The sequence below is a fragment of the Streptomyces sp. NPDC006384 genome, from assembly GCF_042870695.1.
Lineage (GTDB): Bacteria > Actinomycetota > Actinomycetes > Streptomycetales > Streptomycetaceae > Streptomyces.
This window is the reverse complement of the sequence record NZ_JBIAHR010000010.1, coordinates 1-53,852: the sequence shown is the minus strand read 5'-3', so window position 1 is coordinate 53,852 and position 53,852 is coordinate 1. Positions and strand designations below refer to the sequence as shown.

Genomic DNA, 53,852 nt, shown 5'->3' with positions numbered 1-53,852 from the left:
GCGGGCGGCCGCCGGCCCCCCCGTCCCAGCCCCCCGCGCCCCCCGCCCGCCCCGCCCCCCCCCCCGGGGCCGGGGGGGGGGGGCCGGGGGGGCGGGGGCGCCCCCCCCCCCCCCCCCCCCCCCCCCCCCCCCCCCCCCCCCCGCGGGACGGCCGACGGCTACCTGCGGCCCCGCCGGGTGTCGTCGTCGTCGGTGAGGTCCTCCGTCTCGGCCTCGATCCTCTCCTTGCGGACGCGGCCGCGCACGGTCTCGTTCTCCGTGTGCTCCTCCGTGGTCATCCGGACGCGCTCGACGGGCACCGTCTCCGTCTCCACGACGGGGCGCTCCTCGTGCAGGGTGACCTCGTGCTCGGCCTCCGTGAAGGCCGGGCCGGAGAGCGCCTCGTCACGGTTGGCGTCCGTGATCGGCTCACGCTCCACCCGTACTTCCTCGTGGCGCACCGGGACGGTCTGCTGGACCTCCTCCGTGACGACGTACTTGCGCAGCCTGGCCCGGCCGACCTCGCGCTGCTCGACGCCGACGTGCATCTGCTCCTCCGAGCGGGTCATCGCGTCGTCGCCGCCGCGCGCGCCCGTCCGGCCGGAGGTCTCCCGGCGTCCCGCGGCACCGGCCGCGCCGGCGGTGCCCGCCACGCCGGCCGCACCGGCGTCGCCGGTCCTGCCGGTGCCCGCGGCCCAGCGGCCGTCGTCGGTCCGCTCGGCCTCGGACAGCACGCTGTCCCAGTTGATGCCGTAGTAGTCGTAGAGCCGGTGCTCCTCGGTCTCCGACAGATGGCCGCCCGCGTCGACGTCGACATTGGGCGCGCCCTTGACCTGGTCCTTGCGGTACGGGACCTCGAGGTGGTCCTCCACCAGCGAGGCGTCTCGGATGGGCACGAACGACTCGTTGGAACCGAAGAGGCCCGTCTTGACGCTCACCCACTCGGGACGCCCGGTCATGTCGTCGAAGAAGACGTGCTTGGCCTCGCCGATCTTGTTGCCGTCCCCGTCGTAGACCGGGTGGTCCAGGAGGTCGGCGATCTCTTCACGGGTGATCATCTGGCATCACCCTCCTTCCGGAGTGCCTGTAGTCCGGATGTCCGCTCCGGCACTCCGAAAACGGAACACAGGGAACAAAAGGCACTAACTTTTCGTATGCGCTTTCTCCCGGTGACCGTGCCGGCCGTCCCACGTCCCCGGTCCCGCCGGCCGGGCGGCGTCGGCGAGCGAGCGGCGGTCGCGGTGGCGGCCGGGCGGAAGGGGCGGGCACACCTCCACCTCGGCCGTCAGCCCACTTGCCGTCACCACCCGCCACACCGAGGCGAGCAGCGTGTCCTCGCCGACGAACGCGGGCACCGTGCTCACCGTCCCCCGTCCGGTCCGGTAGCGGATCCGTACCGGCTGGACCGGCGCCCCCGCGTCCAGCGCGGCCTGGAACACGGCCCGGCGGAAGCGGCCGCGGGCGCGCCCGCACCAGGTGCTGCCCTCGGGGAAGGCGGCGACCGCGGCGCCCTCGCGCAGCGCCCGCGCCACCAGGGCGACGGTGTCCGGCAGTGCCCGCAGCCGGTCGCGCTCGATGAACACCACGCCCGCCCGCGCGGCGAGGCCGCCCGCCACCGGCCACCGGCGGATCTCGCTCTTGGCCAGCATCCTGGCGGGGCGCACGGCGGCGAGCAGCGGGACGTCCAGCCAGGAGACGTGGTGGGCGACCAGCAGCAGTCCCCCGGCCGGCGCGGCGGCGCCGGTGACGCGGACCCGGACCCCGGCGGCCCGCACGATCCAGCGGCACCAGCGGCGCACCAGTGCGGCCGGCACCCGCGGGCGGGCCGGCGTCAGCGCGACCGCGATCCCGGCGAGCAGCAGGACGGCGACCGCCGCGAGCCGCGGCACGGCCCGTACCACGGCGCCCGCGGCACGGTCCGGCTCCACACAGGTCCCCGGGGTGCAGGGCGCGGCGGGCAGCCAGGCGCTCACCGGGCCGGGAGCAGCGAGAGGAAGTGCCGCAGGTACCGCGGGTCGACGCGGCTCATGGGCAGCAGCACGTACAGGTCGGCGACGCCGAAGTCCACGTCGTGCGCGGGCTCCCCGCAGACCCAGGCGCCCAGGCGCAGGTAGCCGCGGAGCAGGGCGGGCAGTCCGGTGCGGGCGGCGGGCGCCGAGGCGTGCGGCGTCCACGGGAGCAGGGGGCGTACGCGGTACTCCTCGGGGGCGAGGTGGCCGGTCCTGACCCGGTTCCAGGCGGCGGAGGCGAGCTGCCCGCCGTCGGCGAGCGGGAGGGAGCAGCAGCCCGCCAGCCACTCGTGGCCCCGTTCGGTCATGTAGCGGGCCAGGCCGGCCCAGATCAGTGCGATGACGGCGCCGTCGCGGTGCTCGGGGTGGACGCAGGAGCGGCCGACCTCGACCAGGGAGGGACGTATCGGGTCCAGGGCGGAGAGGTCGAACTCGCCCTGCGCGTACAGCCGTCCGGCGACGGCGGCCCGTTCGGGCGGCAGCAGCCGGTAGGTGCCGACGACCTGTCCGGTCGTCTCCTCGCGCACGATCAGGTGGTCGCAGTGGGCGTCGAAGGGGTCGATGTCGTGGCCGGGCTGCGGGCTCGTCAGCAGGGCGCCCATCTCCCCGGCGAACACGTCGTGCCGCAGCCGCTGCGCGGCGCGCACCTCCTCCTCGTCGCGGGCGAGTGCGACGGTGTAGTGCCGGGGCGCGGTGGGCAGCGGGGGGCGGTCTGCGGTCAGTACGCCGGTCATGGGTGCTCTCCTGGTCGCGGGGCCGGGTCCGCCCCAGTTCTTCCGACGGGGGCTGTCCTCAGCGTGACCGGCACCGGGAGAGCGGATGTGGGATTGCTGAATGCCAGGGGCGGGAAGCGAGACGGGGCCGGGAGGAGCACCTCTCCCGGCCCCGCCCGTCCGCGCTCTCCGGCGAACGTCCGGTGGGGCTACTTGCGGGCCGCCTTGCGGGTGGCGCGCAGCCACTCCTTGTTCATGCTGGTGATGGAGAACAGCGGAATGCCCTTGGGGCAGGCGGTCGCGCACTCGCCGGCGAGCGTGCAGCCGCCGAAGCCCTCCTCGTCCATCTGCGCGACCATGTCCAGCACGCGGGTCTCCCGCTCGGGCGCCCCCTGCGGCAGCACGTTCAGGTGGTTGACCTTCGCGGAGGTGAAGAGCATCGCCGCCCCGTTCGGGCAGGCGGCGACGCACGCGCCGCAGCCGATGCACTCGGCGTGCTCGAAGGCGAGGTCGGCGTCGGGCTTCGGCACCGGCGTGGCGTGGGCCTCCGGGGCGGCGCCCGTGGGCGCGGTGATGTAGCCGCCGGCCTGGATGATGCGGTCGAAGGCCGAGCGGTCGACGACCAGGTCCTTCACGACCGGGAAGGCGGCGGCCCGCCAGGGCTCGATGTCGATGGTGTCGCCGTCCTTGAAGGACCGCATGTGGAGCTGGCAGGTGGTGGTGCGCTCGGGGCCGTGGGCGTCGCCGTTGATGACCAGCGAGCAGGCGCCGCAGATGCCCTCGCGGCAGTCGTGGTCGAAGGCGACCGGGTCCTCGCCCTTGAGGACGAGCTCCTCGTTGAGGGTGTCGAGCATCTCCAGGAACGACATGTCCGGCGAGATCCCGTCCACCTCGTACGTGGACATGGCACCGTCGGCGGCGGCGTTCTTCTGGCGCCAGACGCGCAGGGTGAGCTTCATGCGTAGCTCCGCTGGGTGGGGTGGACGTACTCGAAGACCAGGTCTTCCTTGTGCAGGACGGGCGCTTCGCCGGTGCCGGTGAACTCCCAGGCGGCCGCGTACGCGAACTCGTCGTCCTTGCGGGCGGCCTCGCCGTCCGGGGTCTGGGACTCCTCTCGGAAGTGGCCGCCGCAGGACTCCGTGCGGTGCAGCGCGTCGAGGCACATCAGCTCGGCGAGCTCCAGGTAGTCGACGATGCGGTTGGCCTTCTCCAGGGACTGGTTGAACTCCTCGCCGGTGCCGGGGACCTTGACGCGCCGCCAGAACTCCTCGCGGATCCGCGGGATGCGCTCGAGGGCCTCGCGCAGGCCGGAGTCGGTGCGGGCCATGCCGCAGAACTCCCACATCAGTTCGCCGAGTTCGCGGTGGAAGGAGTCGGGGGTGCGGTCGCCGTCCACGGACAGGAGCAGGTTGAGCCGGTCCTCGGTCTCGGCCAGCACCTCCTGCACCACCGGGTGGCCGGCGTCCACCTCCTCCTTGTGCGGGTTGCGGGCGAGGTAGTCGTTGACGGTGGCCGGCAGGACGAAGTAGCCGTCGGCCAGTCCCTGCATCAGGGCGCTCGCCCCGAGCCGGTTGGCGCCGTGGTCGGAGAAGTTGGCCTCGCCGATCGCGAACAGGCCGGGGACGGTGGTCTGGAGGTCGTAGTCGACCCACAGTCCGCCCATCGTGTAGTGCACGGCGGGGTAGATCCGCATCGGCACCCGGTACGGGTCCTCGTCGGTGATCCGCTGGTACATGTCGAAGAGGTTGCCGTACTTGGCCTCGACCGCCTTACGGCCCATGCGCGCGATGGCGTCGGCGAAGTCCAGGTACACGCCCTGTCCGCCGGGGCCCACTCCCCTGCCCTCGTCGCAGACGTTCTTGGCGGCGCGGGAGGCGATGTCGCGCGGGACCAGGTTGCCGAAGGACGGGTAGATGCGCTCCAGGTAGTAGTCGCGCTCGTCCTCGGGGATCTCGTTCGGCGGCCGGTCGTCGCCCTTGGCCTTCGGCACCCAGATCCGGCCGTCGTTGCGCAGCGACTCGCTCATCAGCGTCAGCTTGGACTGGTGGTCGCCGGTGCGCGGGATGCAGGTCGGGTGGATCTGCGTGAAGCAGGGGTTGGCGAAGTACGCGCCGCGCCGGTGCGCCCGCCACACGGCGGTCGCGTTGGAGTTCATGGCGTTGGTCGACAGGTAGAAGACGTTGCCGTAGCCGCCGCTCGCCAGGACCACGGCGTCGGCGAAGTACGTGTCGATCCTCCCGGTGATCAGGTCCCGGGCGACGATGCCGCGCGCCCGGCCGCCGACGACGATCAGGTCGAGCATCTCGGTGCGCGGGTGCATCTCGACGTTGCCGGCCGCGATCTGCCTCGACAGCGCCTGGTAGGCGCCGAGCAGCAGCTGCTGGCCCGTCTGGCCGCGGGCGTAGAAGGTGCGGGAGACCTGGACGCCGCCGAAGGAGCGGGTGTCGAGCAGGCCGCCGTACTCGCGGGCGAAGGGCACGCCCTGGGCCACGCACTGGTCGATGATCTCGACGGAGATCTGCGCGAGCCGGTGCACGTTGGACTCGCGGGCCCGGAAGTCGCCGCCCTTGACGGTGTCGTAGAAGAGGCGGTGGATCGAGTCGCCGTCGTTGCGGTAGTTCTTCGCGGCGTTGATGCCGCCCTGCGCGGCGATGGAGTGGGCGCGGCGCGGGGAGTCCTGGTAGCAGAACTGGACGACCTTGTAGCCCTGTTCGGCGAGGGTGGCGCCGGCCGAGCCGCCCGCCAGGCCGGTGCCGACGACGATGACGGTCTGCTTGCGCCGGTTGGCGGGGTTGACCAGCTTCGCCTCGAAACGGCGCCTGTCCCAGCGCTCGGCGATGGGTCCGGCGGGCGCCTTGGTGTCGGCGACCGGCTCTCCGGTCGTGTAGTCGGCGTAGGTAGTCATGGTCAGCTCACCACTCCGGTCATGACGCCCACGGGGACGGCGACGAAACCGGCCGTGAGCAGCAGCGCGAGGACGTTCGCGACGGTCTTCAGGGCGCGGTCGCGGGTGCGGCCGCCGGCGCCGAGGGTCTGGGCCGCGGACCAGAAGCCGTGCCGGATGTGCAGGCCGAGGGCGAGCATCGCGACGATGTAGACGGCGTTGCCGTACCAGGTGGAGAAGGTGTCCACGACGTTCTGGTAGGGCCTGCCGCTCTCGAAGCCGCCGGAGTGCACGGTGCCGGTGGTCAGGTCCAGGATGTGCCAGACGACGAACAGGCCGAGGATGATCCCGCCCCAGCGCATGGTGCGGGTCGCGTAGCTCGCGCGCGGCTTTCTGTGCACGTACTTGACGGGCCGCGCCCGGATGTCGCGGCGGCTGAGCTGGTACGCGGACGTGGCGTGGGCGACGACGGCGACGACCAGCACGACGCGGACCAGCCACAGCGTCCACTCGTAGTGCATGAACGGCTCGCCGACCGTGCGCAGCCAGTGGGCGTAGTGGTTGAACTCGCCCGCGCCGAAGAAGATCTTCAGGTTTCCGATCATGTGGGCGACCAGGTAGAGCAGCATGACGAGACCGCTGACCGCCATCACCGTCTTCTTGCCGACGGTCGAGTCCCACATGGTGCGCGCCATGGACGGCCGTCGGTCCGTCCGCGTTGCCAGAGCCATGTCGCAGACGCTACGGGGAACACGCCTCATCGGTCCAAGACATGGTCCGGCTCGATTCCATAGGGAACGCCTATCGCCGGCGTAAGCTTGCGGCATGCAGTTCCAGCAGCTCCAGTACTTCGTGGCGGTCGCCGAGACCCGTCACTTCACCCGGGCCGCGGAGTCCGTGCACGTGGCGCAGCCCTCGCTGTCGCAGCAGATCAGGGCGCTGGAGCGGGAGCTGGGCGCCGACCTCTTCCTGCGGGCGCGGGGCAACATCACGCTCACCGACGCCGGCGAGGCGCTGCTGCCGCTGGCCCGGCGGATCCTGGCCGACGCCGACACCGCCCGGCACGAGGTGCTGGAGCTGGTGCAGCTGCGCCGGGGCCGGGTCCGGCTGGGCGCCACGCCGAGCCTGTGCACGGGGCTGCTGCCCGACGTGCTGCGCGCCTTCCACGACCGCTATCCCGGTGTCCGGCTGCTGATCGAGGAGAGCGGCTCGCACGACCTGGTGCGGGAGCTGGCCCGCGGCGCGCTCGACCTGGCGCTGGTGGTCCTGCCGCTGCCCACCGCGTCGCCGGCGCTGACCACGGTGGAGCTGCTGCGGGAGGACCTGGTGGTGGTGTCGTCGCCGGAGGCGCCCCGGCCGGGCGGCGGGCGGCGCACGGTGCGGATCGCCGACCTGGAGGGCGAGCGGCTGGTGATGTTCCGGCACGGGTACGACCTGCGGGAGCTGACCGTGGCCGCGTGCCGCGCGGAGGGCTTCGAACCGGACTTCGCGGTGGAGGGCGGGGAGATGGACGCGGTGCTGGGGTTCGTGCGGGCGGGGCTGGGCGTGGCGGTCGTCCCCCGGATGGTGGCGGCCCGGTCGGGGCGCGGGCTGCGGGTCACCCCGCTGGCCCGCCCGGGCCTGCACCGCACCATCGCCCTGGCCCACCGCAGCGACGTGGCCCCGCCGCGGGCGGCACGGGAGCTGCAGCGGATGCTGCTCGAGCGGTGACTGTCCCTCCGGGGCGGGCCGGGCCCCGGCCGCGGCGCGGGGATGCGGCGTTCGTCCGGATGCGGGTCGGCCATGGCTGAGCGCGCGGTTCCCGCGCCCCTGGCGGAGCGCTCCCCCGGCGCCCGGGACAGGACGCCGGGGAGACGGTCACGCCGTGGCGTCGACCAGCGCCAGCTCGTGCAGGCGGTCCGGCGGGCCCGGACGGGCGTAGTACCAGCCCTGGGCCGTGTCGCAGCCCAGGATGCGCAGCTGCTCGGCCTGGGCTCCGGTCTCCACGCCCTCCACGGTGACGGTGAGGTCCAGGCTGTGGGCCAGGGCGACGATCCCCTCGACGATCTTGAGGTCGACGGGGTCCGCCGGGAACCGCTGCATGCTCTGGGTGAAGGAACGGTCCAGCTTGAGGACGCTCACCGGCAGCCGGCGCAGGTTGGCGAGGTTGGAGTAGCCGGTGCCGAAGTCGTCCAGGGCGATGTCCACACCCATCTCGGCCAGCCGCCGCAGCGGCTTCAGCAGGTCGTCGTCGGCGCCGATCAGCGCGGACTCCGTCACCTCCAGGCAGAGCGCGTCGGGCGCGACACCGGTCCGTTCCAGGATCTCGACGGTGTCCTGGACCAGCCCGGGGTGGGTGAGCTGGCAGGGCGAGAGGTTGACGTTGATGCGCAGCGGGCCCGCGGTGGTCGTCCCGCCGTACCGCTCCCGCCACACGCGGGCCTGCCGTACGGACTGCTCCAGCACCCAGCGGCCCAGCGGCACGATCAGCCCGGTGTGCTCGGCGAGCGGGATGAAGCGGTCCGGGCCGAGCACCCCGTGCTGCGGGTGCAGCCAGCGCACCAGCGCCTCGGCGCCGCGCACACTGCCGTCGCCGAGGTGCACCAGCGGCTGGTACTCGATGAAGAACTCGCCCCGCTCCAGCGCCGCCGGCAGCGCGGTCGTCAGCCCGTGCCGGGTGATGACGCGGGCGTCGGCCTCGGGGTCGGCGAACTCGAAGCGGTTGCCGCCCGCCGACTTGGCCCGGTACATGGTGATGTCGGCGCTGCGCAGCACCTCCGCCGGGCTGTGTTCCCCGGCCGGTCCCTCGACGATGCCGATGCTGCCGCGCACGGTCAGTTCACGGCCGTCGATGCTGATGGGGGCGAGCAGCGCGTTCATGATGCGCCCGGCGAGCTCGTCCACCTCGTGCCGGGTGTCCGTGCCGGTGGTCAGCGCCACGAACTCGTCGCCGCCGAGCCGGGCGACCATCTCGCCGGGCGCGGTGGCGCAGGACTGCAGCCGGTCGGCGACCTCCACCAGCAGCCGGTCGCCGGCGGCGTGGCCGAGGCTGTCGTTGACGGTCTTGAAACCGTCGAGGTCGAGATAGCACAGGCCGAACCGCCGGCCCGGCCCCGCGCCGAGGGCCTTCTCCAGGCGCTCGAAGAAGAAGCTGCGGTTGGGCAGCCCGGTCAGCGCGTCGTGGGTGGCCTCGTAGCGCAGCCGCAGATGGAGCAGCCGGCGCTCGGTGGTGTCCTCCATCAGCGCCAGCTGGTACTGCGGGGTGCCGTCGGCGTCGCGCAGCAGGGAGACGGTGAGGTTGGTCCACAGGACCGTGCCGTCGGGCCGGTAGAAGGCCTTCTCGCAGTGGTAGGCCTCGCGTTCGCCGCGCACCAGCTCCTCGTAGAGCCGCCAGGTCTGGGGCGCGTCGTCGGGGTGGGTCCACTCCCGGACGTTGCGGCCGCGCAGCGCCGGGTCGGGCAGGCCGAACATCCGCGCCAGCGCCCCGTTGACCTGCAGGACGGTGCCGTCGAGGCCGGCGATGCCGATGCCTATGGCGGCACCCTCGAACACCGCGCGGAAACGTGCCTCGCTGGCGTGCAGGGCCTCGGCCACCACGCCCTGCGCGGTCAGGGCGGCCTGGGCGATGGCCTGCTGTTCGGCCAGCGTCCGTTCGCGCAGCGCCTCGGCGAACCCGGCCGCCATGGCGTGCTGCAGCCGTGCCGAACGCGCCCGCAGGTCCTCCGGGTCGCCGTCCTCGCCGCAGTACAGCACCAGATAGGCGTCCACGCAGTCCAGCGTGCGGGCGAGGGCGTCGGGGTCGGTGCAGTGCGCGTCGACGAGGGCCGCGCCGACCGTCTTCGCCTCGTCCGCGTCGAGGCTCCGGGCGTGCAGCAGCTCGCGCAACCGGCGGGCCAGCGGCACCAGTTCCTCCTCGAACTCGGCCCGCGTCGACGACGTCGAGGTCACCGGGAACACCGCCCGGCTCCAGATCGTCGCGAAACGGCGGAGTCTGTCCTGCGCCCCGCCCGGCTCCGCGCTCACGCCGTACGCCCCACGCCCGCGAAACCGGAGAAGGCGTACGGGTCCTCGTCCTCCGGCGCCGACTCGGGCCGCCAGCGCGGCATCGGGACCAGGCCGGGTTCCACCATGTCGTACCCCTCGAAGAACCGCGCGATGTCCTCACGCGAACGCATGATCAGCGGATTGCGGATGTCCTTGTACACCTCCACCGCGCCGCCCGCCCGATCGGCCGGCAGCGGGATCCCCTCGCAGGAGGCGTGCGTCAGCACGAGCAGACTGCCGGGCGCGAGCGCGCCGCTCAGCTCGGCCACCGCCGCGTAGGGGTCGTCCGCGTCTTCCACGAAGTGCAGTATGGCAACGAGCAGCAGGGCCACCGGACGATTCAGGTCGATGAGCCGCTCCACCTGCGGACTGGAGAGGATCGCCTGCGGCTCGAGCAGGTCGGCGGCGACGGCGTCCGCGTCCTCGTCGCCCGCGAGGACCGCCCGGCTGTGCGCGACCGCCACCGGATCGTGGTCGACGTACACCACACGGGCACCGGGCCGCGCCGCGCGGGCCGCCTCGTGGACGGTGCCGAAGGCGGGGATGCCGGAGCCGATGTCGAGGAACTGGCCGATGCCCTCCCCGGCCGCGAAACGCACCGCGCGGCGCAGGAACGCCCGGTTCGCCCGCACGATCCCGGGGAGACCCGGCATGAACTCCATCGCCCTGCGGGCCGCTTCGCGGTCGGCCTCGAAGTTGTGCGAACCGCCCAGGTAGAAGTCGTGGATGCGGGACACGCTCGGCACCGAGATGTCGATGCTCCGTGGGGCCCGGACAGGGCGCTCCATCTGTCTCTCCAAGGCTCGGGCGATCCGGTGTTCGAGCCGAGGCTACTGATCACCGGCCGGAGGGGCGAGCCCGGGCCGGGGCGGACCGGCCGTTCCCGGTCACTGCCCGCGGCACGTGCCGGGTGCCGGAGCGCGTCGCGGTACGCGGACGGAGACGGGTCCGCCGCCGCCCGGGGCGGGCGGGGAGCGGCCGCGGAAAGGGGAGTTGCCGCTTCCCAAACGCACCGGCCGGCTGCCCGCCGGGCACGACGGCGCGCCAAGTACCGTCGCTTTCCAGATCGTTGCTGACGCCGCCCCTCTGCCACCCGCGAAGGCGGATGCCGTCGCGGCACCGGCCGGCCGCCGGTCAAACCGCGCGACCGCCCCGTTCCCTCCTTCGGGGCAATCCGCCGCTTACCCCGCGTGGTCCCGTGCGCAAGGCCGGATGATCACGTCGTGCATGGACCCGAACCGACCCGATCCGCCTTCGCCGGGCGGGTGTTGGCCCTGGTGACACTGGCGTTCGCGCTCGCCGGCGCACCGGCCGGCCCGGCGCAGGCCGACGCCTGCGCGTACGCCTCGACCGGCCCGGACGGCACCGACGCGGTGGCGGTCGCCGGGGACGCCCCCTGGCCCGACTTCCCGCCGTGCCCACGGCCCACGCCGACGCCGCCCCCGGCACCGCCCGCGCCGAAGCCCCCGCCACCGAAGCCGACGCCCCCACCGGCACCGCCCGCGCCGAAGCCTCCGCCACCCCCCGCCCCGAACCCCGAACCGCCACCCGCACCGCCCCCGGTGCCGGCACCACCGGCACCGACACCGACTCCCGCACCGACACCGACACCGACACCGAGCCCCACGCCGGTGCCGGCACCGCCCCGCCCGGCTCCGTCCGCACCGGCCCCGTCCGCCACTGCGGCCCCCCGTCCGTCGCTCACCCCCGTGCACTACCCGCGCCACCGCACCGCCCGGGTGCAGCAGCGGTCCTCGCGCGGAGTCACCTCACCCCTGGTCTTCGTCCTGCTCGTCACGGTGCCCGCCGTGGTGGCCGTCGCCGCGCTGCGCGCGCGCTGATCCCTGGAGGCTTCCCTTGCCGGAATGGCTTGTTCTCATCCTCGCGATGCTGGCCGCCTGCGCCGTCGTGGTCGTCATCACCCTGCTGCGGCACCGCACCGCGCCCGACGACGAGGACACCACCGAGACCCCGGACGTCATCGAGTACATGACCATGTGGATCGGTGTCGTGTACGCCATCGTCCTCGGTCTGGCCATCGCCGGGGTGTGGGAGGCGCGCAGCGCCGCCCAGGACCACGTGCAGACGGAGGCGGTGGCGCTGCACGAGATCTCCGAGCGCGTCCGGGTCTATCCGCCCGAGGTCCGTGACCGCATCCGGGAGGATGTCAACGCCTATGTCGGACACGTCGTGAACGCCGAGTGGAAGACCATGGCCGACGAAGGCCGGGTCACCGAGCGGGGCACCGAACTCCTCGACCGGGTCCGCGCGGACGTCACCGACTACGAACCGAGGACCGACTTCGAGGCCCAGGCGTACCAGCCGCTCGTCGACCAGGTGGCCCTGGCGGACCAGGCCCGCGCCGCCCGCGCGGGCTCGACCGGGGCGACGATGCCGGGCGTGGTGTGGTTCGGGCTCGTCGCCGGCGCCGTCATCACCATCGGGATGGTCTTCGCCCTGCAGATCCAGCGCACCTCGCGCGAACTGGTCCTCGCCGGGCTGTTCTCCGCGCTGATCGCCTTCATCCTCTTCCTGATCTGGGACTTCGACGCGCCCTACGGCCGTGGGGTCTCGGCCTCGACGGATCCGTTCCTGAGTCTCTTCCCGGGCGTCAAGGGCTGACGCCCGCCGCGGGCCGTCCCGGCACGCGTGCACGGGGGGGGTGCCCACCGGCGCGTCGGCACGCCGGCACCGTCCCCCGTCCGCCGGGACGGCGTCGCCCGGGCGGCCCACACGCCGTGCCCCGTTCGCGCGACTGCGATCGCGTCCGTGAACGGGGCTTCCTAGCGTTTTCGGCATCGAGGTGCATTCCAGGTGCGAGCGGAACCGGTCCGCAGCTGCTCCTCGGGACCCGGAGGACTCACCATGCGTGCGATATCCGCCGCCTCGACCGCGCTGCTCGGCGTCGCCGCCCTCGCTTCCTGTGTACCGGCCGGGGCGGCCGTGGGCACCACGCCGTTCGGTTTCGACGTCCGGCCCGCCACCGTAGCGGCGGGCGGCACGGTCACTCTGCACGTGGACCGCTCCGACGGCCGGTGCCGGGGCCGGGTGACGGTCGCGTCCGCGGTGTTCGACACGGTCACCATCCCGCGCAGGCACTTCTCGGCGCAGGCGGTGATCGACCGGGACGCCCGGCCCGGCGCGGCCTACCAGGTGTCGTTCACCTGTGAGGGGAGGACGGGCACCACGCGTCTGACCATCGCCGGCGGCCACCCGCACCGCCCCGGCACCGTGCCGCACAAGGGGGTGCACGCCGGTGAGGGCGGCAGCATCGCCGGGTTCGACCTGAAGACGACCGGGCTCGGCGTCGTGCTCGTCGCGGGCACGGTCGGGGCGGCGTACCACCTGTCGCGCCACCGCTCCGGCGGGAAGGACGCCTGACGTCTCCGCTCCACAGGGCTTTGCCCCGGACCCCGAGAATCCGCCGCCGGGTCCGGGGCAAAGCCCTGTGGCGACGTGCGCTGCGGCGGGCGCACGGGGGGCGGGCCGGTCTCGCGCACCACCGTCCCGCGAGCCGCCGGGGCCCCGGACCCGCCCCCCGAAGGCGGAGCCCCGGCGGTCCCGGCGCGGACGGGGTCAGATGCGGCGCTCGGCCCGGCGGCGCATCCAGAACAGGCCGCCGCCGGCCACGGCCGCGGCCACGAGACCGCCGCCGATCGCGACGTCCGTGGGCGTCGCCCCGGTGGAGCTGCTGCCGCCGACACCGCCGCGGACACCGCCGATGACGGTGAAGGCGGCCGGACGGGTCAGTGTCCTGCCCGAGCAGTTGACCGTGATGTCGTAGGACCCGGGCCGGGCGTCGCGCCTGATGGTGGCGGTGCCCTTGGAGGTCTCGTTGGCGCCCCTGACCGGGGTCAGGTGGGCCCGGCCGAAGGCGTCCGAGGTCATCGTGCCGCCCTGCGGGCAGCCGTCGACCGTGACGGTCAGCTGGCCGCCGCGTGCGATGACACTGGGCATGGCGACGATGTTGCTCGGCGTGTTGTGGTCCCCGCCCGCGGTGGCCGCGGGAGCGGCCAGTCCCAGGACAGCGACCGCGGCACCCGCGGCCGCCAGGGCACGAGAGTTGCGCATGTCATCCTCCGCGGAAGACGCCCCGGGACCCGTCCCCGGTCGATCGGCGAGAAAGCGTCTCCCAGAAAGACCCTCAGTTGCCGTGCCCCGCACCGCATTTCGGCGATGGTCCGTCCTGGTGAGCGGCTCTGCCGGGCGGGAACCCGCGGACAGGCATCGCCGCAGGTCACGGACCGTCAGAAGTTTCCTGCCGGGGATGTCCCGGATGGCTCACCGCGACGGGCACGGGCCACCCGTTCGCATGCGCCCCGTCGCCGCCCGGATGCGCCGCGCTTAGCGTGCTCGTATGCGCGGACGACACGGCGACGGCCGTGCCGAGAGGGGATGGCGAATGTACGGATCCGAGGAGCTGGCCGAAGAGGAGGCGCGGCGGAGGAGACGCGCTCCCTGGGGCGTGATAGCGCTGGTGCTGCTGACCGGGCTCGCACTCATCCGCAACGGCTCCGGGGAGTTCGACGAGGGTCCGCCGCAGCCCGCGTCCGCCGCCGCCTCGGACACGCGCGTCGCCGAGGTCCGGGACCCGGCGGCGGGTCCCGCCCCGCTGGCGTACGCCGTCCCCGACCGGGTCATGATCCCCGCCATCCAGGTCGACGCGCCGATCATGCCGGTCGGTCTGGACGCGGACGGCTGGGTCGGCGCCCCGCCGCCGGAGGACCCGAATCTGGCCGGCTGGTTCACCGGCGCCGTCTCCCCGGGCGAGAAGGGCACCGCGGTGGTGGTCGGCCACGTCGACAACCAGCAGGGCCCGGCCGTCTTCTACGGGCTCGGTGCCCTGAAGAAGGGGAACAGGGTCGAGGTGTCCCGCCAGGACGGGAAGACGGCGGTGTTCGAGATCTACGGCGTCGAGGTCTTCGAGAACGACGACTTCCCCGCCGACCGCGTCTACGCCTCCAAGGGCGCCCCCGAGCTGCGGGTCATCACGTGCGGCGGCGACTTCACCGAGCAGAACGGCTACGAGGGGAACGTCGTCGCCTTCGCCCGCCTGACCGGGGTCCGCTGAGCGTTCCCCCGGCCGGGCGGGCCGCCGCGCGTGTCACAGGCGCTGCTCACAGGTACTGCCGCCGGGGGACGGTGAGGTGGTAGCCGGAGTCCAGCAGGTGCGGCAGGTAGGAACGCAGGGCGCGGACGGTCTGCGAGCGGTCGCCCCCGGCGTCGTGCGCGAGCACCACGACACCGGGGGCGGCGCCGCCCTCGACCCGGTCGACGATGGTGGCGGTGCCGGGGGTGGTCCAGTCGAGGGTGTCGACGGTCCAGGCGAGGGGTTCCATGCCGAGCTCGGCGCCGAGCTGGAAGGCGGCGCGGTTCCACGCCCCGTAGGGCGCGCGGAACCAGCGGGGCGGTTCGCCGTAGGCCTTCTCGACGATCTCGCTGGTGCGTTCCATCTCGGAGCGGATGCGGCGCCGGGTGAGTGTGGTCAGCAGGGGGTGCGACCAGGTGTGGTTGCCGACCACGTGCCCCTCGTCGGCCATCCGGGACAGCAGGTCCCTGTTCCACTCGGCCATCTCCCCGCACACGAAGAACGTCGCGCGCACGTCGTGCTCGGCCAGGGTGTCGAGGATCTCGGGGGTGTAGCGGGGGTCGGGTCCGTCGTCGAAGGTGAGCATCATGACGCGGCCCCGCCCCGACACGCGCAGGATGGGCTCGCTGCGCACGGGCGGCGTACGGGGGGCCGCGCGGGGCGTTCCGTATCCGGTCAGGGGCTGGAGGCGGTAGGCGGAGGGCGCCTGCGGGCGGCGCCCCGGGGCGCCCGGCGCGGGGGCGGCCGGCCGGGCCGCACCGGGGTCCCGGCCCACCGCGAACACCGTGGCCGTGCCGGCCGCTCCGACCGCCGCGGCTCCGGCGAGCAGGGCACGGCGCCGCGTGAGCAAGTGATCCTTCTTCATGACTCATCAGTCGCCCGGCCGCGGACCGGCGCCGCTGAACGACACCGGCGCGGCGGCACGGAACCACCCGGCCGGACCAGCGGCCCGCCGGGCGGGGCCGCCCGGCCGCGGGACGGGCGGCCGGGGTCCGGGCCGGCCGGCGGGGTCCGATAGCCTCGCCGCGTGACGCGACAGCACTCCCACCGGTTCGAGCGGGGCACGGACGGGCCGAAGGTCATCGTGGTCGGGGTGGACGGCTCCGACTCCTCGCTCCGCGCGGCCGCCTACGCCGGCGGTCTGGCCCGGCGGCAGCACGCGCTGCTCGCCGTGGTGTACGTGCAGCCGGTGCTGGCGGCGGGGGCGGCGCTCGGGGCGCCGGTGGCGGACACGACCGACGAGATCGCCGAGGACCTGGTGGCCCGGATCCGGGAGGCGGCCGAGCACGCCAAGGGGGTGTTCGACGTGCGCTGGGAGTTCCACACCTTCCGGGGCGATCCCTACAACGGCCTGGTGAAGGCCGCCGACGAGCTGCGGGCGGACGCCGTGGTGGTCGGCGCCTCCGAGCAGGCCGGGCACCGGATCGTCGGCTCGGTGGCGGTGCGGCTGGTGAAGGCGGGACGCTGGCCGGTGACCGTGGTGCCGTAGCGCCGCCGTCCGGTGTGTCCGGCCGGTCCCGGGTGTGCGTCGTGCCGTCCGTCGGGGGCATGAGTGAGCCATCATGATCCACCGTCAGTCTTCTGCCGACCACGAAGAGGTGGGGCGCATGGCCGGATTCCGTATGGGCACGGGCGTTCTCCGACGCAAACCCATCGAGCAGATCGAGGAGACGGAGGCCGGGGAGGGCACCGGCCTGGTGCGGTCGCTGGGGCTGTGGCAGCTGACGGCCATCGGCGTGGGCGGCATCATCGGTGCCGGCATCTTCACGCTGGCCGGCACCGTCGCCAACGGCACCGCGGGCCCGGCGGTCCTGATCTCCTTCCTCATCGCGGGCGTCGCGAGCGCGGCGGCGGCGCTGTCCTACGCCGAGTTCGCCGGGCTGATCCCGAAGGCCGGCTCGGCGTACACGTACGGCTACGCGGTCCTCGGCGAGCTGGTCGGCTGGTTCATCGGCTGGGACCTGCTGCTGGAGTACACGGCGATCGTGGCGGTGGTCGCGATCGGCATCTCCGGCTACTTCAGCTTCCTGGTCGGCGAGATGGGGGCCGACCTGCCGAACTGGATGCTGGGAGCACCGGGCACCGGGGACGGGCACAAGGTCGACCTGTTCGCGGCGTTGCTGTGCCTGCTGATCGCCTACCTGCTGACACTCGGCATCAAGAACGCGGCCCGCTTCGAGATGGTCGTGGTCGTGCTGAAGGTGCTGGTGGTGCTGGTGGTGGTCGGCGTCGGCGTCTTCCACATCAGCACCTCGAACTACCAGCCGTTCTTCCCGTTCGGGGTCGGCGGCGCGTTCACGGGCGCGGCGACGGTGTTCTTCGCGGTCTTCGGCTACGACGCCATGTCGACGGCGGCCGAGGAGTCGAAGGACGCCCAGCGGCACATGCCGAAGGCGATCGTCTACTCGCTGGTCATCTCGATGGTGCTGTACGTGGCGGCCTGCCTGGTGCTGACCGGCATGCAGAACTACAAGGAGATCGACCCGGAGAGCGGCTTCTCGACGGCTTTCAAGTCGGTGGGGCTCGGTGCGCTGGCCGACGTCATCGCGGTGGGCGCCATCATCGGCATCCTCACCGTGATGTTCACGTTCATGCTGGGCGTCACGCGGGTGTGGTTCAGCATGAGCCGGGACGGGCTGCTGCCCAAGTGGTTCGCCAGGACGCATCCGACGCGGCACGTGCCGACCCGGGTGACCTGGATCGTCGGGGTCGCGTCGGCCGCCATCGCCGGGTTCCTGCCGATCGGCGAGGCGGCCGAGCTGACCAACATCGGCATCCTGCTGGCGTTCGTGGTGGTGTGCGCGGCGGTGATCGTGCTGCGGTACCGGCAGCCGGAGCTGCCGCGCACCTTCCGCACGCCGTTCATGCCGTTCGTGCCGGCGCTGGGGATCGTCTTCTCGATCTGGCTGATCACGTTCCTGCAGTGGCAGACCTGGTCGCGGTTCGCCGTGTGGTTCCTGGTCGGCCTGGTGGTGTACTTCGGGTACTCGTACCGCAGGTCGGAGCTGGCGGGCCGTTAGAGGCCGCGCAGGAAGTCGAGCACGATCCGGTTGAACTCCCCGGGCCGTTCCATGTTCGGGTAGTGGGCGGTGCCCTCGACGGTGACGGAGCGGCCGTCGGGGACGGTGCGCGCGAGCCGTTCGGCCTCCGCGATGAGGTCCGGGGTGTCGAGGGCGCCGTTGACGGTGAGGACCGGGACGCCGATCTCCGGGAGGCGGGCCCAGGTGCCGGTCAGCGGCACGTGGAGGTTCTCCTCGTCCGGCGTGTGCTTGGAGAGGGTGCCGAGGACCATCTCCCGCAGCCTGCGGAGGATGTCCGGGTCGACGTCCTCGGCGGTCCGGTGCTCGCCGGGCAGGAAGCGCAGGAAGGCCGCCAGCCAGCGCTCGACGTCGCCGGCGGCCAGGGCGGCCGCCTGCTCGGCCTGCACTCCCGTGGCCCAGGGGTCGGTGTAACGGAACTCGCTGGTGGCCGCGCCGCACACGACGATCGCGCGGACCAGCTCCGGGTACTCCAGCGCGGTGTCGGTCGCGATGGCCCCGCCCATCGAGACGCCGACCAGCACCGCGGGGCCCGCGTCGAGGTGGCGCAGCAGGGCGGCCAGGTCGTCGGCCCAGCGGAAGGGCCGGGTCGCGTTGGCCGAGGCGCCGTGGCCGCGGACGTCGGGGGCGATGACGCGGTGAGCGGCGGCCAGGGCCGGTGTCTGGGCGTCGAAGACCCGGTGGTCGGCGAATCCGGGGTGCAGCAGCACGACCGGGTCGCCCGTGCCGGTGTCACGGTAGGCGAGGTCGCCGTCGGCTGAGGCGAAGAAACACAGGTCCGAAACAGCAATCATGACAACCAAGTTGTCATCTCGGCAGAGAAATGGCAACCAGGGTGTCATGATGACGGGATGGACGACACCGCCGCACCCCTCCCGCCGGACGAACTCGCCCACCGCCTGACCGAGGTCTACGACCTGGTCGGCCCCCTGTACCGGCGTGCCCAGCGCAGCGTCGAGCAGGGCCTGGCCGGCGAGGGCGTGTCCGTCGGCGTCCGCGCCGTGCTGGCCCTGCTGCACCGGGGCGGGCCGATGACCGTGCCGCAGATGGGCCGGGCGCAGGCGATCAGCCGCCAGTTCGTGCAGCGCATGGTGAACGACGCGGCTGCCCGCGACCTGGTGGAGAGCGTCCCGAACCCCGCCCACCGCCGCTCCCCGCTGATCCGGCTCACCGACGCGGGACGGAGCACGATCACCGGGATCCTCGGCCGGGAGCACGCCGCGCTGCGCACGGTCGGCGGCGCGCTCACCCACGAGGACGTGGCGGCCTGTCTGCGGGTGCTCGGCGAGATGCTGCACGCCCTCGACCACGTCGGCGACGACTGACCCGGCGGCGGCCCGGGGTGGACCGGGCGGCCGTGTTCCGGCGGCAGCCCGGAAGCTCCCCCTACTCCCCCATCACCAGCCCGTCCTGGGCCGCGCCCCGGCCGAGCACCACGTCCCTGATGCGGTCGCGCACGGCGCGCACGTCGGCGCCCTGCTTCAGCGCCCGGTTGAGGTTCACCACCCGGCCGGCGTCCACGTCGAAGAGCTGGGGGACGAACTCGGCCTTCGTCACCCGCCAGCGCTCGCCGGGGCGGGCCGGCGGCGCGAAGGTGAAGCGGCCGATGCTCGACTGGTTGCCCCGCGGATCGCGGACCCCCTCGTCGTTGATCATCTCGCCGGCGATCTGGTCGCCCATGCCGTAGACCACCCAGGTGCCGTTGACCTTCTCGTACGCCTGTGGGACGTGGGCGTGGGTGCCGAGGATCAGATCGATGTCGGGGCGGTCGCCGGTGCGGGCGGCGGTCAGGCTCCGGGCCAGGGTGAGCTGTTCCTCGTCGGGCTCGTCCTGCCATTCGGTGCCCCAGTGCAGGGACACGACGACGACGTCCGCGCCCGCCCCGCGCGCGGCCCGCGCGTCCGTGACGATCCGCTCCTCGTCGATCAGCCGGACGGCCCACGGCTGTCCCGGGGGCGCCGGGCGGCCGTTGGTGTCGAAGGTGTAGGCGAGGTGGGCGACCCGGGCCGCGCCCGCGCGCAGCATCGTCGTGGCGTCGGCCTCCTCCTCGGTGCGGGCCGAACCGGCGTGCCGCACGCCGGCGCGGTCGAGGGCGTCCAGGGTGCGGCGGATGCCGTCCGCACCGTCGTCGAAGGTGTGGTTGGAGGCCGTGGAGCAGCCGTCGTAGCCGGTCGCGGCCAGGCCCTCGGCCACCTCGGGCGGGGACTGGAAGGTCGGGTAGCCGCTGTAGTCGCCGTTCGCGCCGTACACCGTCTCCATGTGGCACAGGGCGAGGTCGGCGCGCGAGACCACGGGTTTCGCGCCGGCGAGCATGGGGCGGAAGTCGTAGCCGGTGCCGCCCGCGTCGAAGCGCGCCCGCTCGATGATCGAGTCGTGCGGCAGGACGTCACCGGAGGCGACCAGGGTGAAGGCCCCGCTCTGCGTCGCGGACGGGGCGGGGGCCGGGCGGGCCGGCGGCTCGTGGTCGCGGGCCTGGCAGGCCGCGCCCGCGGTGAGGAGGGCGGTCAGGGCCAGGGCCACCTGCCGACTGCGTGTGATCATCCGTTCACTCCGCTGGGGTGGGGGGTCGCATACGCGAGGAAAAATCACATTTACCTACAAACAGGTAAGGAGTCGGCCGGTGCGCCGGGCGGCTCCGACACGCCCATTAGCCCGTCCGGCGGGCGCGAACGGCCGCCAGGGGGCACGCCGACCGTTCGTCGGACCGTTCGTCGACGCGGGGCGACCGTCCGTCGCAGACCCGTGCGCGCGCCCTGTCGTCCCGCGGGACCCTGCGATGCCATACGGCCATGACGGCCGGAACCGCCCTCCCCGACGCGACGACCGCCGAGCACGAGCTCGCCGCACTGCAGCGCGAGCACGGCCGGCCGCTCTTCTCGCTGCTGCTGCGGCTCAGCGACGGCGACCGCCAGCGCGCCGAGGACCTCGTGCAGGAGACCCTGGTACGCGCCTGGCAGCACCCCGAGGCGCTGCGCGCCGACGGCTTCGACTCGGTACGGCCCTGGCTGCTCACCGTGGCCCGGCGGCTCGCGATCGACGCGCGCCGGGCCCGGCGGGCGAGGCCCGCGGAGGTCGGCGACGCGGCGCTGGAGAACGCGCCCGTCTGCGCCGACCACGCCGAACGGGCCGCCGCGGCCCTCGATGTGCGCGAGGCTGTGAAGACACTCACGCCGGAGCACCGTGACGTCCTGGTGCTCGTGTACTTCCAGGGGGCGAGTGTGGCGGAAGCCGCGACCGCCCTCGGCATCCCGCCCGGTACCGTGAAGTCCCGCGCGTACTACGCGCTGCGCGCCCTGCGCAAGGTTCTACCGGGTTACACCGCCGACCTGCGGTGAAACCGTCCGCTTGGTCAAGCCTCCGTAAAGCGCCTTGCCGTGGACCCCGGTTGAGTAATCGGCTGTCCTCATCCGTGTTCCGGACGGGGACCCACGACCCGGGTCGGGCGACGCGCACGCACCGGAGGAAGGCAGGAAGGGATGCTGCACAGAGGTCACGAGAGCACGGACGGCGCCGGCGGAGACGAACTGACCGTCCCCATGGCGTGGTTGTACGCCGAGTACATCGCCGACGAACTGCTGCGGACCGGCGACCTGATGCCGCCGACGTCCTTCGAGTTCCGCGCCGGACGGGATGCGCTGGCGCTGACCGTCTTCCTGTCCGACACCGAGGGCGAGCTCGGCGGCGTCCGGGTCGTCACCCACCTGGAGACCTGGCTGTCCCTGACCGCCTACGACCAGCCGTGGCACGAGTGGGTGGGAGAGCGGCTGGCCGAGGCCACGGCCGACGCCGGCGGCCGGCCCTCCCCCGACCTGGAACTGGCCCGGGCGGCCTGGCGCTGGCTGCGGGAGACCGAACTGCTCGCGCCGGACCTGAACGCGGTGCCCGGGGGCGTGCCGGGCACCGGGGAGGACGAGGGGCCGAAGGTGTGGACGCCGGCCTGGCAGCTGGGGCTGCCGCTCGGCCATCTCGCCATCCATCTCTTCTAGCCGCCCCGGGGCCACGCGGGACGCGGAGCACGGGAGCGCCCGGCCGGCTCGTACGGCGTCAGTCGTGGGGCATCACGAACTCCGTCCACACGCACTTGCCGCCGCCGCGCGCCTCCACGCCCCATTCGTCGGCGAGCACGTCGACGAGGGCCAGGCCCCGCCCCGAGACGCTGGAGTCCCCGGAGTCCCGGCGGCGCGGCAGGGCGCTGGAGGCGTCCTCGACCTCGACGCGCAGCCGGCGGTCGGTGCCGGTGAGGAACCTCAGGGTGACGACCGCGGAGCCCTCGGTGTGCATGAGGGCGTTGGTCACCAGCTCGTCGGCGACCAGCTCGATCGCGTCGGCGTGGTCCTCGTCGCCCCAGACGCGGGCCGCGTCGCGGATCGTGCGCCGGGCCTCGGCGAGGGCCTCGGGTTCCCCCGGCGCGACGCGCCGGCGGACCCGGCCGCCGATCCTGGGCGTGTCCAGACCCCGGCGGCGCAGCACGAGCAGGGCCACGTCGTCGTCGCCGCCGCGTTCCTCGGCCGTCTCGATCAGCCGGTCGGCGAGTTCCCGCACGTCCTGCGGGCCGGCGGCGACCAGCTCGGTGAGGGCGCGCAGTCCGTCGTCGAGGTCGGCGCCGGGTTCCTCGACCAGGCCGTCGGTGCACAGGAGCAGGGTGCTGCCGGGGTCCAGCTCGAGGGTGCCGACCGGGTAGGCGAGTCCGCCGAACTCGGCGGACAGGCCGAGCGGCAGCCCGCCCTCCACGGGGACGCGGCGGCAGCTGCCGTCGCCGAGCCGCAGCAGCGGGTCGAGGTGTCCGGCGCGGACCACCTGGACGACTCCGGTGGTCAGGTCGGCCTCCGCGTACAGGCAGGTCGCGAAGCGGTCGGTGTCGAGTTCGTGGAGGAAGACCGAGGCGCGGGCCATCACGGTGGCCGGGGGATGGCCCTCGGCGGCGTAGGCGCGCAGCACGATGCGGAGCTGGCCCATGACGGCGGCGGCGTGCGCGTCGTGGCCCTGGACGTCGCCGATGACGGCGCCGACCCGTCCGCCGGGCAGCGGGATCAGGTCGTACCAGTCGCCGCCGATGTCGCGGCCGAGGGTGCCGCCGATGGTGGCCGCGCGGTAGCGGACGGCGATGTCGCAGCCGGGGACGCTGGGGATGGTGCGCGGCAGCATGGCCTGCTGCAGGCCCTCGGCGAGGTCCATCTCCTGCTCGTAGAGCATGGCCCGCTGCAGGCTCTGCGCGACGCTGCTGCCGAGGGCGACGAGCACGTTGCGGTCCTCCGGCGAGAACCCGTGGCGGTCGCTGTAGAGCAGTCCGATGACGCCGATCGGCTGGGCCTGGGCGATCAGCGGCAGATAGGCCGCCGCGGTGATGTCCAGGCCGGTCAGGTGCGGCCACAGGACCGGGTAGCGTTCCGCGAACTCTTGCGGCGACTCGACGAAGCGGGGGCTGAGGGTGCGGACGGCCTCGCTCATGGGGTCGTCCTCGTCGGTCCGGGTGACGCGGGTGCCGTGGAGGTAGCCGCTGTCGGGTCCCTCGGCGACCAGGAGGATGCGGTCGGCCTCCACGAGGCCCATGACGACGCTGGTGGCGCCCAGGTGGGTGAGGCCCTGGGTGTCCTTGAGGGCGTCGATGACGTCGTCGACGGTGCGGGCGTGGGCGAGGGCGGCCGTGGTGCGCTGCACGACGCTGGTCTGCTGCCGGCGGGCCTCGTCCAGGTCGGCCTGTTCCCGGCGGGTCCCGATGTCCTCGATCTCCTGGGTGGCGTCGCGGACGATGCCGATGATGCGGCGGGGCCGGCCGGACTCGTCGCGGCGGATGTAGCCCTGGGTGTGGGCCCAGCGCAGGGTGCCGTCGCGGCGGCGCACGCGGAAGTAGGTGCCGTAGTTCTCGCTGCCGTCCTTCATGGCCTGGGCGACCAGGGCGTCCATGCGGGTGCCCTCCGACCTCGGCACGCGGAGGGACAGCGACTCGGGGCGCCCGTCGTACTCGTCGGGGCGCAGGTCGAACACCTCGTGCGCCTGGGCGTCCATGTGGAACAGACCGGTGTCCAGGTCCCAGTCGAAGCTCCCCATGCGGTTGAGCGCCAGGATCGGGTCCGGGTGGGCGGGCCAGTCGTCCGGGAGTGACAGGGCGCTCGCTCCCCGATCAACCATGCGCCCCACCTTGCCAGGATTTGCCCGATTATTCGACTTATTCATTTCTGTTGTCCGCTTCCGGGCGGTCGTCCGGACGTCGTGCGGAACGGCGGGCCCGCGGGTACCCGGTGCCGGGGCAGGAGAGGAGCACGAGCCGTGGAGTGGTTCACCGCACCGGACTACTGGCTGAGCCGGCTGGTCTTCCAGCGGGCGCTGGCCGTCGTCTATCTGGTCGCCTTCCTGACCGCGGCCCTGCAGTTCCGCGCGCTGATCGGCGAGCGCGGCATGCTGCCGGTGCCCCGGTTCGTGGCACGGGTGCCTTTCAGACGGGCGCCGAGCCTGTTCCAGCTGCGCTACTCGGACCGCTTCTTCGCGGGGTGCGCCTGGGCGGGCTGCGCGGTGTCGGCGGCGCTGGTGGCGGGGCTGGACTCGCTGCTGCCGCTGTGGGGGGCGATGCTGCTGTGGCTGGTGCCGTGGGCGCTGTACCTGTCCGTGGTCAACGTCGGGCAGACCTGGTACTCGTTCGGCTGGGAGTCGCTGCTGCTGGAGACCGGGTTCCTCGCGGTCTTCCTCGGCAACGACGAGGTGGCGCCGCCGGTCGTGGTGCTGTTCCTGCTGCGCTGGCTGCTGTTCCGCGTCGAGTTCGGGGCGGGCCTGATCAAGATGCGCGGCGACGAGTGCTGGCGGAAGCTGACCTGCCTGGACCACCATCACGAGACCCAGCCGATGCCGGGGCCGCTGAGCTGGTTCTTCCACCACCTGCCCAGGCCGCTGCACCGGGTGGAGGTGGCGGCGAACCACGTCACGCAGCTGGCGGTGCCCTTCCTGCTGTTCACGCCGCAGCCCGTCGCGAGCGCCGCCGCGGCGCTGATGATCGCCACCCAGCTGTGGCTGGTGCTGTCGGGCAACTTCGCCTGGCTGAACTGGATCACCATCGTGCTGGCCCTGTCGGCGATCCGCTTCCCGGCCTATCCGCCGTCCGTGCCGGACACCCCGCTGTGGTACGTGGCCGTGGTCCTCGCGGTGGCGGCGCTGCTGCTCTTCCTCAGCCACCGGCCGGTCCTCAACATGCTCTCCCGGCGCCAGGTGATGAACCGGTCCTTCGACCCGCTGTACCTGGTCAACACCTACGGCGCCTTCGGCAGCGTCAGCCGCGTCCGCCACGAGGTGGTGGTCGAGGGCACCGCCGACGAGACGGCCCGCGAGGACGGGGACTGGCGGGAGTACGAGTTCAAGGGCAAGCCCGGTGACCCGCGGCGCTGGCCGCGCCAGTTCGCGCCGTACCATCTGCGGCTGGACTGGCTGATGTGGTTCGCGGCGCTGTCGCCCGCGTACGCCGGGCCGTGGTTCGGCACCTTCGTGGAACGGCTGCTGGAGAACGACCGGGCGACGCTGAAACTGCTGCGCCGCTCGCCGTTCCCGCCGGACGCGCCGCCGCGTTTCGTCCGCGCCCGGCTGTTCCGCTACCGGTACACGACCTGGCGCGAGCTGCGGGAGACGGGGGCCTGCTGGGAGCGGACGTACGTGCGGGAGTTCCTGCCGCCGACCCGGCTGGCGGGGCCGGCTCACAGGCCGTAGACGCGGGCGGCGGTGGTCCCGAGGAGCCGGTCGGTGTCGTCCGGGTCCAGGTCCGCGGCGAGGGCCTCGGCCAGGTGGGCGACCTGGGTGTAGGTGGCGGCGAGGGTGCACACGGGCCAGTCGGAGCCGAACATCAGCCTGCCGGGCCCGAAGGCGTGCAGCGCCGTCTCCCAGTAGGGGCGCAGCGGGGCGAGGGGCCAGGCGCGGCTTCCCCACAGGGCGGGGTCGGCCTCGGTGACCAGGCCGGAGAACTTGGCGGCCGTGTTGGGGAGCGTGGCCAGTTCCCGCAGGTGGGTGGCCCAGGGTTCGAGGGCGCCGGAGGAGATGGGCGGTTTGCCGAGGTGGTCGAGGACGAAGGTCAGTCCGGGCAGTGCGGCGGCGGCCCGGATGCAGGCGGGCAGCTGGTGCGGGAGGACGACGAGGTCGTGGACCAGCCCGGCGTCGGCCACGGCGGCCAGGCCCCGCAGGACGTCCGGGCGCAGCAGCCACTCCGGGTCGGGCTCGCCCTGGACCTGGTGGCGGACGCCCTTGAGGAAGCGGCCGCCGGGTAGCTCGCGGAGCCGGGCGAGCTCGTCGGCGACGTCGGGGCGGGTGAGGTCGGTCCAGCCGACGACGCCCGCGATCAGGTCGTGCCGGGCGGCCAGGGCCAGCAGCTCGGGCGTCTCGTCCGCGACGGTGACCGTCTGCACGACGACGGTGCGGTCGACCCCGGCGGCGCGGGCCTCGGGTTCGAGGTGCCGCATCGTGAAGTCGCGGCGCAGGGGGCGCAGGGCGGGCCCGGTGATCCAGTCCTGGTCGCGGACGGACAGGTCCCACACGTGGTGGTGGGCGTCCACGGTCACGGCGTCCCCCCGGCGGGGACGGGCGCGTCCTGCGGCAGCAGTCCGGTGTCCTTCAGCTCCCGCCAGAACGCGGCGGGCACGCGCTCCGCGAACCGGTCGGCGCAGTCGTGCACCTCGGCGGCCGATCTCGCCCCGGCCAGGACGCTCGCGACGGCCGGGTGGGCCGCGCAGAAGGCCAGGGCGGCGGCGCGCAGGCTCGTGCCGTGCCGCGCCGCGACCGTCTTCAGCCGCAGGGCGCGTTCCAGCAGCGCGGGCGGCGCCGCCGTGTAGTCGTAGGTCGCGCCCGGCCCGGGGTCGGCCAGCAGGCCGGAGTTGAAGGCGCCGCCGACGACGACGGACGTGCCGCGCTCGTGGGCGGCGGGCAGCAGGGCGGTCAGGGCGCTCTGGTCGAGGAGGGTGTAGCGGCCGGCGCACAGCACCACGTCGACGTCGGTGTCGCGGACGAAGCGGGTCAGCGGCGCGGCCTGGTTCATGCCCGCGCCGATCGCCCCGACCACGCCCTCGGAGCGGAGCCGTTCCAGCGCGGGGTAGGCCTCGCGCAGGGCCTGGTCGGCGTGGTCGTCGGGGTCGTGGAGGTAGACGACGTCGACGCGGTCGAGGCCGAGCCGTTCCAGGCTGGCCTCCAGGGTGCGCAGGACGCCGTCGGCGCTGAAGTCCCACACGCGGCGGTGCGTGGCGGGCACGGCGAAGCCGTGGGCGAGGTCGTCGCCGTCGCCGGGGGCGGGTTCGAGGCGGCGGCCCACCTTGGTGGAGACCGTGTACGCCTCGCGGGGGTACGCCCGCAGGGCCGCGCCCAGGCGGCGTTCGGAGACGCCGAGGCCGTAGTGCGGGGCGGTGTCGAAGTAGCGCACCCCGCGCCGCCACGCCGCCCGCACCGCCTCGTGCGCCTGTTCCTCGCCGACCTCGGTGTACAGGCCGGCGATCGCGGCGGCGCCGAAGCCCAGGGGGCTGACCCCGACGCCGCTGCGGCCGAGCCGGTTCACCGGGCCGCCGGGCGCGGGCGCAGGCCCTGCATGCCGCCGTCGACGGCGAGGGACGTTCCGGTGGTGGCGCCGGACAGGGGGCTCGCCAGGTGGGCGACGGCGCCGGCGACCTCCGCCGCCGTGACCAGGCGGCCGGTGGGCTGGCGGGCCTGAAGGGCGGCGCGTTCGGCGGCCGGGTCGTCGGCGGCGTCCAGCAGACGGCCGACCCACGGGGTGTCGACGGTGCCGGGGTTGACGCAGTTCACGCGGATGCCCTCGTGGACGTGGTCGGCGGCCATCGCGAGGGTGAGGGCCTGCACGGCGCCCTTGGTCGCGCTGTACAGGGCCCGCTGCGGCAGGCCCGCGGTGGCGGCGACGGAGCAGGTGTTGACGATCGCCGCGTGGGCGGAGGCGCGCAGGTGCGGCAGGCAGGCCCGGGTGGTGCGGACGATGCCGACGACGTTGACGTCGTACACGCGGTGCCACTCGTCGTCGGGGTTGTCCTCGACGGTGCCCCGGGCGCCGACGCCCGCGTTGTTGACCAGGACGTCGAGTCCGCCGAGGGCGGTGACCGCGGCGCGGACCGCCTCGCGCACCGAGCCGTCGTCGGTGACGTCGGCGCGGTGGGGCAGCAGCGGCGCGCGCACCGGTGAGGGATCGAGGTCGAGGACGGCGACGCGCGCGCCGCGCGCGGCCAGCAGTTCGGCGGTGGCCCGGCCGATGCCGGACGCCCCGCCGGTCACCAGGGCCCTGAGCCCTTCGAAGTCGTTCATGCCGTCCGCCCTTCCGCGGGGTCGGGGCCGGCCGCCCAGAAGGCGCCGCCGGGGTAGGTGTACCGGGCGATCGACTCCGGTCGCATGGCGGCCGAGAAGCCCGGTGCGGTGGGTGCCGTGTAGTGGCCCTCGCGGATCACCACCGGGTCGAGGAAGTGGTCGTGCAGATGGTCGACGTACTCGATGACGCGGTCCTCGGTGGTGCCGGAGACGGCGACGAGGTCGAACATCGACAGGTGCTGGACGAGTTCGCACAGTCCGACGCCGCCCGCGTGCGGGCAGACGGGCACGCCGAACTTGGCGGCGAGCAGCAGGATCGCCAGGTTCTCGTTGACGCCGCCGACACGGGCCGCGTCGATCTGGACGACGTCGACGGCGCCGGCCTGGAGGAGCTGCTTGAAGACGATCCGGTTGGGGACGTGTTCGCCGGTCGCCACCTTCACCGGGGCCACCGCCCGGCGTACGGCGGCGTGGCCGAGGATGTCGTCGGGGCTGGTGGGTTCCTCGACCCAGTAGGGGTCGAAGCCGGCGAGGGCCTTCGTCCAGCGCACCGCCTCGGCGACGTCCCAGCGCTGGTTGGCGTCGATGGCCATGCGGATGTCCGGGCCGATCGCGGCGCGGGCGGCGCGGCAGCGCCGGATGTCGTCGTCGAGGTCGGCGCCGACCTTCAGCTTGATCTGCCGGAATCCGTCGGCGACGGCCTGCGCGGCGAGCCGGGTGAGCTTGTCGTCGTCGTGGCCGAGCCAGCCGGGCGAGGTCGTGTACGCCGGGTAACCGGTGGTCAGGAGCCGGGCGGTGCGCTCGGCGGCGCCCTGCCGGCCCCGGCGCAGGATACCGAGCGCCTCGGCGGGTGTGAGCGCGTCGGTGAGGTGGCGGAAGTCGATCTGGGAGACCAGCCACTCGGGGTCCGCCTCGGCGAGCAGCCGCCACAGCGGCAGGCCGGCCCGCTTGGCGGCCAGGTCCCACACGGCGTTGACGACCGCGCCGATCGCCATGTGCATCACGCCCTTCTCGGGCCCGAGCCAGCGCAGCTGGCTGTCCCCGGCCAGGTCCCGGTGGAGCGTGCCCGGGTCGGCGCACAGTTCGTCGACGGACCGGCCGGTCACGTGGTGGCGCAGCGCGTGGATCGCGGCGACCTGGACGTCGTTGCCGCGCCCGATGGTGAAGGCGAAGCCGTGCCCCTCCGGCTCCCCCTCCGCGTCGGTGCGCAGCACCACGTAGGCGGCGGAGTAGTCGGGGTCCGGGTTCATCGCGTCGGAGCCGTCGAGCTCCCGCGAGGTGGGGAACCGGATGTCGTAGGTGTCGACCGCGGTGATGCGGGCGGAGGTCGGGGACACGCGGCTCCTCGGAGGCTGGGCGGACCAGACTTCGCATATTTATCAGACCACTTGGGGCACGGGACAGAGCCCGTTCCCGCATTTTTCGCGCCTCTTCCCGCACCGTGGCTCGTATTGGTCGGGCCACTTCGGTGGCTAGACTGCGGCGCACCCCGGCGAACTGGAGGAACGGCGTGGACGAGACGGCTCCGCGGAAGGGCACCGTGACCGGGCGCGCCATCGAGCGGATCAAGGCGATGATCGCGGAGGGTCTGCTGGAGCCGGGGCAGCGGCTGCCGACAGAGCGGGATCTCGCGGCCCAGCTGGGTCTGTCCCGCAGTTCCATGCGGGAGGCGATCCGGGCGCTGACGGTGCTGGGCGTGCTGGAGGCCCGGCACGGTTCGGGCATCTACGTGACGCGGCTGGAGGCCGGCGGTCTGCTGGAGACCTTCGGTGTCGTCGCCGACCTGTCGCGCGGTGCGCGGACGGCGGAGCTGCTGGAGGTGCGCCGGGTCCTGGAGTCGGCGGCGACGGCGCTGGCCGCGGCCCGGATCACCCCGGAGCAGCTGGCCGGGGTGGAGCGGCACCTGCGGGCGATGGACGCCACCGACGACCCGGAGGAGATCCTCGCGCACGACCTGGCCTTCCACCGGGAGATCGTCGCGGCGGCCGGCAACGAGACCATGACCGCGATCCTGGACGGCCTGTCCTCGCGCACCTTCCGCGCCCGGGTCCGGCGCGGTCACCAGGACGAGGGCGCCGTCGCCCGCACACGGCGCGAGCACGCCGCGATCCACCGCGCCCTGGCCGCCCGCGACCCGGAGGCGGCCAGGGCGGCCGCGGCGGCGCACGTCGGCGCGGTGGAGGAGTGGCTGCGGGCCCGGTCCGGGGAGTGAACCGGGCCCGGCGACGGCGTCGGGCCCGCTCCGGCCACGGGGTCACCGGCTGGAACGGCCGCAGCCGTACGGCGATCCGCCCGCCGTCCGTCCGGGGCGCCTCCGGGTCGCGGGCGGGCGTTCCAGCAGGCCGTTGCCCAGGACGTGCCCGCCGCCGGGACGCCGGCGCGGGTGTCTGGGGGATGAGGTGGGCAAAGGCGACGACGGTGCCGGTGTCGTCCTCGGCGGCGTAGACGCGGCCGGCGGGGTCCGCCCACAGGGCCCGGGCCTCGCCCTCGGGGGTGTCCGGGCCCCCGGCGCAGGTCTCGCCGGCGGCGATGCGGTGCCGGAAGGGCCGGATGTGCGGCCGGTCGGCGGCCGCCGCTTCCCTGATCGGCATGGGTGCGAGTCCGGTACGCCCATGTGTCCGGCGAGACCTGCGGGGCCTGCGCCGCTCAGTCGACGCTGGGCAGGATGTGCGGTTCGGCGAGATCGTCCTCGTAGCCCGCGAGGCGGATGGGGGCGGACCTCGCCCACACGTCGAGGCTGCCGAGTTCTCCGGGCCGGCGGCGCGCGCGCTCGGCGCGTTCCGCGGGGCGTGGTTCGGGTTTCGTCGTCGTCTCCGGTGTCACCGCGCACTCCTTATGTGTCGGGTCACCCTCGGGGCCTGGCGGCCGGTCTGCTGCCCGGTGCCCGGCGCCCGCTCGGGTCTGGTCGAATGCAGTTCGGACGCGGTGGCGCCGGCAACTCGTACGGGAGCGGGCCGTTGTGGTGCGGTTCGTCCCTGACGGACCATGGGTGTGGGTAGGGCCCCGGTTGTCGCTGTCCGTCCGCTCCAGACTAACCAAATGAGCGGAGGCGCGCTCTACGGGGCTCGAAACATGGGAGAACCATTGCCCGCCGCTCCACGCAGAGTTGGGGACGTCATGCCCCGTTCCGCCCGCTTTCGCCCGGTGCATGACTCACCCGTTCGGCTCACCTGTGCGACCGGACTTCCGACACGCGGCGGCGACGGGTCGCACCGTTCAGGCGCCGTTGGCCGGGCCGCAAGGTCGTCGTGCTGGTCTGGCGGTTCGGCAACGGCTGTCTCGTGGGAGGACCTGGGCATGGAACTGCGCAGTGTCGAGGAGCTGATGGATCTGCTGTACGCCTGCCGGGGAGTGCGGTCGTCCGCCGGTCACGGCGGCGGGCCCTCGGACGCGCACGGGCACGCGCTCAGGACCGCCGCGCTGCTGCGCCGACGGCGCCCCGCCGACAAGGAACTTCAGGTGGCCGGTCTGGTGTCGCCGGTGGGGCGGCTGCTGTGGCCCGGCGGTCCGGCCGTTCTGACGGCGGGCGCGGTGCGGCCCCTGCTCGGTCCGCGGGTCGCCGGTCTGCTGCACCGGCACGCCCGGCCGGACGCGCGGTTCCCCGACGACGACCTCCTCAGCCTGCGGCAGGCCGAGGAGGAGGCCCGCACCACCGTCTTCGACGCCGGGGTCCTGGAGGACTGGCGTACGGTGCTGGAGCTGGTGGCGGCACGCCACGCGCGGCTCGGCGCGGTCGACTGACCGCCCCGGCGGGTCAGGGCCGGCGGGCCGGTGTTCCCGTCATCACCACTTGCCGGGCGCGTAGTCCTTCAGGAAGACGCCGTACAGGTCCTCGCCCGACTCGCCGCGCACGATCGGGTCGTAGACGCGGGCCGCGCCGTCGACCAGGTCGAGCGGGGCGTGGAAGCCGGCCTCGGCCAGGCGCAGCTTGTCGAAGTGGGGACGCTCGTCGGTGATCCAGCCGGTGTCGACCGAGGTCATCAGGATGCGGTCGGTCTCGAACATCTCCTGGGCGCTGGTCCGCGTCACCATGTTCATCGCGGCCTTGGCCGCGTTGGTGTTGGGGTGGCCCGCGCCCTTGTAGCCGCGGGCGAACACGCCTTCCATCGCGGAGACGTTGACGACGTAGGCGCGTCCGGAGCCCGACTTGCGCGCGGCGTCCGCCATCGCCGGCCGCAGCTTGCTGATGAGGATGAACGGCGAGGTGTAGTTGCACAGTTGGGTCTCGAGCAGCTCCACCGGGGAGATCTGCTCGATGGTCTGGACCCAGGTGTTGGTGTCGACGACGTCGGGGAGCAGGCCGCCGGCGTCGATGGCGGTTCCCTCCCGGTGCCGGACGACACTGGCGTTGCCGGCGACCAGCGCGAGGTCGGCGACCTGCTGGGCGTCCAGGCCCGAGGTTCCGGCGGGCAGCGCGGCCAGGCCGTCCACCGCACCGGAGTTGAAGGCGCCGATGACGTGGTGGGCGGGCAGTTCGCCGGCCGGCAGCGGGGCGCTCTCGCCCTCGACGAGCGCGGCGTAGGCGGAGGGCAGGCGGCGCACGGTCTGGGTGGCGTTGTTGATGAGGATGTCGAGCGGGCCCTGCTCGGCGACCTGCTCGGCCAGGGCCACGGCCTGGGCCGGGTCGCGCAGGTCGATGCCGACGACCTCCAGGCGGTGGATCCAGTCCGCGGAGTCGTCCATGGCCTTGAAGCGGCGGATGGCGTCCTTGGGGAAGCGGGTGGTGATCGTGGTGTGGGCGCCGTCGCGCAGCAGCCTGAGCGCGATGTACATGCCGATCTTGGCCCGGCCGCCGGTGAGCAGCGCGCGCTTGCCGGTGAGGTCGGCGCGGGCCTCGCGGCGGGCCCGGTTCTCGGCGGCGCAGGGCTGGCAGAGCTGGTGGTAGAAGTAGTCGACCTCGACGAAGCGCTGCTTGCAGACGTAGCAGGAGCGCGGGCGCTGGAGTATCCCCGCGATCGTGCCCTCCTCCGTGCGGGAGGAGGGGAGGATGCCCTCGGTCTCGTCGTCGATGCGCTGGGCGGAGCCGGTGGCGGTGGCCTCGGTGACCGCCCTGTCGTGGGCGGTCTTCGCGGCCCGGCGCTCCTGGCGGCGGCGCTGCTTGACCATGCGGTAGATGTGCGAGGTGGCCCGGCGGACCGCGACCGCGTCCGGGTGGTCGATCTCGAGCCCGTCGAGCTCCTCCAGCACGCTCAGGCAGACGGCGAGCCGCTCCGGGTCGATGCCCGGGCCGTACGCCACCTCGTCCGTGGCCGCCGAACCGTCCTGTGTCACCGTCATCGCCGCTGCCGTTCCCTGGTCACCGTCGCGGCGCTCCCTGACGCGCCCGCTGTCGAACAGCGGATTTTATGCGGCGCCGGGACGGGGACCAAACCCGTACGCCTCAAGGGCCGCAGGCAGTGAGCAACGTCTCCACCTCCTCGGTCAGCGCCGCGGCGAAGCGGTCGAGGTCCGGTACGGCCTTCGCGTCGGCGACCAGCCCGTAGTGGACCCGCCCCCGGTACGTCGAGACGGCGACCGCCAGGGAGTGGCCGCGGGCGAGCGGCGCGAGCGGGTAGACCTCGGTGAGCGGGTGGCCGCCGAGGCGCAGTCCGAGGCCGGGCAGGGGCACGCTGGTGACCAGGATGTCGAACCAGAGCCGGGCGGCCTGGCCGACCAGGGGGCCGCCGATCCGGTGGCCGAGCGCCGGCACGTGGTCGGCGAGCAGGGCCACCGCGCCGGCGCCCCGGCCGGGCCCGGCGTCCTTGTTGCGGTCCATGGCGGCGCGCACGGCGCCGAGCCGGGACAGCGGGTCGGGGTCGCCGACGGGGAGCCGTATCAGGTAGCCGGAGAGCCGGTTCCCCTGCGGGTGGGCGGTGCGCGGGCGGCGCTGGGAGACGGGGATCAGGGCGCGGGGCGCGACGCCCTCGCTGCCGTCGCCCCGCTCGTCCAGCCAGCGGCGCAGGGCGCCGGCGACGACGGCGATCAGGACGTCGTTGACGGTGCCGCCGACGGTCTTGCGGACGCGGTGCACGTCGTCGAGGTCGACGGCCACCCCGGCGGTGCGGCGGGTGCCGGAGGAAGCGGCGGTGAGCGCGGGCGAGGAGCGCACGTCGAGGCCGGACAGGGCGGCGCTGACGCCGATGTCCAGGGCGCGTCCGGCGTCGGACAGGGCACCGCGCACCAGGCCGGGCAGGCGGCGCACGTCGGGCAGGAGGCCGCGCGGCGGTTCCTCGGGCCGGGGGCGGGGCGCGGGCATGTCGAGCGGGTCGAGCACACCGGCGGCGAGGGCCAGGGCCCGCAGTCCGTCGGCCAGCGCGTGGTGGAACTTGAACAGTACGGCGAAGGAGGCGCCGTCCGCGCCGGGCAGCACATGGGCCTCCCAGGGAGGCCGCTCGCGGGCCAGCGGGCGTTCCATGAGGCGGCCCGCGCGGGCGTGGAAGTCGGTGACCGGGGCGTGCAGCCGGACGTGGTCGAGCGGGTCGAAGCCGGGGTCGGGTTCGCGGGTGGCGCCGCCGTAGGAGAAGGGCCGGCTCAGGGCGAGCGGCGGCCGCCAGGTGTCCCGGATCCGCATCCGCAGGCCGGGCACCGAGGGGGCGCGGGCCGCCAGCAGCTCCGCCGCCCGGGAGCCCGCGCCGGCCGAGCGGGCCGGGAAGACGCCGAGTGCCGCGAGGTGCATGGGGTGTTCCGGAGACTCGATGTTCCAGAACGCCAGGTCGAGGGGGGCGAGCAGGTCGGAAGTCAAGAGCATGCCTCGCAAGGACGTCGGGTGGACCAGCAGTCAATCGCTCCCCGACGATTACGGTCAAGTATGATCACGCTACGCACAGTTAACAGCAGATTAAAGTCCGGCCCCTGTGGGAAGGGGCCGGACTCCCGGGACGCACGGGGTGTCTGTGGTCGTGCCGTCGTGAGCGGCGTCACCCGCCCGGCGCCATCCGCCCCGCCTCTGCCACCCGGACGGCTGCGGGCCGACCGGGCGCCGTGCCTGGCGTCCGGGCGGGCCGCGGCCGTGCGGTCACGGCACCCGCTGTCCCTTGCCGAGCGCGATCACGCCGCCCTTGGAGACGGTGTACAGGTCGGCGTCCCGCTCCGGGTTGACGCCGATCGTCGCGCCCGGCGGCACCTGGACGTTCTTGTCCAGCACCGCCCCGCGCACCACCGCGCCCCGGCCGATGTGCACGTTGTCGTGCAGCACCGAGCCCTGCACCACCGCGCCCGGGTCGACCACCACGCCCGGCGACAGCACGGACCGGGTGACCTGCCCCCGGATCAGGCAGCCCGCGCTGATGATCGACTCGCTCGCCATGCCGCCGGCGTTGAAGCGGGCCGGGGAGAGCTGGGCGGAGTGGGTGTAGACCGGCCAGTCGCGGTTGTAGAGGTTGAAGGCGGGGCGCTCGGCGATCAGGTCCATGTGGGCGTCGTAGTAGGCGTCGAGCGTGCCCACGTCCCGCCAGTAGCCCTGGTCGCGGGAGGTCTCTCCCGGTACATGGTTGGTGCTGAAGTCGTACAGCGCGGCCTGGCCCCGGTCGGTGAGCTGGGGCAGGATCGAGCCGCCCATGTCGTGCACGGAGTGCGGGTCCTCGGCGTCCCGGTGCAGCGCCTCGACGAGGACCTTGGTGGTGAAGAGGTAGTTGCCCATCGAGGCGAAGACCCGCTCGGGGTCGTCGGCGAGGCCGGGCGGATCGGCGGGTTTCTCCAGGAAGCCGGTGACGGTGCGGCCGTCGGGCCCCGGGGTGATCACGCCGAAGGACGAGGACTCGGCGCGCGGCACCCGTATCCCGGCCACGGTGACACCCGCGCCGGACTCGATGTGCTGGGCGAGCATCTGCCGCGGGTCCATCCGGTACACGTGGTCGGCGCCGAACACCGCGACGTACTCGGGCTGTTCGTCGTGCACCAGGTTCAGCGACTGGAGGATCGCGTCGGCGCTGCCCAGGTACCAGCGCGGGCCGAGGCGCTGCTGGGCGGGGACCGGTGTGACGTAGTTGCCGAGCAGGCTCGACATCCGCCACGTGGTGGTGATGTGCCGGTCCAGCGAGTGCGACTTGTACTGCGTCAGGACGCAGATCCGCAGGATGTCGCCGTTGACCAGGTTGGACAGCACGAAGTCGACCAGGCGGTACGTGCCGCCGAAGGTGACCGCGGGTTTCGCGCGGTCCGCGGTCAGGGGCATCAGGCGTTTGCCCTCCCCGCCCGCCAGGACGATTCCGAGCACCGAAGGACCACCACGACGCATGGCCGCTCCCCTCACCCTCGTTGGTGGCCCATGCCTGCCCGTGGGCACCGTCGCCTATGCCTTCCGGAGGATCTCCTCGTAGAGCCGGACGGTGCGGCGGGCGACCGCGTCCCATCCGAACTCCTCCACCGCGCGCCGCCGTCCCGCCTCGCCCATCCGCCGGGCGGCCTCCGGGTCGCCGAGGACAAAGTCCAGGGCCCGGGCCAGACCCGCCTCGAAACCGGTGTCCCCGTGGTCGCCGTCGCTGTCGCCCCGGGGGACGAGCAACCCCGTCCCGCCGTCCGCCACGACCTCGGGGATGCCGCCGACGCGGGAGGCCACGACGGGTGTGCCGCAGGCCATCGCCTCCAGGTTGACGATGCCGAGGGGCTCGTACACCGAGGGGCAGACGAAGACGGCGGCGTGCGTCAGCAGCTGGATCACCTCCGGGCGCGGCAGCATCCGCGGGATCCAGTGCACGCCCTCGCGGGCCCGGCTCAGCTCGGCGAAGAGATCGCGGAACTCCCGGTCGATCTCCGGGGTGTCGGGGGCGCCCGCGCACAGCACGACCTGCGCGGCCGGGTCGATGTCCCGCACCGCCCGCAGCAGGTGGGGCACGCCCTTCTGGCGGGTGATGCGGCCGACGAACAGGACGTAGGGCCGGGAACGGTCCAGGCCCAGCCGGTCCAGGACGCCGGTGCCGGGGTCGGGCCGGTACAGCGCGGTGTCGATGCCGTTGTGGACGACGTGGACCTTGGCGGGATCCAGCGCCGGGTAGCAGGCGAGGATGTCCTCGCGCATGGCGCCGGAGACCGCGATCACGGCGTCGGCGGTCTCGACGGCCTCGCGTTCGGCCCAGCCCGACAGGGCGTAGCCGCCGCCGAGCTGCTCGGCCTTCCAGGGGCGCAGCGGCTCCAGGGAGTGGGCGGTCACGACGTGCGGGATGCCGTACAGCTGCTGGGCGAGGCGGCCGCCGAGGTTGGCGTACCAGGTGTGGGAGTGCACCAGTTCGCGCCCTTCGAGGGCGGCGGCCATGGCGAGGTCCACGGAGAAGGTGCGCAGCGCGTCGTTGGCGCCGTCGAGCGCGGGCCAGGGGCGGTGGCGCCGGACGCCGTCGGCACCGCCCTCGCCCCAGCAGTGCACGTCCAGGTCGACCAGGCGGGCCAGCTCCCGGGCGAGGAACTCGACGTGTACGCCCGCGCCGCCGTACACGTCGGGCGGATACTCCCGGGTCAGCAGTCCCACACGCACCCGGAACCTCCCCCTGCTCGGCGGCTGGTCCCCACATGGTCACCCAGACGGGGCCCGCGGGGAAGAGCGCGGGGACGGGGAACCTTCGGGGCGGGAGCGTTCAGGGCCGGGGTGTTCGGAGGCCGGGGTGTTCAGGGGCCGGTGACGGCAGGTCCCCTAGGGGAGGAAGTCGGGGGTGCCGGGCGGCGGGTGCCCACCTGGGGGAGGACGGCGCCGTCCTGATACTCCATCGGCAGTATGAGGCAATGAGTGCTCAAGGACGACGACGGGAAGAGGCGTGGACGGCATCGTGTTGTCCATGGATGACGACCGTTCGCCGCACCGGGCCCAGGGCCCCCGCCTCGCGCAGAGGAGCAGCCGATGAGCGCCCTCGCGTTGTCCGTGCTGCTGTCGCTCGTCTCCGCCGTCGCGTACGCGGGCGGGGCGATCGTACAGGAGCGGGTCGCGGCGTCCTCCGCCCACGTCCGGTACGCCCCGCTGCGCCGCCCCGACTGGTGGGCGGCCGTCGCGCTCAACGGCCTGGGCGGTCTGCTGCACGTCGTGGCCCTCGCCTACGGCCCGCTGAGCCTTGTGCAGCCGCTGGGTGCCCTCACCATCGTGTTCGCCCTGCCGATGGCGGCGCTGTTCGTGGGCCGCAGGGCGGGCGCGACGGCCTGGCGGGGCGCGCTCATGGCGACGGCCGGTCTCGCGGGTCTGCTGTCCCTGGTCGGCGCGTCCGACGCGCAGTCGCTGGACACGGCGCAGCGGGTACTGGTGGCCGGGGTGACCGGCGGGGCGCTCGTCGCCCTGATGATCGCCGGCCGGGCCGCGCACCGGCACCCCGCGACGCGCAGCGTGCTGCTGGCGACCGCGTCCGGCGTCGCGTTCGGCATGTCCTCGGTGTTCACCAAGACGGTCGCGGTCGACTGGACCGGCGGGGTGTCCGCCGCCGACCTGCCGTCCCTGGCCGTGATCGGCGTGCTCGCCACGGCCGGCATGCTGCTGTCGCAGGCCTCCTACCGGGGGGCCGGTCTCGCCGCCCCGCTGGCCACGCTGACGGTGGTGAACCCGGTGGTGGCGGCGGTGGTCGGCATCACGATGTTCGGCGAGACCTTCCGCCACGGCACGACCGGCACCGCGCTCGCCCTGAGCTGCGGTGTGGTGGCCGCGGGCGGGCTGATCCTGCTGACGACGGAACGTCTCGCGCGGGAGGCCGCGAAGACGGACGGCACCGGGCGGACGCCGTCCGGGCGGGGCCTGCCCGAGCCGGACCCGTCCGAGCCGGACCCGGAGGACGCCGTGCCCTGTACGCAGGCCGGCGGGCTGTCGTCCGTCACCGTTCCGCCGCCGGGCAGGTGCCTCGTCACCCTGCCGGCGCCGCCGGTCCCGGTCTCCGTGCCCGCCGTGGGGCTCCGCGAGGCCGCACAGCCGGCGGCACGTGCAAAGGCCCAGCTCTCCTACGGCCCCTTCTACGACGGGTACGGAGGCTACGGCGGGTCCTACGTGCCGCTGCCCGACCTCGGCCGGCACCGGGTGCGGATCAGATCCTGACCCCGCCGGCCCGCAGGTACGCCACCGGGTCGACGTCCGAGCCGAAATCGGGCCCCGTCCGCACCTCGAAGTGCAGATGCGGGCCCGTGACGTTGCCGGTGGAGCCGGAGCGGCCGATGCGCTGGCCGGCGCTCACGGTCTGGCCGTCCTTCACGGAGATCGCCGACAGGTGCGCGTACTGCGAGTACCGCCCGTCGGTGTGCCGGACGACGACCTGATAGCCGTACGAGCCTCCCCAGCCGGCGCTGACGACCCGGCCCGCCGCGATCGACTTGACGGAGGTGCCGGTGGGGACCGGGAAGTCGACGCCGGTGTGGTAGCCCTTCGACCAGGAGGCGCCCGCCTGGTGGTACGGCGTACCGGTGGAGGCGTCGACCGGGGCCACGAGCGCGTGTCCGGCGGTGGTTCTGGCCTTCCCGGCGTCGGAGGAGGACTTCTTGGTCTGCTGCGGTTTCGCCGCCTGCTGTGGCTTGGCCGCCTGCTGCGGTTTCGCCGGTTTCTTCCGCTCGGCCGGTTTCTTCGACTCGGCCGGTGACTTCCGCTCGGCCGGATGTCTCGGTTCGGCCTGCCGCGGCGTCCCCGTCCCGGTGCGGGGCGCCGTCGCGGTGTCCTCGCCGCGCAGCGCCAGCCGCTGACCGGGCAGGATCACGTCGGGGTCGGCTCCGACGGCATCGCGATTGGCCTCGTACAGTCCCCGCCAGCCGCCCCGGACCTGGTGGCTGTCGGCGATGCCGGACAGGGTGTCGCCGGTGATCACCGTGTACATCCGGGCCTGGCCGGCCCGGGCCTGCGGCGCGGTCTGCGGCCGCACGTCGGGGGCCTTGCCGGGCTTCTTCGCGGGCTTCTCCGCGGCCGGCTCGCCCTCGGTCTTCGGGGTGCTCTTCCCGGCCCCCGCGCCCCCGGCCGGGCGGATGTCGGGACTGTCGCCGCCCCGGCTCAGTCCGGCGCGTTCGGAGCAGACCGGCCAGGCGCCGGGGCCCTGCCCGTCGAGGACCTTCTCCGCGACGGCGATCTGCTGGTCCTTGGTGGCCAGATCGGCACGCGGTGCGTACGCGGTGCCGCCGAAGGCCTCCCACGTGGTCTGGCTGAACTGCAGCCCGCCGTAGTAGCCGTTGCCGGTGTTGATGTTCCAGTCGTTGCTCGACTCGCAGGCGGCGACCTTGTCCCAGGTCTCCACGTCGGCCGCGTGGGCCGAGCCGGTGCCGATGAGCGGGAGCGCGATTCCTGCGCCACCCGCGGTGACGGTCAGCGAGGCCCGGTTGATCCTGTTCGGCTGGTACCGGCGGTGCCGGCCGCGTACGGCCATGGGTGTCCCCTTCGACATTGCGTCAGGAGGGGCAAAAGTAAGTGCCGGTAACAGGCCATGACAAGACGGCAATCGGCCGGTTGGTCACGCCAAGTGGCGGATAAACAGCGCCCGTCGGCCGCCGGAGTGCCCGGCCGGTGTGCCGGCAGGGGCGGGGTGGGCCGGTCGGAGATCACGGTGCCTGCGTCGCCGTCGGGACGGTGGGCGGCGGTTCGTGTGGGCCGGCGACGGGCCGCGGTGCGCGGAGAGGCGGCGGCGGTGGGCGGCCGGTACGGTCGTCCACCGCCGTGGGACGGTGCGGCTCGCGCCGCCCCGCTCCCGGGTCAGGTGAGCGGCGGACCCGGTTCGGGGTTCGGCACCGGCTCCGGTCCCGGCGGGATCGGTGACGGGGAGGGCTCCGGCGGACCGGGGTGCGGGGGCGGCGGGGTCGGCTGCGGCCCCGGGGCCGGGCCGGGGTTCGGGGGCTGGGGTGTCGGCTCGGGTCCCGGGCCCGGGGGCTGCGGGGTCGGTTCCGGGCCGGGGTCCGGAGGTGGCGGCGGGGGCGTCGGAACCGGGCCCGGTCCGGGCGTCGGAGGTGGAGGCGTGGGGTCCGGCCCCGGAGTGGGTCCCGGGGTGGGCCCGGGCGGGACGGGATCCGGATACGGGTTCGTCATGGCGGGTCCTCCGGCCAGTCGGTCGACAGCGGCTCTGGACTTGTCCCCCGCCTACCCGACTGCGGTGTCCCCACTCACTCCCCCGCGCGAAGGGCGGAACCCGAGTGGCCGAGGGGGTCCGCAGCGGCTCCCCGGAGCGCGGACGGACCATTGCGGACGGCCTGCGCGCCGGCGGCCAGACCCGGTCCGGGACTGGCCAGCACCGGGACCCGGGTGGTCGTCAGCCGCCGGGCGGGTGCCATGGACGCCTGGGCCAGGACGATCGCGTCGACGTCGTCGGCCCTGTCCGCCTCCGCCGCCACCAGGCGTGCGTAGCGGTCGGTGTCCCCGGCCTCGAAGCACGGCCAGGCACCTTCGACCAGGAGCGTGCGCACCTCGACGGGACGCCCGGCCCGCCGGGCCTCCTCCTCGACGAGCGCCCGGGTCGGCGCGAGCGTGCTCTCCAGCGCGGCGAGGACGACGACGCGCGGGCCGGCGGCCACCGCGGCGGCGGCCATCGGCCGGTCGACCCGCAGCACCGGCACCCCGGCCCCGTCGGCGGCCTCCTCGGCGACGCCGCCGACGGTCGAGCAGGTGCACAGCACGGCCCGCGCCCCCTCGGCGACGGCGCGCCGCAGCACGGCGAGCACGTCCGCGCCCACCGCCTGCGGTCCCTCGCGGCGTGCCCGGTCCAGCAGCCCGGCGTCGACGTGGTGCCGCAGCGCGAGACCGGGGTGCGCCTCGTCGCGCAGGGCGTCGAAGACCGGCACGTGGACGGGCGAGGTGTGCAGCAGGGCCAGCACGCCGGTCAGAACCGCTCGGGACGGGCCACGAGCCGTTCCTTCGCTGCGCGCAGCAGCTCGGCATCGGCCGCGGGGGCCTCGTCCGGGTGGCGTTCGGCCCACTTGGCGACGTAGGGGCACAGCGGGGCGACGGCGACGCCCTCGTCCCGCGCCAGGGTGTACAGCTCGCGTGCCAGCGAACCCGCGATGCCCTTGCCCTCGTGCGCCGGCTCGACGACGGTGTGCACGGGGACGAGGGCGCGCTCGGGGGCCTCCAGGACGAAGTACTCGATACGGCCGACCACCTCGCCGTCGCCCCTCGCCTCGAGGCGGCCCGCCGCCCGGTCGTCACGGATCTCGATGTCGCCCACGGCGCGCTCCTCGTAAGGGTGGGATCAGGCGGACACGGCCTGAGGGCTGCGCTCCTGGTCCGACCCCGGTACCGGCTCCGACGGGTCGCCGCCCAGGGCGACGATACGGTTCTCGCCGTCCACGTGCACGACCCGCGGCTTCAGCGACCGCGCCTCGGCGTCGGTGACCTGGGCGTAACTGATGAGGATCACCAGGTCGCCGGGGTGGACGAGGTGGGCCGCGGCCCCGTTGATCCCGATCACACCGGACCCCCGCTCGCCCTCGATGACGTACGTCTCCAGGCGGGCGCCGTTGGTGATGTCGACGATGTGCACGAGCTCACCGGGCAGCAGATCGGCGGCGTCCAGCAGATCGGCGTCGATCGTCACGGATCCCACGTAGTGCAGGTCGGCCTGGGTGACGGTGGCGCGGTGGATCTTGGACTTGAACAGAGTACGCAGCATTTAGGACTCCTGAAAGACGGCTCCCTGCCTGCTTTGTGCAGGTCAAGGGCGGTCTCGACTGTACACCGAGTCACGACGGTCAAGGATTGTGAGGAACATCGCTCCGCTCGGGCAAGACGGCTTCACGCATGGGCTTTCGCGCCGCACCGGCACCTGTTCAGGCAATCCTCCGGGAAAACCCGGCGACTCATGCTGACCAGATGCTGACTTGCCTGGTGAGCCATCAAAGTTTCCGGAGACCACTCTGCACACGGACGACGTGCTTCCACGCACCGACCTGCCAGGCACCGATGGCTTCAAGGATGCCGCCCCGGTCGGTGCCGATGCTCGGGACGCCGTGGAGGGCAGCCTTGACGATCACGCACGGGAAGGCTTCTCCGACGGCGGAGGGAACCAGCAGCGCACGATGGCTGCGGTACAGGGACGCCGTGTCATACACGCGGGGCAGGTACGTGACGTTCGGATGCGCGGCGAAGTCGGCGGCGGTGTCCCACCAGCCCTCGACGAGGGTGAAGCGTTGCTCCAGCATGAGGCGGATGAGCTGAGGCAGGAGACCGGCGTCCTTGGCCGGGATGGGATTGACCATGAGGACGGCTGCCGTGCGGGCGACGTCCACGGCTGGCCAAGAATGCAGGAACGGCGGGTACATCACGGCGCCGCGGGTCCGCATGACGCGCGGGTCTCCCGTCGTGGCGGTCAGACAAGTCTGTTCACGACGGACCACCTGTGGTGCCGAACGACGGCTGGTGACCCAATCGATCGCTCAGCAGTTGTCTGGAGGTGGGCTTCCGGTACCGCGTGAACCTGCCCATCCCTGGGATGCCGCCGTGCCAGCGTCGCCTTCGCTCGATGGTGGACCGCGGTGTTCGTCCACGGCTGTTTCTGGCACGTATGCCAGAAACAGCTACGCGCTTCGAAGCACAACTCCGAGTGGGGGTGCCAGAAGCTCCAGGGCAACGCCCTCCGAGGCGAGGAGACCGATGCACATCTTTTGTCCCTGGGTTGACTGCCACTGCGCGTCTGGGAGCACGAAAGCGTGGACGGTGCCGTTGGCAGAGTAGCGGCAGCCCTCGCCACCCGTGATCATCCTCTGGCCCTGCGACTGCAGAAGAACACGCAGCCATCCATGGGACCAGGACCCTGAGCAATCCGATCGAACGGACCGGATTCACTTGCGGGCTGTGAACTCGGCAAGGAGGGCCACAACCGTGGCGGCTCCCACGACAGCGGCACCCGCTTCTGGTGCGTACAGAGCCAGGATGGTGACGAGCACGCCGACCAGCAGAAGGACAGCAACACGCGCACTTGCGGGTTCCATTGGCATTCGCCTTCCGTACGAGAGATAACGGGGGTGTGCACCCAGCGTGTGTCCCTCGCGGAAGACCTTGACGACCCGAGACGCCACCTGACAGCTTCGGCCAAAAATTCCCGTCGCACGACATGCTCTCGGCCGATAATCGAAGATGTCGTGCATGCCTGTCGGCCCATCTGCTTGACAGGACTTGACACAGGCCGACGAGGGGAAGCACATGGCTGGCGTCCAGTCTTGGAGGAAGCCGAACCTGCACGGACGCCCCGTGCTCAAGAAGCTCAACGACAGCCTGCACGATCTACGACTGGACGCTGGGATCCCATCCGCACGAAGCATCCGCGACCGGATCGGGAAGGATGCGCAGGACTACTGGATCGTGAACCACCAGGCCGTGCTGGACACCTTCCAGAGACCGGACCTCCCCAAACTGGGTCGCCTGGATCTCATCGTCGCCGTCTTGTCCGAGGACGCGGGTCGCGACGACCCCGAGGGCGAAGTCAGACGGTTCAAAGGTCTGTGGAAGCAGGCGTACGACGAGACGGTCGCGCAAGCATCCGTGCAACCACCGATCGATGCCGCTGCTTCTGGCGTCGGTGACGAGGCGAGAACCCCCACTGAGGACGTCGGGGAAACACATAAGCAAGGGACATCAGCCGAAGAGGAGCCGCCTCCTGACCTCGACGAAGCGGCTGCACGCGTCGACTACTCCGAGGAATCCCTGAAGGGGTTGATCATCAACGCGGCGCAGGCCTTGTGGGACGACAAGGATGCGTTGAGGGTCTTCCTAGGCGTCGTGCGCCGCGGTGAAGGCTTCGTGCAGATGGCTGATGCAGTAGGTGAGAGCAGGCCGGCGAATGCCACGTTCTACGGGGTCGAAAGCAGAGAGTTCGAGGTGGCCCCTTCTCCGGCACGACATGAGTTGGTCATGCTGCACCGCTTCCTCCGGAAGCACAGGGTCAAGCGACAGTGGTCGTTCACCTATCTGGGTGAGAAGACAGGCATTCCGTCAGATGACTGGATCCGTTGGTACACCCACGACGAGTTGCCGACTCGTGAGGCGGTCGTAGCCTTCTCTCACGTGGCGCACCTGATGCTCGAGGACCACGTGCTTCTCCTCGGACTTTGGGAAGCGGCCCATGAGGCGTTGAAGGCGCAACGTTGCTTCGAGGATCTACCGGAACGGATCAGCTTCGACGAGGCGTGGTCGATGCGGGATCCGGCGACACCAGCCTTGTGGGCACTCGCGGGAGTCACAGGAGAAGAGCAGTATGCGTACGGGCCTGACCTCTCAACCGGAACTGCTCCGGCATTCATCGTGGCAGGGCCACCGGGATCAGGGCGATCCACAGCGCTGTTGAACATCTCGCGCGCTCTGCTCGCCGCTCATGCCCGCGTCGTCCTGGTCGCGCCCAAAGCGTCCCCCTTGCGAGAGCTCGCCGACCAGGGCGGAGTGGTGGACTGCTTCGTACGCGACGACCTCAGCACCGCCGAGCTCGAGGCAGCCCTGTCGTCGGCATCCCCCGAAGAACCGGTCGTCGTAGTAATAGACGACGCGGAGGTCCTCGACAAATGTGACGCAGGACATCTACTCAAGAGCGTCGTACAGCACGGATTCGAAGAAGGTACGGCCTTGGTGGTGGGTTGTCGCGAAGACAAACTCCCGTTCGGCCTCGGCTGGCTCGAGGAGACGATGAGGGCCCATCGTGGCCTTTTGTTGTCCCCGCGGGAACGGAGCACCGGCGATGCGATCGGCATCAGAATCGGCGACTCCATCACTGGCCGACCTATCGCCCCCGGTCGCGGCTGGCTACACCTCGGGGACGGCAGACTGGTGCCTGTCGCTGTGCCGGGGTGAGGCGCCGCTGAGAATGGTCAAGAACGGGACCCGGGCTCCTGAGGAGGTCCGGGTCCCAGCGAGGCTGTGTTATGCGGTGGCACTGTGCGCCAGCGCACGGGCCTTGGTCGCCCACTCCCCCATCCTCGTGATGGCAGAGGTCAGTTGCTTCACCGCAGCGGAGATCTCCTTGACCGGCTTGCGGAGGTGCCGACTCACCCGGACCATGGCGCCCGCCGAGGTGCCGAAGGAGCCGATCTGCGCCAGACCGTCCTGTGCAGCCTCGTCCAGGGTCATCAGCTGCTCCAGGAACTCCTCCGTTTCCTCGCCGCGCTCGTCGGGTGGCGTCATCTCGATGAGCCCCAACGCGGCCCGCACCCCGCTGTCCAAGGTCGCCATCCGCTCCGCGAACGCGGCGGCGACGGTGTTCAGTTCGCCCGCCGGTGCGCTGATCGTCTCCGCGTACCGGGCTACGGCCGCGAGCCGCGCGCTCATGGGCGCGTTCGCCTGGGTCAGATCGAGCATCTCGGTGCCGGACTGTTCAGTCAGCACTCCAATCGTCTCGATCGTCTTCGTCATCGCCTCCATATCGGCGGTCATCTCGTCCAGCCCGTCCTCGATCACGGCGAAGTCATCGAGCAGACCCGGGGAGTCCTCGTCCTCCCCCTTCCCGCCGTCGTCGGCCTCCGAAGCGGAGGCCGGTCCGACACCGGTCTGCAGTCCGCGCAGCACTCTTGCCGGCGTGAGGAGTTCGAAACCGTCCCGGATCCCTGCTTCCAGGGCACTCTCGATCTCCTTGCGCGCTCCGGCCAGATGGCTGCGCGTCCGCTGGTAGCGAATCGTCCTGATCGACGCGATGTCGAAGGGCAGTTGTCCAGCCTCCCCGATGTGGATCGTCGGCTTACCAGTGATGTGCCGCAGCCCCAACTCGTACATCACGTTGGGATTGCCACCACTGACGTCCGCAACGACCAGGTCGGACTCGACGACGTGCCGACAGATCTGCTCGTTGATGTCACCAGCGTGCGCGATGCCATCCGCGCGTACGGCACTGATGCCGTACTTCTCACAGGCGGGGACGATCACTTGCTCGAAAATGCCGAGGTGGTGCTCGTATGCCTCGCGTTCAGGGCTGCCGTGCGCGGCGTGCGGGTCGCCGATGGGGCCAACTACGAAGCACCTCCGGGGCTGCTCGGGCTCCTGCCACTCCTGTGACGTGATCATGCTGATACCTCCGATGTACGAACGTGAACGTCGTGGGGCCGGGCTGCGGGCGTCGGGCCGTCATCCAGGGGGACGGCATACACCGGGCGTTCCTCGATACCGAGGGTGCGCAGCAGATAGGCGGTGGGAATGCGGTAGCGTCTGCCGACCCGCAGCACGGGGCACGGGAAGGTGCCGAGGTGGATCAGCTTGTACGCCGTCGCGGGGCAGATACCAAAGGCGCGAGCGGCTGTGCGCAGGTCGACGCTGAGGGGCAGGTCAAGGGCCTCCGCGAAGCCGAGCGGCGGGCCGGACCGCCGGCTCACCGCCGGTCTCCCGCGGGGCGCAGGACCAGCGTGCCGATGAGGTCGGCCTCCTCATGGCGGCGAGCCCGGAACACCAGGTCGGGCAGGCGGGCACCGATCCGCCGGCCGTCGTTCTGGGGTTGCGGCTCGGCGAAACGGAGCGTGGCGTACAGGCCCTCGCTGCGGGGCGGGGGCGCGATGTGCACTTCCCACCCCTCGGGTGGGTGGGGCCATTCCTCTGGCGAGACGGTGGCGTTGCGGGCTTCGGCGAAGGCACCGATGTCGATGATAGGGATCTCCCGCGTGACGCGCTTCGCGTAGGCCCACATCCGGTTCACCGCTTCCTTGATCAGGCAGCCCCCCGGGTCCGGACCGTCCGGATCCGCCGCGTCGAGGGCGGCAAGCACTGCCAGGACGGCCTCCGCCTCCAGGTCAGCCCGGTCGACCCGCCCCCAGAGACGCAGGATCCGGTGCAGGTTCCGGTACAGCCCGGGGAGGACCAGCCACACGAGGAACAGCCGTCCGGTGCCGTTGCCGTTGCGCGGCTCCCGCCGCGCCTCGATGACAGCCTGTCGCCAGACCGCCGCGCCCAGCGCCGCGTCCCGTCGTGGACCGTAGAGGGCTCTCCTGCTCTCCTCCGGAGAAAGCAGGACCGTACGGGAGTCGACGTGCACCGTCAGGGACGGCTGCGTGGTGCCGGGCGGTCCGAGGACGACCTGGTCGATCCGGGCGAAGACGCTCCCGGGTCCGGTCGATGTCATCCCTCCTCCTTTCCGGCCTCGTCGGGCCAGAGGTATGCCAGGGCGGCAGCGGCTCGGCCGCAGGCACGTGTGAGGTCGGTCAGGGCCGATCGCACAGCGGCCTGCCACGTCATACGGGCTCGGTGCGCCGCCCCGTTCCGGCGCGGGGACGGTGTGGCGGGCGGGTGGAAGTGAATCCCGCCGTACACGGCGTGGCCGACGTTCACCCCGTAGTCCGCCCACTGACTGTCGCCCCGCTCGCACCAGGGCGGGACCTTGTAGGGGGCCGTCACCGGGCGGGCCCGGAGCCGGCTGGCGGCGGGGACACGGGCAAGCCGACGGTGAGACCGCCGACGACGTCCCGACCGACAGCAGCGCCCTGGTGGACATACTGGGACAGGGTCGTCCGGCTCGGGGCGCCTGCGTCCAGCGAGGGCTTAGGTTCCGAGGCACGCGCCAAGGCCGACCGCACGTCGTCCGGCGCGTGGCCCGGCACGCGGATCCAGCCGTAGCCGCCGAACTCCTTCTCCCGCACATGGACCCGCACGTAGTGTGCGGGGTCGAGGTCCCGCCACCCGGACCGCACGACGTCCTGGTACAGCCGGTCCGACACGATGACGGCGAGATCCGCCGCAGTGAGGGCGGCGAGTACGGTTCTGAGCTGGGGTGCGTTGACGTAGCGCGCCACGGCGACCGGGGCCGGGCCGGCGTGGCCGAGGGTGGCGTCCGCGACTACGCCGGTGTCCACGGCCATCCGCAGCCTGACCCGCTGGGCGGCCGGGCGGGCGTTGCGGTCCCCGAGACGGACCGCGAGGTGGTGGACGAAGGGGCCCACCACTGCATCCTCCGGCGTGGCTTCGGGGAGGACGGCGAACTCCAGGTCGCCCTGCGGCTGACGTTTCCAGGCTGCCCGGTCCAGCCCAGTCAGCATCGCCGCCTCGTCCAACATCCGGACCAGCTCGGACTGGACGGCCATCTGCGTCTGGGTGTCGAGACGGCCGTACTGCTCCACATCCGCGGCCAAGCACAGCCGACGGTGTGGCGGGCCGACCGGCGGCTGGGGAGGAGAGATCTCTTTCATGACAATTCGCCACCTTCCAGATGGGGTTGGGTGCGGTACACGCCAACTGTGGGCGGAAGGGGTGGGAATGGCTGCACAAGCCGCATTAATGCGGCTTACTTGCCATGCTCCAAGGTCACGACACACTCAGCCGGGCTGCCTTACGTAGCCGGGCCATGTCCTCGACGGAGGTCTTCCGGTCGCCAGTGGTGATGATCTCGCGCTTCCGTAGGTGAGCGAGAGCCTTGTGAACGGTGTCCGTGGTGGACGCGGTGAGCGCGGCGAACTCCGGCTGGGACAGCTCCACATCAATGCGCACCTTGTTCCAGTTGGGGCCCCTAAACGTCTCTGCGGGCCGCCCGTACGACTCCGCGAGTTCAACAAGGACTCGTGCCAGCCGGACCGGGAGCGGGTATCGGCCGAGTTCGAGACGCAGGCGGTCGGACCGGCGCAGCCGAGCGCAGGCCATCTGGAAGAGCGACACCGTCATCGCAGGACGGGCGAAGAGGAAGGCATCCAGCTCATGCTTCGGGACGACGGCGGCGACCACATCGGTGCAGGCGGTGACCGTGGCCGATCGCGGTCCGACGCCCATGGCCGCCCCTTCGCCCACGACATCCCCACCGTTCCAGATGTCCACGAGCGACATCTGGTCACGGTCCAGTCGGGCAGTCACCTTCACCAAGCCTTCGTGGAGGACCACTAGATCCTGAGTGTGGTCGCCCTCATGGATGAGTACGTCTCCCCTGACGTAGTGATGTTGGCTGCCGAGCTGTTCGAAGGCCGCGCGTGCTTCAGGCTGCAACGTGTCGAGGAAGGCCACGCGGCCGTTGCGATTCCAATCATGCTTCATCCTCACAGGACAGCACTCGCTCACCGGGAGCAGCGGACTTTTCAGGCCGGCTCATCGGCGCGCTGGACGCACGCCGGGGCGCGCGGCGGCGCACGCCGGGAGCAGTCTGCGGACCGGCCCCGTTCAGCACCGATCGGAGTCGTTGATCGCCTCGGCCACGCCGTAGGACCCGAACAGCAGCAGTTCGTCCAGTAGATCGAGAATCCCGGACCTGAGCACGGGTGACGATGCCTGGACATACGCGCGAACCAGCAGGCGGCCGATGTGGCGGGCGTCGGCTGCCACACCACGGGCCAAGTCGGCGGAAGCGGCTCCGAATACCGCGACAAAGCGCCGCGCGCATGTCAGAACCATTTCGTCAACCCGGTCAGGGGCGTGCTCGAGCGTGATCAGCAGCTGAGGCAGAGCAGTTCCGAAGGCGTGAGAGTCGATCAGTGCGGTCAGTGTCCGCCGATAGGGCCTCAGACGTCGGCCGCGCAGCGCGGCGGCCACCGTGGCGGCGGCTTCCCGCACGCCCTCCTCGGGGTCGTGGAAGAACCGGACGAGTGCATGATGGGCGAGGGCAGCGTCACCGGTGTTCCGGAGGCGCTGGGCGCACACGTCGGCGGCCCCCTGCCGCTGTGCCGTGTCATCCCCGACGAGCACCTTGGCCAGCAGGTCAGGGATCTCCCACTCCATCGCGGCCAGCGCGGCGACCTGGCCCCCGACCTGGCGCACTGGCGCCACCGGGGAGTACAGCATGCGTTCCGTCAGCGGCCCGACCAACGCCGGGTCTCCGTGCATCAGGGCAACGGCCAGGCGGGCAACGTAGGGTGACGCCAGCAGGTGGTCGGGGGCCTGGACGAGCACCGCGAAGGCATCGGCCGCCGCCGGACGGTCGTGACGGATCGCAGCATGCAGCACGTGGGCCACGCACGCCCGGACGTCGAGGGAGGGGTCGGCCGCCAGTCGGCCCAGATGGGGAACAATCAGGGTGGCGCGGGACGCGTCCGCGTCGTGGACGAGCAGATCGCCCAGACTCTCGGCCGCGCTCCCCCGTACGGTGTTGATCCCGGCGGTGAACAGGTCACGCGTTACATCGCCCCCGTCCGCGCCGAACAGATCGTCGGCGTCGCTCGGCTCACCCGAGTCGAGAGCGCGGCTCAGGAGTGCCTCCACCAGGTCGAGCGGCACGTGGTCGAGGTACTTCCGCAGGGCGTGCCCCAGCCACCGGTCCTGCTCCGGCCTGCCCCTGCCCGCAAAGTGGCGCACCGCCGCAAAAACGGTCTCCGGATCATGGTACTGCTCGGCCTCCCCAAGGCCGAGGAGCAGCGAGACACCGTAGGCCGGATGCGTCCCGGCGTCGATCCGCACGGCGAGCCGCGCGAAGCGGCCGGGGTCCGCCACCGTCATGCTCCGCAGGACGTGGGACAGCTCGCGCGCCCCACCGGTATGGGTCACCCAGTCGGTTCGGTCCCGGCCGTGCTTCCTCATGGCCCTCAGCCACTGATCGTCACTCATGTGCTGGGCCGCTTCCGCCGGGATGGGCGGTCCGACGAACCCACCCGTCACCCCCTCCGGTTCATCCGGCTCCCGTCGATCGCCGTGAAGCCGGCGGAGTTCTCCAAGTCGACGCGTCGCCCGCTCGGAGAGCCGCCCTTCGGGAAACGCTGTCAACAGGGTGAATTCGTGCCAGGGCGAGAGTCTTCCGTCCGGGGGAAGGCGCAGGTGGAGCAGGGACTGCTCCAGCCGCCCGAAAGTGTTGTCGGGCAGGACGCCGCCGATGGCGCGGAGAACCTCGCGGGCGCCCCATACGGCATTGGCTGCGTAGCCGGACAGCAGACGGTCTCCGCCTTGGAGAAGGATTTCGGCGGACCACGGGGCGAGGTCGGGTCCCCCTGCGGCCAGCGCCTGGTAGAGCAGCCACTGCGCCGCTTCGTACGGCTCACTCACCAGCTGTTCCACGAGCTGACGCGTTCGCGCGGCGTCCCGGCCTGCTGTACTCCGCAGAGCTTGGGCCGTGCCCTGCAGCAGGGCATCGCCCAGGTCGCCGGGGTCGTCGCCGGGATGGCGGTGCGAGAAGTGGCGGTCATGGACCGGCCACCCCGTCCGTACCGGATAAGCGGTCAGGCTCATGACTGCCAGGAGGATTGGCAGGAACCGGATGCAGAACTCCTCCGATGCGCCCGCAGCGGCGGCGGTCACCGTCTTGAGTGCTGCGTGGTCCCGGATCAGCAGTACCGCCACCCTTCCTTGGTCGTCGAGTTGGAGGGCGTCGGGGCGTTCCATCAGGGCGCCCAGCAACTCGACTGCCCAAAGGGGTTCTTCGGCCGCCAGGTCGCCCACCGGGTCCCAAAGAGCGTGTTCGAGCCCGGTGAAGAGGCCCGCTCGCACGCCGGCGAGCAGGTGGTCGAAGAGGGGGCGGCTGCCGGCGAGGCGGGCGCGGGGAATGATCCGGATCAGCCACGCACCGTACCCGGGGTCAGCGGTGTGTGGTTCCAGAAGGCGGGCCACCCGGTCGGGTAGGGTATCGGCGACCGCCACCAACAGTCTTACTGCCATCTCCTGTTCTCTCGTGTCGACGCTGTCGAGCCAGTTCTCGAAGACTCCCTCGTCGTCCCCACGACGGAACCAGGCAGGCGTGCCGAGCATGTCGACGAGGCGCTCCCGGAAGGGTGGGCGGGTGTCCAGCACACGGGCGACGGCGCCCCACTCGGAAGAGGTGGGAGCGTCCAGGCCGCGCAGCACGGCCAAGGTCAGGTGCTTGAGGTGGTAACGGATGTCCGGACTGGTCAGCAGTGTCTCGACCTCCTCGGTGAACCGTTCCGGGTCGAGATCCCGCAGGTGGTCGAGTACCTGCCGGAGCTGTCCGCGGCGGAACAACTCCTGCTCCCCGCCGGTGAGGAAGGCGACAAGGCCCTCTTCCCGCCGGAGCCATTCCCGGGCGAAGGCGTAGTCGAAGAAGCTCTCGTGGAAGAAGGCCAGTTGACGGCCGTCGTACCGCACAAAGACGTGTTCTGACTCCAGTACCTTCCGGCTGGCAGCGAGATCGTCCGTGTCGAGCACGCTCTGCAGCACGGACAGCCGCTGGCGCGCACTCATGGCGGTGACGACGGCCGAGACCGCGTCGTGGAAACGCACGGACGGACGCCGAGCGCACGCCTCCTGTTTGGTGTCCCAGAAGGCGTCGAAAAGCTGCCGAGTGGTGTGGAAGAGAAGAGCCTCCTCCTGATCCGCGACCTGGGCGAGGAGGACGAGATGCAGCGGTGAGCGCAGCAACGCGCGTTGCGGCGGGGCCAGTCGGGAGACATCCAGGCCTATGCCGGTGACGATACTGTCGACCTGGGCATCGGAGAGCGATCCGACCGTGAGGCGTGAGCAGTGGTCCGGGGCGGTGAGCCTGCGGATGCGGGCATCGGCCTCGGCGTCGAAGGCGCGGCAGGCCAGGACCACCTGCATGCCGGGACGTGCCGCAGCCTCGTCCACCAAGTCGGCTACCGCGTCGAAGGTTTCCGGAATGCGTCCTGACGCCATGCTGACGGCGTCGAGCTGGTCCACGACGAGGACGCAGGGACGCCCGTCCGCCACGGCGCCGAGAGCGCCGACCGGGGACATGGGCAGGCCGACCCGCTGCCCCAGTTCATGAGTCGAGCCGAAGGGTTCCAGACGGTCGAGACGGAAGGCGAGAACCGGAATGGCCGCCTCATCGAGGGCGGTGAAGGTCTGGTGCAGTACGGCGCTCTTCCCGCCGCCCGCGGTTCCGGTCAGCAGGACGAGTCGCCGGGTGCCCTCCCTGACCTCCGCAACGAGGCGGGCGGCCTCCGCTCGGGGGATCGTAGGCTGGAGCAGCGTACGTTCAACACTCGCCGCCCACCGGCGCGTCACCGTTCTCACGGTGTCGGACACCGCAACAGCGTCGGCCCGCACGACGCGCCGCAGTCCGTACGGCGCCAGCCGGGTGGTTACTGATGTTGAACTCGTGGAGTCGTAGGGGCTGACGGCTTGTCGACTGTGCGGTATCACCGGGACATGCGGTATCCACAAGGGGGCGGGCT

At 72.5% G+C, this 53,852-nt stretch carries 48 protein-coding genes; 15 read left to right on the top strand and 33 right to left on the bottom strand.

The window, feature by feature from the left end; all coding sequences use genetic code 11:
• Positions 1–158: 158 nt before the first annotated feature.
• The 6 genes from ACFYOJ_RS15660 to ACFYOJ_RS15635 all read right to left on the bottom strand — a co-directional run bounded on the left by ACFYOJ_RS15660 (position 159) and on the right by ACFYOJ_RS15635 (position 6,280).
• On the bottom strand, positions 159–1,037 hold the full coding sequence (locus tag ACFYOJ_RS15660; RefSeq protein ID WP_356558134.1) for a PRC and DUF2382 domain-containing protein: 879 nt from the start codon (positions 1,035–1,037) through the stop codon (positions 159–161).
• 84 nt (positions 1,038–1,121) lie between these two features.
• Positions 1,122–1,952, bottom strand: a complete 831-nt coding sequence (locus ACFYOJ_RS15655) for a lysophospholipid acyltransferase family protein (protein ID WP_356558133.1) — start codon at positions 1,950–1,952, stop codon at positions 1,122–1,124.
• The gene (locus ACFYOJ_RS15650) at positions 1,949–2,722 is read right to left on the bottom strand and encodes a GNAT family N-acyltransferase (RefSeq protein WP_356558132.1); all 774 of its coding nucleotides are present in this window, start codon (positions 2,720–2,722) and stop codon (positions 1,949–1,951) included. The genes ACFYOJ_RS15655 and ACFYOJ_RS15650 overlap by 4 nt, the downstream gene beginning before the upstream one ends.
• 188 nt (positions 2,723–2,910) lie before the next feature.
• The gene (locus ACFYOJ_RS15645) at positions 2,911–3,660 is read right to left on the bottom strand and encodes a succinate dehydrogenase/fumarate reductase iron-sulfur subunit (RefSeq protein ID WP_356558131.1); all 750 of its coding nucleotides are present in this window, start codon (positions 3,658–3,660) and stop codon (positions 2,911–2,913) included.
• Positions 3,657–5,606: a fumarate reductase/succinate dehydrogenase flavoprotein subunit gene (locus ACFYOJ_RS15640; RefSeq protein WP_356558130.1), complete on the bottom strand. Its 1,950-nt coding sequence runs from the start codon at positions 5,604–5,606 to the stop codon at positions 3,657–3,659. Before ACFYOJ_RS15640 ends, ACFYOJ_RS15645 begins: the two co-directional genes overlap by 4 nt.
• Before the next feature lie 2 nt (positions 5,607–5,608).
• Positions 5,609–6,280: a succinate dehydrogenase gene (locus ACFYOJ_RS15635; RefSeq protein ID WP_356558136.1), complete on the bottom strand. Its 672-nt coding sequence runs from the start codon at positions 6,278–6,280 to the stop codon at positions 5,609–5,611.
• 130 nt (positions 6,281–6,410) lie between these two features.
• Between ACFYOJ_RS15635 and ACFYOJ_RS15630 the strand changes: the two genes are divergently transcribed.
• Positions 6,411–7,295: a LysR substrate-binding domain-containing protein gene (locus ACFYOJ_RS15630; protein ID WP_356558129.1), complete on the top strand. Its 885-nt coding sequence runs from the start codon at positions 6,411–6,413 to the stop codon at positions 7,293–7,295.
• Positions 7,296–7,442: 147 nt separating this feature from the next.
• Here the strand turns inward: ACFYOJ_RS15630 and ACFYOJ_RS15625 are convergent, their stop codons facing one another.
• Positions 7,443–9,587 (bottom strand): EAL domain-containing protein, encoded by a 2,145-nt coding sequence (locus ACFYOJ_RS15625; RefSeq protein WP_356558128.1) that lies wholly within the window; start codon positions 9,585–9,587, stop codon positions 7,443–7,445.
• Positions 9,584–10,396 carry an SAM-dependent methyltransferase gene (locus ACFYOJ_RS15620; protein ID WP_356558127.1) on the bottom strand — a complete coding sequence of 271 codons (813 nt, stop codon included), beginning with the start codon at positions 10,394–10,396 and terminating at the stop codon, positions 9,584–9,586. The genes ACFYOJ_RS15625 and ACFYOJ_RS15620 overlap by 4 nt, the downstream gene beginning before the upstream one ends.
• Positions 10,397–11,317: 921 nt before the next feature.
• Between ACFYOJ_RS15620 and ACFYOJ_RS15615 the strand changes: the two genes are divergently transcribed.
• The 3 genes from ACFYOJ_RS15615 to ACFYOJ_RS15605 all read left to right on the top strand — a co-directional run bounded on the left by ACFYOJ_RS15615 (position 11,318) and on the right by ACFYOJ_RS15605 (position 12,989).
• Positions 11,318–11,449: a hypothetical protein gene (locus ACFYOJ_RS15615; RefSeq protein ID WP_356558126.1), complete on the top strand. Its 132-nt coding sequence runs from the start codon at positions 11,318–11,320 to the stop codon at positions 11,447–11,449.
• Positions 11,450–11,465: 16 nt separating this feature from the next.
• Entirely contained in the window at positions 11,466–12,230 is a 765-nt protein-coding gene (locus ACFYOJ_RS15610) for a DUF4239 domain-containing protein (RefSeq protein ID WP_356558125.1), read from the top strand.
• A gap of 243 nt (positions 12,231–12,473) precedes the next feature.
• The gene (locus ACFYOJ_RS15605) at positions 12,474–12,989 is read left to right on the top strand and encodes a hypothetical protein (protein ID WP_356558124.1); all 516 of its coding nucleotides are present in this window, start codon (positions 12,474–12,476) and stop codon (positions 12,987–12,989) included.
• 195 nt (positions 12,990–13,184) lie between these two features.
• Here ACFYOJ_RS15605 and ACFYOJ_RS15600 read toward each other — a convergent pair whose 3' ends face one another.
• Entirely contained in the window at positions 13,185–13,679 is a 495-nt protein-coding gene (locus tag ACFYOJ_RS15600) for a hypothetical protein (protein WP_356558123.1), read from the bottom strand.
• 331 nt (positions 13,680–14,010) lie between these two features.
• Between ACFYOJ_RS15600 and ACFYOJ_RS15595 the strand changes: the two genes are divergently transcribed.
• Entirely contained in the window at positions 14,011–14,679 is a 669-nt protein-coding gene (locus tag ACFYOJ_RS15595; protein ID WP_356558122.1) for a class F sortase, read from the top strand.
• Between the two features lie 46 nt (positions 14,680–14,725).
• Here ACFYOJ_RS15595 and ACFYOJ_RS15590 read toward each other — a convergent pair whose 3' ends face one another.
• Positions 14,726–15,562 (bottom strand): polysaccharide deacetylase family protein, encoded by an 837-nt coding sequence (locus tag ACFYOJ_RS15590; protein WP_356558121.1) that lies wholly within the window; start codon positions 15,560–15,562, stop codon positions 14,726–14,728.
• A 162-nt stretch (positions 15,563–15,724) separates the two neighbouring features.
• Between ACFYOJ_RS15590 and ACFYOJ_RS15585 the strand changes: the two genes are divergently transcribed.
• Complete coding sequence (locus ACFYOJ_RS15585; protein WP_356558120.1) at positions 15,725–16,186, top strand: universal stress protein; 462 nt, start codon at positions 15,725–15,727, stop codon at positions 16,184–16,186.
• Between the two features lie 118 nt (positions 16,187–16,304).
• Positions 16,305–17,717 (top strand): amino acid permease, encoded by a 1,413-nt coding sequence (locus ACFYOJ_RS15580; protein ID WP_356558119.1) that lies wholly within the window; start codon positions 16,305–16,307, stop codon positions 17,715–17,717.
• Here ACFYOJ_RS15580 and ACFYOJ_RS15575 read toward each other — a convergent pair.
• Positions 17,714–18,529, bottom strand: coding sequence for an alpha/beta hydrolase (locus ACFYOJ_RS15575; protein WP_356558118.1), 816 nt, complete (start codon positions 18,527–18,529; stop codon positions 17,714–17,716). The genes ACFYOJ_RS15580 and ACFYOJ_RS15575 overlap by 4 nt on opposite strands.
• 57 nt (positions 18,530–18,586) lie before the next feature.
• On the opposite strand from ACFYOJ_RS15575, the gene ACFYOJ_RS15570 reads away from it, so the two are divergent.
• Positions 18,587–19,060: a MarR family winged helix-turn-helix transcriptional regulator gene (locus tag ACFYOJ_RS15570; protein ID WP_356558117.1), complete on the top strand. Its 474-nt coding sequence runs from the start codon at positions 18,587–18,589 to the stop codon at positions 19,058–19,060.
• Positions 19,061–19,121: 61 nt separating this feature from the next.
• On the opposite strand, the gene ACFYOJ_RS15565 is transcribed toward ACFYOJ_RS15570, so the two are convergent.
• Positions 19,122–20,276, bottom strand: a complete 1,155-nt coding sequence (locus tag ACFYOJ_RS15565; RefSeq protein ID WP_356558116.1) for a CapA family protein — start codon at positions 20,274–20,276, stop codon at positions 19,122–19,124.
• Between the two features lie 248 nt (positions 20,277–20,524).
• Here ACFYOJ_RS15565 and ACFYOJ_RS15560 point away from each other — a divergent pair, with 248 nt between their 5' ends.
• Together ACFYOJ_RS15560 and ACFYOJ_RS15555 are read left to right on the top strand one after the other, a co-directional pair.
• Positions 20,525–21,070, top strand: a complete 546-nt coding sequence (locus ACFYOJ_RS15560; RefSeq protein WP_356558115.1) for a sigma-70 family RNA polymerase sigma factor — start codon at positions 20,525–20,527, stop codon at positions 21,068–21,070.
• Between the two features lie 141 nt (positions 21,071–21,211).
• On the top strand, positions 21,212–21,721 hold the full coding sequence (locus ACFYOJ_RS15555; protein WP_356558114.1) for a hypothetical protein: 510 nt from the start codon (positions 21,212–21,214) through the stop codon (positions 21,719–21,721).
• Positions 21,722–21,779: 58 nt separating this feature from the next.
• Here ACFYOJ_RS15555 and ACFYOJ_RS15550 read toward each other — a convergent pair whose 3' ends face one another.
• On the bottom strand, positions 21,780–23,864 hold the full coding sequence (locus ACFYOJ_RS15550) for a SpoIIE family protein phosphatase (protein WP_356558113.1): 2,085 nt from the start codon (positions 23,862–23,864) through the stop codon (positions 21,780–21,782).
• 138 nt (positions 23,865–24,002) lie between these two features.
• Between ACFYOJ_RS15550 and ACFYOJ_RS15545 the strand changes: the two genes are divergently transcribed.
• Positions 24,003–25,424: a lipase maturation factor family protein gene (locus ACFYOJ_RS15545; protein ID WP_356558112.1), complete on the top strand. Its 1,422-nt coding sequence runs from the start codon at positions 24,003–24,005 to the stop codon at positions 25,422–25,424.
• Here ACFYOJ_RS15545 and ACFYOJ_RS15540 read toward each other — a convergent pair.
• From ACFYOJ_RS15540 to ACFYOJ_RS15525, 4 genes are read right to left on the bottom strand one after another with little or no spacing between them, the layout of a single operon-like run.
• A complete protein-coding gene (locus ACFYOJ_RS15540; protein WP_356558111.1) occupies positions 25,412–26,266 on the bottom strand; it encodes an amidohydrolase family protein in 855 nt (284 codons plus the stop codon). The genes ACFYOJ_RS15545 and ACFYOJ_RS15540 overlap by 13 nt on opposite strands.
• On the bottom strand, positions 26,263–27,249 hold the full coding sequence (locus ACFYOJ_RS15535) for an aldo/keto reductase (RefSeq protein ID WP_356558110.1): 987 nt from the start codon (positions 27,247–27,249) through the stop codon (positions 26,263–26,265). Before ACFYOJ_RS15535 ends, ACFYOJ_RS15540 begins: the two co-directional genes overlap by 4 nt.
• On the bottom strand, positions 27,246–28,001 hold the full coding sequence (locus ACFYOJ_RS15530; protein ID WP_356558109.1) for an SDR family oxidoreductase: 756 nt from the start codon (positions 27,999–28,001) through the stop codon (positions 27,246–27,248). The genes ACFYOJ_RS15535 and ACFYOJ_RS15530 overlap by 4 nt, the downstream gene beginning before the upstream one ends.
• Complete coding sequence (locus ACFYOJ_RS15525) at positions 27,998–29,338, bottom strand: enolase C-terminal domain-like protein (protein ID WP_356558108.1); 1,341 nt, start codon at positions 29,336–29,338, stop codon at positions 27,998–28,000. The genes ACFYOJ_RS15530 and ACFYOJ_RS15525 overlap by 4 nt, the downstream gene beginning before the upstream one ends.
• 173 nt (positions 29,339–29,511) lie before the next feature.
• Here ACFYOJ_RS15525 and ACFYOJ_RS15520 point away from each other — a divergent pair, with 173 nt between their 5' ends.
• Positions 29,512–30,213: an FCD domain-containing protein gene (locus ACFYOJ_RS15520; RefSeq protein WP_356558107.1), complete on the top strand. Its 702-nt coding sequence runs from the start codon at positions 29,512–29,514 to the stop codon at positions 30,211–30,213.
• Between the two features lie 434 nt (positions 30,214–30,647).
• On the opposite strand, the gene ACFYOJ_RS15515 is transcribed toward ACFYOJ_RS15520, so the two are convergent.
• Positions 30,648–30,824, bottom strand: a complete 177-nt coding sequence (locus ACFYOJ_RS15515; protein ID WP_356558106.1) for a hypothetical protein — start codon at positions 30,822–30,824, stop codon at positions 30,648–30,650.
• A 474-nt stretch (positions 30,825–31,298) separates the two neighbouring features.
• Between ACFYOJ_RS15515 and ACFYOJ_RS15510 the strand changes: the two genes are divergently transcribed.
• Entirely contained in the window at positions 31,299–31,742 is a 444-nt protein-coding gene (locus tag ACFYOJ_RS15510) for a hypothetical protein (RefSeq protein WP_356558105.1), read from the top strand.
• Between the two features lie 42 nt (positions 31,743–31,784).
• On the opposite strand, the gene ACFYOJ_RS15505 is transcribed toward ACFYOJ_RS15510, so the two are convergent.
• The 4 genes from ACFYOJ_RS15505 to glgA all read right to left on the bottom strand — a co-directional run bounded on the left by ACFYOJ_RS15505 (position 31,785) and on the right by glgA (position 37,446).
• A complete protein-coding gene (locus ACFYOJ_RS15505; protein WP_356558104.1) occupies positions 31,785–33,278 on the bottom strand; it encodes an SDR family NAD(P)-dependent oxidoreductase in 1,494 nt (497 codons plus the stop codon).
• 103 nt (positions 33,279–33,381) lie between these two features.
• The gene (locus ACFYOJ_RS15500) at positions 33,382–34,722 is read right to left on the bottom strand and encodes a wax ester/triacylglycerol synthase family O-acyltransferase (protein WP_356558135.1); all 1,341 of its coding nucleotides are present in this window, start codon (positions 34,720–34,722) and stop codon (positions 33,382–33,384) included.
• Between the two features lie 273 nt (positions 34,723–34,995).
• Positions 34,996–36,216 carry a glucose-1-phosphate adenylyltransferase gene (gene glgC, locus ACFYOJ_RS15495; protein ID WP_356558103.1) on the bottom strand — a complete coding sequence of 407 codons (1,221 nt, stop codon included), beginning with the start codon at positions 36,214–36,216 and terminating at the stop codon, positions 34,996–34,998.
• Positions 36,217–36,270: 54 nt separating this feature from the next.
• Positions 36,271–37,446 (bottom strand): glycogen synthase, encoded by a 1,176-nt coding sequence (gene glgA, locus ACFYOJ_RS15490; RefSeq protein ID WP_356558102.1) that lies wholly within the window; start codon positions 37,444–37,446, stop codon positions 36,271–36,273.
• A gap of 360 nt (positions 37,447–37,806) precedes the next feature.
• Between glgA and ACFYOJ_RS15485 the strand changes: the two genes are divergently transcribed.
• Entirely contained in the window at positions 37,807–38,976 is a 1,170-nt protein-coding gene (locus tag ACFYOJ_RS15485) for a DMT family transporter (RefSeq protein WP_356558101.1), read from the top strand.
• Here ACFYOJ_RS15485 and ACFYOJ_RS15480 read toward each other — a convergent pair.
• The 5 genes from ACFYOJ_RS15480 to ACFYOJ_RS15460 form a co-directional block, all read right to left on the bottom strand.
• Complete coding sequence (locus ACFYOJ_RS15480; RefSeq protein ID WP_356558100.1) at positions 38,966–40,282, bottom strand: transglycosylase family protein; 1,317 nt, start codon at positions 40,280–40,282, stop codon at positions 38,966–38,968. The genes ACFYOJ_RS15485 and ACFYOJ_RS15480 overlap by 11 nt on opposite strands.
• Positions 40,283–41,009: 727 nt before the next feature.
• Positions 41,010–41,717: an aspartate/glutamate racemase family protein gene (locus tag ACFYOJ_RS15475; RefSeq protein ID WP_356558099.1), complete on the bottom strand. Its 708-nt coding sequence runs from the start codon at positions 41,715–41,717 to the stop codon at positions 41,010–41,012.
• A gap of 5 nt (positions 41,718–41,722) precedes the next feature.
• On the bottom strand, positions 41,723–42,067 hold the full coding sequence (locus ACFYOJ_RS15470; RefSeq protein WP_356558098.1) for a GNAT family N-acetyltransferase: 345 nt from the start codon (positions 42,065–42,067) through the stop codon (positions 41,723–41,725).
• Between the two features lie 24 nt (positions 42,068–42,091).
• Positions 42,092–42,511 carry an aspartate 1-decarboxylase gene (gene panD / locus ACFYOJ_RS15465; protein ID WP_356558097.1) on the bottom strand — a complete coding sequence of 140 codons (420 nt, stop codon included), beginning with the start codon at positions 42,509–42,511 and terminating at the stop codon, positions 42,092–42,094.
• A 223-nt stretch (positions 42,512–42,734) separates the two neighbouring features.
• On the bottom strand, positions 42,735–43,181 hold the full coding sequence (locus tag ACFYOJ_RS15460) for a glycosyltransferase (protein WP_356558096.1): 447 nt from the start codon (positions 43,179–43,181) through the stop codon (positions 42,735–42,737).
• Positions 43,182–44,088: 907 nt separating this feature from the next.
• On the opposite strand from ACFYOJ_RS15460, the gene ACFYOJ_RS15455 reads away from it, so the two are divergent.
• Entirely contained in the window at positions 44,089–45,678 is a 1,590-nt protein-coding gene (locus tag ACFYOJ_RS15455; RefSeq protein WP_356558095.1) for an ATP-binding protein, read from the top strand.
• 69 nt (positions 45,679–45,747) lie between these two features.
• On the opposite strand, the gene ACFYOJ_RS15450 is transcribed toward ACFYOJ_RS15455, so the two are convergent.
• The 6 genes from ACFYOJ_RS15450 to ACFYOJ_RS15425 form a co-directional block, all read right to left on the bottom strand.
• Positions 45,748–46,881 carry a hypothetical protein gene (locus ACFYOJ_RS15450; RefSeq protein WP_356558094.1) on the bottom strand — a complete coding sequence of 378 codons (1,134 nt, stop codon included), beginning with the start codon at positions 46,879–46,881 and terminating at the stop codon, positions 45,748–45,750.
• Complete coding sequence (locus ACFYOJ_RS15445) at positions 46,878–47,186, bottom strand: helix-turn-helix domain-containing protein (RefSeq protein ID WP_356558093.1); 309 nt, start codon at positions 47,184–47,186, stop codon at positions 46,878–46,880. The genes ACFYOJ_RS15450 and ACFYOJ_RS15445 overlap by 4 nt, the downstream gene beginning before the upstream one ends.
• Positions 47,183–47,926: a hypothetical protein gene (locus ACFYOJ_RS15440; protein WP_356558092.1), complete on the bottom strand. Its 744-nt coding sequence runs from the start codon at positions 47,924–47,926 to the stop codon at positions 47,183–47,185. The genes ACFYOJ_RS15445 and ACFYOJ_RS15440 overlap by 4 nt, the downstream gene beginning before the upstream one ends.
• Positions 47,927–48,194: 268 nt before the next feature.
• On the bottom strand, positions 48,195–48,929 hold the full coding sequence (locus tag ACFYOJ_RS15435) for a hypothetical protein (RefSeq protein WP_356558091.1): 735 nt from the start codon (positions 48,927–48,929) through the stop codon (positions 48,195–48,197).
• 172 nt (positions 48,930–49,101) lie between these two features.
• The gene (locus ACFYOJ_RS15430) at positions 49,102–49,788 is read right to left on the bottom strand and encodes a Crp/Fnr family transcriptional regulator (protein ID WP_356558090.1); all 687 of its coding nucleotides are present in this window, start codon (positions 49,786–49,788) and stop codon (positions 49,102–49,104) included.
• A 153-nt stretch (positions 49,789–49,941) separates the two neighbouring features.
• Positions 49,942–53,703, bottom strand: coding sequence for an ATP-binding protein (locus ACFYOJ_RS15425; RefSeq protein WP_356558089.1), 3,762 nt, complete (start codon positions 53,701–53,703; stop codon positions 49,942–49,944).
• Positions 53,704–53,852: the final 149 nt, after the last annotated feature.

Coding starts and splice junctions, on each gene's coding strand:
- ACFYOJ_RS15660 (WP_356558134.1), bottom strand. CDS start 1,037: ATGATCACCCGTGAAGAGATCGCCGACCTCCTGGACCACCCGGTCTAC.
- ACFYOJ_RS15650 (WP_356558132.1), bottom strand. CDS start 2,722: ATGACCGGCGTACTGACCGCAGACCGCCCCCCGCTGCCCACCGCGCCC.
- ACFYOJ_RS15645 (WP_356558131.1), bottom strand. CDS start 3,660: ATGAAGCTCACCCTGCGCGTCTGGCGCCAGAAGAACGCCGCCGCCGAC.
- ACFYOJ_RS15640 (WP_356558130.1), bottom strand. CDS start 5,606: ATGACTACCTACGCCGACTACACGACCGGAGAGCCGGTCGCCGACACC.
- ACFYOJ_RS15635 (WP_356558136.1), bottom strand. CDS start 6,280: ATGGCGCGCACCATGTGGGACTCGACCGTCGGCAAGAAGACGGTGATG.
- ACFYOJ_RS15630 (WP_356558129.1), top strand. CDS start 6,411: ATGCAGTTCCAGCAGCTCCAGTACTTCGTGGCGGTCGCCGAGACCCGT.
- ACFYOJ_RS15620 (WP_356558127.1), bottom strand. CDS start 10,396: ATGGAGCGCCCTGTCCGGGCCCCACGGAGCATCGACATCTCGGTGCCG.
- ACFYOJ_RS15605 (WP_356558124.1), top strand. CDS start 12,474: ATGCGTGCGATATCCGCCGCCTCGACCGCGCTGCTCGGCGTCGCCGCC.
- ACFYOJ_RS15600 (WP_356558123.1), bottom strand. CDS start 13,679: ATGCGCAACTCTCGTGCCCTGGCGGCCGCGGGTGCCGCGGTCGCTGTC.
- ACFYOJ_RS15595 (WP_356558122.1), top strand. CDS start 14,011: ATGTACGGATCCGAGGAGCTGGCCGAAGAGGAGGCGCGGCGGAGGAGA.
- ACFYOJ_RS15590 (WP_356558121.1), bottom strand. CDS start 15,562: ATGAAGAAGGATCACTTGCTCACGCGGCGCCGTGCCCTGCTCGCCGGA.
- ACFYOJ_RS15580 (WP_356558119.1), top strand. CDS start 16,305: ATGGCCGGATTCCGTATGGGCACGGGCGTTCTCCGACGCAAACCCATC.
- ACFYOJ_RS15575 (WP_356558118.1), bottom strand. CDS start 18,529: ATGATTGCTGTTTCGGACCTGTGTTTCTTCGCCTCAGCCGACGGCGAC.
- ACFYOJ_RS15570 (WP_356558117.1), top strand. CDS start 18,587: ATGGACGACACCGCCGCACCCCTCCCGCCGGACGAACTCGCCCACCGC.
- ACFYOJ_RS15565 (WP_356558116.1), bottom strand. CDS start 20,276: ATGATCACACGCAGTCGGCAGGTGGCCCTGGCCCTGACCGCCCTCCTC.
- ACFYOJ_RS15560 (WP_356558115.1), top strand. CDS start 20,525: ATGACGGCCGGAACCGCCCTCCCCGACGCGACGACCGCCGAGCACGAG.
- ACFYOJ_RS15555 (WP_356558114.1), top strand. CDS start 21,212: ATGCTGCACAGAGGTCACGAGAGCACGGACGGCGCCGGCGGAGACGAA.
- ACFYOJ_RS15550 (WP_356558113.1), bottom strand. CDS start 23,864: ATGGTTGATCGGGGAGCGAGCGCCCTGTCACTCCCGGACGACTGGCCC.
- ACFYOJ_RS15530 (WP_356558109.1), bottom strand. CDS start 28,001: ATGAACGACTTCGAAGGGCTCAGGGCCCTGGTGACCGGCGGGGCGTCC.
- ACFYOJ_RS15510 (WP_356558105.1), top strand. CDS start 31,299: ATGGAACTGCGCAGTGTCGAGGAGCTGATGGATCTGCTGTACGCCTGC.
- ACFYOJ_RS15505 (WP_356558104.1), bottom strand. CDS start 33,278: ATGACGGTGACACAGGACGGTTCGGCGGCCACGGACGAGGTGGCGTAC.
- glgC (WP_356558103.1), bottom strand. CDS start 36,216: ATGCGTCGTGGTGGTCCTTCGGTGCTCGGAATCGTCCTGGCGGGCGGG.
- ACFYOJ_RS15485 (WP_356558101.1), top strand. CDS start 37,807: ATGAGCGCCCTCGCGTTGTCCGTGCTGCTGTCGCTCGTCTCCGCCGTC.
- ACFYOJ_RS15480 (WP_356558100.1), bottom strand. CDS start 40,282: ATGGCCGTACGCGGCCGGCACCGCCGGTACCAGCCGAACAGGATCAAC.
- panD (WP_356558097.1), bottom strand. CDS start 42,511: ATGCTGCGTACTCTGTTCAAGTCCAAGATCCACCGCGCCACCGTCACC.
- ACFYOJ_RS15460 (WP_356558096.1), bottom strand. CDS start 43,181: ATGCGGACCCGCGGCGCCGTGATGTACCCGCCGTTCCTGCATTCTTGG.
- ACFYOJ_RS15450 (WP_356558094.1), bottom strand. CDS start 46,881: ATGATCACGTCACAGGAGTGGCAGGAGCCCGAGCAGCCCCGGAGGTGC.
- ACFYOJ_RS15440 (WP_356558092.1), bottom strand. CDS start 47,926: ATGACATCGACCGGACCCGGGAGCGTCTTCGCCCGGATCGACCAGGTC.